General features: G+C 71.4%; 56 protein-coding genes and 9 tRNA genes (1 of these 65 only partly in view). 18 read left to right on the forward strand and 47 right to left on the reverse strand.

Annotation, left to right across the window (positions count from 1 at the left end; genetic code table 11):
- Positions 1 to 16: 16 nt before the first annotated feature.
- From ACFY1H_RS24390 to ACFY1H_RS24405, 4 genes are all read right to left on the reverse strand, one after another.
- Entirely contained in the window at positions 17 to 778 is a 762-nt protein-coding gene (locus ACFY1H_RS24390) for an ABC transporter permease (RefSeq protein ID WP_386949837.1), read from the reverse strand.
- Complete coding sequence (locus ACFY1H_RS24395) at positions 775 to 1,590, reverse strand: ABC transporter ATP-binding protein (protein WP_386949840.1); 816 nt, start codon at positions 1,588 to 1,590, stop codon at positions 775 to 777. Before ACFY1H_RS24395 ends, ACFY1H_RS24390 begins: the two co-directional genes overlap by 4 nt.
- Before the next feature lie 106 nt (positions 1,591 to 1,696).
- The gene (locus ACFY1H_RS24400) at positions 1,697 to 2,689 is read right to left on the reverse strand and encodes a hypothetical protein (protein ID WP_386949843.1); all 993 of its coding nucleotides are present in this window, start codon (positions 2,687 to 2,689) and stop codon (positions 1,697 to 1,699) included.
- A 278-nt stretch (positions 2,690 to 2,967) separates the two neighbouring features.
- Positions 2,968 to 3,630, reverse strand: coding sequence for a Type 1 glutamine amidotransferase-like domain-containing protein (locus ACFY1H_RS24405; protein WP_366581285.1), 663 nt, complete (start codon positions 3,628 to 3,630; stop codon positions 2,968 to 2,970).
- Between the two features lie 184 nt (positions 3,631 to 3,814).
- Here ACFY1H_RS24405 and ACFY1H_RS24410 point away from each other — a divergent pair, with 184 nt between their 5' ends.
- Both ACFY1H_RS24410 and ACFY1H_RS24415 read left to right on the forward strand, forming a co-directional pair.
- On the forward strand, positions 3,815 to 4,174 hold the full coding sequence (locus ACFY1H_RS24410; protein WP_366581283.1) for an HPF/RaiA family ribosome-associated protein: 360 nt from the start codon (positions 3,815 to 3,817) through the stop codon (positions 4,172 to 4,174).
- Between the two features lie 28 nt (positions 4,175 to 4,202).
- Positions 4,203 to 4,484 (forward strand): hypothetical protein, encoded by a 282-nt coding sequence (locus ACFY1H_RS24415; protein ID WP_366581281.1) that lies wholly within the window; start codon positions 4,203 to 4,205, stop codon positions 4,482 to 4,484.
- 65 nt (positions 4,485 to 4,549) lie between these two features.
- Here ACFY1H_RS24415 and ACFY1H_RS24420 read toward each other — a convergent pair whose 3' ends face one another.
- Positions 4,550 to 5,599 (reverse strand): aldo/keto reductase, encoded by a 1,050-nt coding sequence (locus ACFY1H_RS24420; protein ID WP_386949847.1) that lies wholly within the window; start codon positions 5,597 to 5,599, stop codon positions 4,550 to 4,552.
- Between the two features lie 106 nt (positions 5,600 to 5,705).
- On the opposite strand from ACFY1H_RS24420, the gene ACFY1H_RS24425 reads away from it, so the two are divergent.
- A complete protein-coding gene (locus tag ACFY1H_RS24425; protein WP_366581277.1) occupies positions 5,706 to 6,290 on the forward strand; it encodes a TetR/AcrR family transcriptional regulator in 585 nt (194 codons plus the stop codon).
- A gap of 118 nt (positions 6,291 to 6,408) precedes the next feature.
- On the opposite strand, the gene ACFY1H_RS24430 is transcribed toward ACFY1H_RS24425, so the two are convergent.
- The 3 genes from ACFY1H_RS24430 to ACFY1H_RS24440 all read right to left on the reverse strand — a co-directional run bounded on the left by ACFY1H_RS24430 (position 6,409) and on the right by ACFY1H_RS24440 (position 8,236).
- On the reverse strand, positions 6,409 to 6,852 hold the full coding sequence (locus tag ACFY1H_RS24430; RefSeq protein WP_386949850.1) for a hypothetical protein: 444 nt from the start codon (positions 6,850 to 6,852) through the stop codon (positions 6,409 to 6,411).
- A 68-nt stretch (positions 6,853 to 6,920) separates the two neighbouring features.
- Positions 6,921 to 7,829 (reverse strand): LLM class flavin-dependent oxidoreductase, encoded by a 909-nt coding sequence (locus ACFY1H_RS24435; protein ID WP_366581273.1) that lies wholly within the window; start codon positions 7,827 to 7,829, stop codon positions 6,921 to 6,923.
- Between the two features lie 119 nt (positions 7,830 to 7,948).
- Positions 7,949 to 8,236 carry a hypothetical protein gene (locus ACFY1H_RS24440; RefSeq protein ID WP_386949853.1) on the reverse strand — a complete coding sequence of 96 codons (288 nt, stop codon included), beginning with the start codon at positions 8,234 to 8,236 and terminating at the stop codon, positions 7,949 to 7,951.
- A 76-nt stretch (positions 8,237 to 8,312) separates the two neighbouring features.
- On the opposite strand from ACFY1H_RS24440, the gene ACFY1H_RS24445 reads away from it, so the two are divergent.
- Positions 8,313 to 8,846, forward strand: a complete 534-nt coding sequence (locus tag ACFY1H_RS24445; RefSeq protein ID WP_366581269.1) for a DinB family protein — start codon at positions 8,313 to 8,315, stop codon at positions 8,844 to 8,846.
- Positions 8,847 to 8,854: 8 nt separating this feature from the next.
- Here ACFY1H_RS24445 and ACFY1H_RS24450 read toward each other — a convergent pair whose 3' ends face one another.
- A complete protein-coding gene (locus ACFY1H_RS24450; RefSeq protein WP_386949856.1) occupies positions 8,855 to 9,499 on the reverse strand; it encodes an NAD(P)-dependent oxidoreductase in 645 nt (214 codons plus the stop codon).
- Complete coding sequence (locus ACFY1H_RS24455; RefSeq protein ID WP_386949858.1) at positions 9,496 to 10,395, reverse strand: EamA family transporter; 900 nt, start codon at positions 10,393 to 10,395, stop codon at positions 9,496 to 9,498. Before ACFY1H_RS24455 ends, ACFY1H_RS24450 begins: the two co-directional genes overlap by 4 nt.
- Positions 10,396 to 10,473: 78 nt before the next feature.
- Between ACFY1H_RS24455 and ACFY1H_RS24460 the strand changes: the two genes are divergently transcribed.
- The gene (locus ACFY1H_RS24460) at positions 10,474 to 11,343 is read left to right on the forward strand and encodes a LysR family transcriptional regulator (protein WP_366581263.1); all 870 of its coding nucleotides are present in this window, start codon (positions 10,474 to 10,476) and stop codon (positions 11,341 to 11,343) included.
- Positions 11,344 to 11,347: 4 nt separating this feature from the next.
- Here the strand turns inward: ACFY1H_RS24460 and ACFY1H_RS24465 are convergent, their stop codons facing one another.
- Together ACFY1H_RS24465 and ACFY1H_RS24470 are read right to left on the reverse strand one after the other, a co-directional pair.
- On the reverse strand, positions 11,348 to 12,838 hold the full coding sequence (locus ACFY1H_RS24465) for a glycosyltransferase family 39 protein (protein WP_386949861.1): 1,491 nt from the start codon (positions 12,836 to 12,838) through the stop codon (positions 11,348 to 11,350).
- Positions 12,839 to 13,732: 894 nt separating this feature from the next.
- On the reverse strand, positions 13,733 to 14,431 hold the full coding sequence (locus ACFY1H_RS24470; protein WP_386949864.1) for a TetR/AcrR family transcriptional regulator: 699 nt from the start codon (positions 14,429 to 14,431) through the stop codon (positions 13,733 to 13,735).
- An 80-nt stretch (positions 14,432 to 14,511) separates the two neighbouring features.
- On the opposite strand from ACFY1H_RS24470, the gene ACFY1H_RS24475 reads away from it, so the two are divergent.
- Positions 14,512 to 15,240: an SDR family NAD(P)-dependent oxidoreductase gene (locus tag ACFY1H_RS24475; protein WP_386949867.1), complete on the forward strand. Its 729-nt coding sequence runs from the start codon at positions 14,512 to 14,514 to the stop codon at positions 15,238 to 15,240.
- Between the two features lie 15 nt (positions 15,241 to 15,255).
- On the opposite strand, the gene ACFY1H_RS24480 is transcribed toward ACFY1H_RS24475, so the two are convergent.
- Entirely contained in the window at positions 15,256 to 15,861 is a 606-nt protein-coding gene (locus ACFY1H_RS24480; protein ID WP_386949871.1) for a nitroreductase family protein, read from the reverse strand.
- Positions 15,862 to 16,303: 442 nt separating this feature from the next.
- On the opposite strand from ACFY1H_RS24480, the gene ACFY1H_RS24485 reads away from it, so the two are divergent.
- From ACFY1H_RS24485 to ACFY1H_RS24495, 3 genes are all read left to right on the forward strand, one after another.
- A complete protein-coding gene (locus tag ACFY1H_RS24485) occupies positions 16,304 to 17,038 on the forward strand; it encodes a transglycosylase family protein (protein WP_386949874.1) in 735 nt (244 codons plus the stop codon).
- Between the two features lie 252 nt (positions 17,039 to 17,290).
- The gene (locus tag ACFY1H_RS24490; protein ID WP_386949877.1) at positions 17,291 to 18,439 is read left to right on the forward strand and encodes an acyl-CoA dehydrogenase family protein; all 1,149 of its coding nucleotides are present in this window, start codon (positions 17,291 to 17,293) and stop codon (positions 18,437 to 18,439) included.
- A 91-nt stretch (positions 18,440 to 18,530) separates the two neighbouring features.
- The gene (locus tag ACFY1H_RS24495; protein ID WP_366581251.1) at positions 18,531 to 19,331 is read left to right on the forward strand and encodes an alpha/beta hydrolase; all 801 of its coding nucleotides are present in this window, start codon (positions 18,531 to 18,533) and stop codon (positions 19,329 to 19,331) included.
- 42 nt (positions 19,332 to 19,373) lie between these two features.
- On the opposite strand, the gene ACFY1H_RS24500 is transcribed toward ACFY1H_RS24495, so the two are convergent.
- The 7 genes from ACFY1H_RS24500 to ACFY1H_RS24530 all read right to left on the reverse strand — a co-directional run bounded on the left by ACFY1H_RS24500 (position 19,374) and on the right by ACFY1H_RS24530 (position 26,824).
- On the reverse strand, positions 19,374 to 20,066 hold the full coding sequence (locus ACFY1H_RS24500; protein WP_366581249.1) for a TetR/AcrR family transcriptional regulator: 693 nt from the start codon (positions 20,064 to 20,066) through the stop codon (positions 19,374 to 19,376).
- Positions 20,067 to 20,218: 152 nt separating this feature from the next.
- Positions 20,219 to 22,135 carry an FAD-dependent oxidoreductase gene (locus ACFY1H_RS24505; RefSeq protein ID WP_366581247.1) on the reverse strand — a complete coding sequence of 639 codons (1,917 nt, stop codon included), beginning with the start codon at positions 22,133 to 22,135 and terminating at the stop codon, positions 20,219 to 20,221.
- Entirely contained in the window at positions 22,132 to 22,326 is a 195-nt protein-coding gene (locus ACFY1H_RS24510; protein WP_366581245.1) for a ferredoxin, read from the reverse strand. Before ACFY1H_RS24510 ends, ACFY1H_RS24505 begins: the two co-directional genes overlap by 4 nt.
- Positions 22,323 to 23,612, reverse strand: a complete 1,290-nt coding sequence (locus tag ACFY1H_RS24515) for a cytochrome P450 (RefSeq protein WP_366581244.1) — start codon at positions 23,610 to 23,612, stop codon at positions 22,323 to 22,325. Before ACFY1H_RS24515 ends, ACFY1H_RS24510 begins: the two co-directional genes overlap by 4 nt.
- A 10-nt stretch (positions 23,613 to 23,622) precedes the next feature.
- Positions 23,623 to 24,438 carry a nuclear transport factor 2 family protein gene (locus tag ACFY1H_RS24520; RefSeq protein WP_366581243.1) on the reverse strand — a complete coding sequence of 272 codons (816 nt, stop codon included), beginning with the start codon at positions 24,436 to 24,438 and terminating at the stop codon, positions 23,623 to 23,625.
- The gene (locus ACFY1H_RS24525; protein WP_386949884.1) at positions 24,438 to 25,247 is read right to left on the reverse strand and encodes an enoyl-CoA hydratase/isomerase family protein; all 810 of its coding nucleotides are present in this window, start codon (positions 25,245 to 25,247) and stop codon (positions 24,438 to 24,440) included. The genes ACFY1H_RS24520 and ACFY1H_RS24525 overlap by 1 nt, the downstream gene beginning before the upstream one ends.
- The gene (locus ACFY1H_RS24530) at positions 25,244 to 26,824 is read right to left on the reverse strand and encodes a carboxyl transferase domain-containing protein (protein WP_366581240.1); all 1,581 of its coding nucleotides are present in this window, start codon (positions 26,822 to 26,824) and stop codon (positions 25,244 to 25,246) included. Before ACFY1H_RS24530 ends, ACFY1H_RS24525 begins: the two co-directional genes overlap by 4 nt.
- Before the next feature lie 159 nt (positions 26,825 to 26,983).
- Between ACFY1H_RS24530 and ACFY1H_RS24535 the strand changes: the two genes are divergently transcribed.
- The gene (locus ACFY1H_RS24535; protein WP_366581238.1) at positions 26,984 to 28,747 is read left to right on the forward strand and encodes a biotin carboxylase N-terminal domain-containing protein; all 1,764 of its coding nucleotides are present in this window, start codon (positions 26,984 to 26,986) and stop codon (positions 28,745 to 28,747) included.
- Positions 28,748 to 28,756: 9 nt separating this feature from the next.
- Here the strand turns inward: ACFY1H_RS24535 and ACFY1H_RS24540 are convergent, their stop codons facing one another.
- The 7 genes from ACFY1H_RS24540 to ACFY1H_RS24570 are packed head-to-tail and all read right to left on the reverse strand — an operon-like array spanning position 28,757 to position 34,403.
- Complete coding sequence (locus ACFY1H_RS24540) at positions 28,757 to 29,557, reverse strand: SDR family oxidoreductase (protein WP_366581237.1); 801 nt, start codon at positions 29,555 to 29,557, stop codon at positions 28,757 to 28,759.
- Between the two features lie 28 nt (positions 29,558 to 29,585).
- Positions 29,586 to 30,347 (reverse strand): SDR family NAD(P)-dependent oxidoreductase, encoded by a 762-nt coding sequence (locus ACFY1H_RS24545; protein ID WP_366581235.1) that lies wholly within the window; start codon positions 30,345 to 30,347, stop codon positions 29,586 to 29,588.
- Between the two features lie 60 nt (positions 30,348 to 30,407).
- The gene (locus tag ACFY1H_RS24550) at positions 30,408 to 31,760 is read right to left on the reverse strand and encodes an FAD-dependent oxidoreductase (RefSeq protein WP_366581233.1); all 1,353 of its coding nucleotides are present in this window, start codon (positions 31,758 to 31,760) and stop codon (positions 30,408 to 30,410) included.
- 22 nt (positions 31,761 to 31,782) lie between these two features.
- Positions 31,783 to 32,235, reverse strand: coding sequence for a VOC family protein (locus ACFY1H_RS24555; RefSeq protein WP_366581232.1), 453 nt, complete (start codon positions 32,233 to 32,235; stop codon positions 31,783 to 31,785).
- Positions 32,232 to 33,797 (reverse strand): class I adenylate-forming enzyme family protein, encoded by a 1,566-nt coding sequence (locus tag ACFY1H_RS24560; RefSeq protein ID WP_386949890.1) that lies wholly within the window; start codon positions 33,795 to 33,797, stop codon positions 32,232 to 32,234. The genes ACFY1H_RS24555 and ACFY1H_RS24560 overlap by 4 nt, the downstream gene beginning before the upstream one ends.
- A 31-nt stretch (positions 33,798 to 33,828) precedes the next feature.
- A complete protein-coding gene (locus ACFY1H_RS24565) occupies positions 33,829 to 34,239 on the reverse strand; it encodes a nuclear transport factor 2 family protein (RefSeq protein WP_366581229.1) in 411 nt (136 codons plus the stop codon).
- The gene (locus ACFY1H_RS24570; protein WP_366581228.1) at positions 34,236 to 34,403 is read right to left on the reverse strand and encodes a hypothetical protein; all 168 of its coding nucleotides are present in this window, start codon (positions 34,401 to 34,403) and stop codon (positions 34,236 to 34,238) included. Before ACFY1H_RS24570 ends, ACFY1H_RS24565 begins: the two co-directional genes overlap by 4 nt.
- A gap of 196 nt (positions 34,404 to 34,599) precedes the next feature.
- Between ACFY1H_RS24570 and ACFY1H_RS24575 the strand changes: the two genes are divergently transcribed.
- Positions 34,600 to 35,709 (forward strand): hypothetical protein, encoded by a 1,110-nt coding sequence (locus ACFY1H_RS24575; protein ID WP_386949893.1) that lies wholly within the window; start codon positions 34,600 to 34,602, stop codon positions 35,707 to 35,709.
- On the opposite strand, the gene ACFY1H_RS24580 is transcribed toward ACFY1H_RS24575, so the two are convergent.
- From ACFY1H_RS24580 to ACFY1H_RS24590, 3 genes are read right to left on the reverse strand one after another with little or no spacing between them, the layout of a single operon-like run.
- Positions 35,704 to 36,075 carry a nuclear transport factor 2 family protein gene (locus ACFY1H_RS24580; protein WP_366581224.1) on the reverse strand — a complete coding sequence of 124 codons (372 nt, stop codon included), beginning with the start codon at positions 36,073 to 36,075 and terminating at the stop codon, positions 35,704 to 35,706. The genes ACFY1H_RS24575 and ACFY1H_RS24580 overlap by 6 nt on opposite strands.
- Positions 36,072 to 37,193 (reverse strand): LLM class flavin-dependent oxidoreductase, encoded by a 1,122-nt coding sequence (locus tag ACFY1H_RS24585; protein ID WP_386949896.1) that lies wholly within the window; start codon positions 37,191 to 37,193, stop codon positions 36,072 to 36,074. Before ACFY1H_RS24585 ends, ACFY1H_RS24580 begins: the two co-directional genes overlap by 4 nt.
- Positions 37,194 to 38,579 (reverse strand): phytoene desaturase family protein, encoded by a 1,386-nt coding sequence (locus ACFY1H_RS24590; protein WP_386949898.1) that lies wholly within the window; start codon positions 38,577 to 38,579, stop codon positions 37,194 to 37,196. It lies immediately after the preceding gene.
- Between the two features lie 125 nt (positions 38,580 to 38,704).
- Between ACFY1H_RS24590 and ACFY1H_RS24595 the strand changes: the two genes are divergently transcribed.
- Together ACFY1H_RS24595 and ACFY1H_RS24600 are read left to right on the forward strand one after the other, a co-directional pair.
- Positions 38,705 to 40,354, forward strand: coding sequence for a class I adenylate-forming enzyme family protein (locus ACFY1H_RS24595; protein WP_386949901.1), 1,650 nt, complete (start codon positions 38,705 to 38,707; stop codon positions 40,352 to 40,354).
- A 16-nt stretch (positions 40,355 to 40,370) separates the two neighbouring features.
- Complete coding sequence (locus tag ACFY1H_RS24600) at positions 40,371 to 41,993, forward strand: class I adenylate-forming enzyme family protein (RefSeq protein WP_386949904.1); 1,623 nt, start codon at positions 40,371 to 40,373, stop codon at positions 41,991 to 41,993.
- Between the two features lie 3 nt (positions 41,994 to 41,996).
- Here ACFY1H_RS24600 and ACFY1H_RS24605 read toward each other — a convergent pair whose 3' ends face one another.
- Complete coding sequence (locus ACFY1H_RS24605; RefSeq protein WP_386949907.1) at positions 41,997 to 42,932, reverse strand: AsnC family transcriptional regulator; 936 nt, start codon at positions 42,930 to 42,932, stop codon at positions 41,997 to 41,999.
- A gap of 83 nt (positions 42,933 to 43,015) precedes the next feature.
- Between ACFY1H_RS24605 and ACFY1H_RS24610 the strand changes: the two genes are divergently transcribed.
- Positions 43,016 to 43,798: an inositol monophosphatase family protein gene (locus ACFY1H_RS24610; protein WP_386949910.1), complete on the forward strand. Its 783-nt coding sequence runs from the start codon at positions 43,016 to 43,018 to the stop codon at positions 43,796 to 43,798.
- Positions 43,799 to 43,801: 3 nt separating this feature from the next.
- Here the strand turns inward: ACFY1H_RS24610 and ACFY1H_RS24615 are convergent, their stop codons facing one another.
- Positions 43,802 to 44,647, reverse strand: coding sequence for a helix-turn-helix transcriptional regulator (locus tag ACFY1H_RS24615; RefSeq protein WP_386949913.1), 846 nt, complete (start codon positions 44,645 to 44,647; stop codon positions 43,802 to 43,804).
- Between the two features lie 101 nt (positions 44,648 to 44,748).
- Here ACFY1H_RS24615 and ACFY1H_RS24620 point away from each other — a divergent pair, with 101 nt between their 5' ends.
- A complete protein-coding gene (locus ACFY1H_RS24620) occupies positions 44,749 to 45,432 on the forward strand; it encodes an SDR family NAD(P)-dependent oxidoreductase (protein ID WP_366581211.1) in 684 nt (227 codons plus the stop codon).
- Between the two features lie 12 nt (positions 45,433 to 45,444).
- Here the strand turns inward: ACFY1H_RS24620 and ACFY1H_RS24625 are convergent, their stop codons facing one another.
- Positions 45,445 to 46,179 carry a VIT1/CCC1 transporter family protein gene (locus ACFY1H_RS24625; RefSeq protein ID WP_366581209.1) on the reverse strand — a complete coding sequence of 245 codons (735 nt, stop codon included), beginning with the start codon at positions 46,177 to 46,179 and terminating at the stop codon, positions 45,445 to 45,447.
- A 162-nt stretch (positions 46,180 to 46,341) separates the two neighbouring features.
- On the reverse strand, positions 46,342 to 46,773 hold the full coding sequence (locus ACFY1H_RS24630; protein WP_366581207.1) for an OsmC family protein: 432 nt from the start codon (positions 46,771 to 46,773) through the stop codon (positions 46,342 to 46,344).
- A 393-nt stretch (positions 46,774 to 47,166) separates the two neighbouring features.
- On the opposite strand from ACFY1H_RS24630, the gene ACFY1H_RS24635 reads away from it, so the two are divergent.
- Positions 47,167 to 48,696, forward strand: a complete 1,530-nt coding sequence (locus ACFY1H_RS24635; RefSeq protein ID WP_386949918.1) for a sulfatase-like hydrolase/transferase — start codon at positions 47,167 to 47,169, stop codon at positions 48,694 to 48,696.
- Positions 48,697 to 48,734: 38 nt separating this feature from the next.
- Here the strand turns inward: ACFY1H_RS24635 and ACFY1H_RS24640 are convergent, their stop codons facing one another.
- Together ACFY1H_RS24640 and ACFY1H_RS24645 are read right to left on the reverse strand one after the other, a co-directional pair.
- Entirely contained in the window at positions 48,735 to 49,622 is an 888-nt protein-coding gene (locus ACFY1H_RS24640; RefSeq protein ID WP_386949921.1) for an alpha/beta fold hydrolase, read from the reverse strand.
- 65 nt (positions 49,623 to 49,687) lie between these two features.
- Positions 49,688 to 50,539: a hypothetical protein gene (locus ACFY1H_RS24645; protein ID WP_386949924.1), complete on the reverse strand. Its 852-nt coding sequence runs from the start codon at positions 50,537 to 50,539 to the stop codon at positions 49,688 to 49,690.
- A gap of 275 nt (positions 50,540 to 50,814) precedes the next feature.
- On the opposite strand from ACFY1H_RS24645, the gene ACFY1H_RS24650 reads away from it, so the two are divergent.
- Together ACFY1H_RS24650 and ACFY1H_RS24655 are read left to right on the forward strand one after the other, a co-directional pair.
- A complete protein-coding gene (locus ACFY1H_RS24650; protein ID WP_366581197.1) occupies positions 50,815 to 51,264 on the forward strand; it encodes a group II truncated hemoglobin in 450 nt (149 codons plus the stop codon).
- Positions 51,265 to 51,312: 48 nt separating this feature from the next.
- Complete coding sequence (locus tag ACFY1H_RS24655; protein ID WP_386949927.1) at positions 51,313 to 52,224, forward strand: glutaminase; 912 nt, start codon at positions 51,313 to 51,315, stop codon at positions 52,222 to 52,224.
- A gap of 9 nt (positions 52,225 to 52,233) precedes the next feature.
- Here the strand turns inward: ACFY1H_RS24655 and ACFY1H_RS24660 are convergent, their stop codons facing one another.
- The 11 genes from ACFY1H_RS24660 to ACFY1H_RS24710 all read right to left on the reverse strand — a co-directional run.
- Positions 52,234 to 52,818 carry a uracil-DNA glycosylase family protein gene (locus ACFY1H_RS24660; RefSeq protein ID WP_386949930.1) on the reverse strand — a complete coding sequence of 195 codons (585 nt, stop codon included), beginning with the start codon at positions 52,816 to 52,818 and terminating at the stop codon, positions 52,234 to 52,236.
- A gap of 25 nt (positions 52,819 to 52,843) precedes the next feature.
- Entirely contained in the window at positions 52,844 to 53,290 is a 447-nt protein-coding gene (locus ACFY1H_RS24665) for a hypothetical protein (protein ID WP_386949933.1), read from the reverse strand.
- A gap of 218 nt (positions 53,291 to 53,508) precedes the next feature.
- A tRNA-Arg gene (locus ACFY1H_RS24670) sits at positions 53,509 to 53,580 on the reverse strand.
- A 26-nt stretch (positions 53,581 to 53,606) separates the two neighbouring features.
- A tRNA-Ser gene (locus ACFY1H_RS24675) sits at positions 53,607 to 53,696 on the reverse strand.
- A 35-nt stretch (positions 53,697 to 53,731) separates the two neighbouring features.
- Positions 53,732 to 53,821, reverse strand: a tRNA-Ser gene (locus tag ACFY1H_RS24680).
- 18 nt (positions 53,822 to 53,839) lie between these two features.
- A tRNA-Gln gene (locus tag ACFY1H_RS24685) sits at positions 53,840 to 53,911 on the reverse strand.
- 10 nt (positions 53,912 to 53,921) lie between these two features.
- Positions 53,922 to 53,994 (reverse strand) — tRNA-Gln (locus ACFY1H_RS24690).
- A gap of 5 nt (positions 53,995 to 53,999) precedes the next feature.
- A tRNA-Leu gene (locus ACFY1H_RS24695) sits at positions 54,000 to 54,073 on the reverse strand.
- A gap of 43 nt (positions 54,074 to 54,116) precedes the next feature.
- Positions 54,117 to 54,190: transfer RNA gene (locus ACFY1H_RS24700), tRNA-Leu, on the reverse strand.
- Between the two features lies 1 nt (position 54,191).
- A tRNA-Glu gene (locus ACFY1H_RS24705) sits at positions 54,192 to 54,263 on the reverse strand.
- 134 nt (positions 54,264 to 54,397) lie between these two features.
- Positions 54,398 to 54,411, reverse strand: a tRNA-Asp gene (locus tag ACFY1H_RS24710) (it continues 59 nt past the right edge of the window).

Here is a 54,411-nt window from a genome sequence, read left to right on the forward strand (position 1 = left end):
CTCCTGCCGTCGCCGGTCAGGAGATCTTGCGGCGGTACGCCAGGATGGCGAAGAAGTAAGCCACGACGAGGATGCCGACGCACCAGGCCAGCGCGACCCAGATGTCGCTGCCGACCGGTTGCCCGGTGAACAGGTCGCGGATGGCGTTGACGATCGACGTCACCGGCTGGTGCTCGGCGAAGGCACGCACCGGGCCGGGCATCGTGTCGGTCGGGACGAAGGCCGAGCTGATGAACGGCAGGAAGATCAGCGGGTAGGCGAACGCGCTCGCGCCGTCCGCGGATTTCGCGGAAAGGCCGGGGATCACGGCGATCCAGGTCAGCGCCAGGGTGAACAGGATCAGCATGCCGGCGATCGCGAGCCACGCCAGCACACCCGCGCCCGAGCGGAATCCCATCACGAGGGCGACGAGCACCACGACCACGACCGAGATCAGGTTGGCGACCAGCGAGGTCAGCACGTGGGCCCACAGCACGGACGAGCGGGCGATCGGCATGGACTGGAAGCGTTCGAAGATGCCGCTCTTCATGTCCAGGAAGAGCCGGAACGCGGTGTAGGAGATGCCCGAGGCGATCGTGATGAGGAGAATGCCGGGCAGCAGGTAGTTCACGTACGAGCCCGAGCCGGTCTTGATCGCGCCGCCGAACACGTAGACGAACAGCAGCATGAACGCGATCGGCATGATCGTGGTCGTGATGATGGTGTCCACGCTGCGCGTGATGTGGCGCAGCGACCGTCCCAGCAGGACAGTGGTGTCACCGAAGAAGTGTCGGGTCATCGTCGTTCCTCACCGATCCGGGCCGGCGCCGCGTCGTCTGCGGTGCCGTTCTGGCCGACGATCGCGAAGAAGACGTCTTCGAGGGTCGGCTGCTTTTCGACGTATTCGACCTTGGCGGGTGGGAGCAGCTGCTTGAGCTCGGAGAGCGTGCCGTTCACGATGATCCGGCCCTCGTGCAGGATCGCGATCCGGTCGGCGAGCTGTTCGGCTTCGTCCAGGTACTGCGTGGTGAGCAGCACGGTCGTCCCGTGCTCGGCGAGAGTCTTGACGGCCTGCCACACCTCGATGCGCGCCTGCGGGTCGAGCCCGGTCGTCGGCTCGTCGAGGAAGATGACGTCCGGGTTCCCGATGAGGCTCATCGCGATGTCGAGCCGGCGGCGCATGCCACCGGAGTACGTGGAGACCTTCCGCGTTGCCGCGTCGGTCAGCGAGAACCGCCGGAGCAGGTCGTCGGCGATCCCGCCCGGGTCGTTCAGGTGCCGCAACCGGGCGACCAGCACCAGGTTCTCCCGTCCACTCAGGATTTCGTCGACGGCCGCGAACTGCCCGGTGAGGCTGATGGATTCCCGCACGTTCGCCGCCTGCGTGGCGACGTCGAAGCCGTTGACGTCGGCGGTCCCCGCGTCGGCTTTGAGCAACGTGGAGAGGATCTTCACGATCGTGGTCTTGCCCGCCCCGTTGGAACCGAGCAGGGCGAAGATGCTGCCGCGCGCCACGTCGAAGTCGACCCCGCGCAGCACCTCCAGGCTCTTGTAGGACTTCTTCAGGCCTTGCACGCGGATCGCAGGCCGGTACCCCTGATCGGCTGTCATCCCGGTGTCCGTTCTCTCAGCTCCGTGGTGGATGCGGATTTCGTGGCGTCGGCGGCCACGATTCCCCACGGAGCTGACATCCGGCTGACACGGCTCTGACGGGCGGTCACCCTGGTGGTATTGCGGCGATTCCGGTCTCTTCGGCGCGGTCGATCGTGTTCTTCGGGCCGCGCCACCACAGCACCCGCCCCCAGCCGAACACGGTCATCAGGATCGCCCCGACGACGACGTAGAGGCTCAGCACGATGAGCTGCTGGGTGATCGAGTTCCCGTGGAAGTACAGGGTGTTGCGGATCAGGGTGACGCCGTTCCACGGTGGCAGGATCGGGCCGATGAACTGCCAGAACGCGGGCAGGTACGCCGTCCCGTTCACGCCGCCGGTGGAGGGGTTGCCGAGGAACACGACCAGGACCACCGTCAGCAGCGTGCCCAGCGGCCCGATCAGGCTCTGCAGTGTCCCGGTCAGCATCGCCACCGCGAGCAGGACCAGGGCGAATTCGCCCCACAACGGCCAGAAGTTGGCTCCCACGTCCGGGTAGGCGTGCAGCCCCGGGCCCACGATCAGGTTGAACACCAGGCTCGCGACGACGGCGTACCCGGCCATGATGGTGACCCGGAGGTGCGCGGCGGCCTTCCCCGTGCGCTGCATCGCCATCGTGGACCCGAGGTAGCCGGCCACCATCAGCACGAACACCACCAGTCCGGGAACCACGCCTTCGGGATCCTCTTGCGGCAGCGTGTTGATCACGCTGAAGTGGACCGGCTGCCCAAGCACCCGGCTCGCCTTGAGGTATTCCGCGGGCATGACCCCGGGCGCCCACAGGCTCGCCGCCTCCGAGATCACCACCGTGTTCGTCTGGGCGTTGAAACCGCCGTAGATGGTGGTCTGGCCGGCCGCGTTCTCCAGGTCGGCCTGGTCGGCGTAGGGGTAGATCTTCATGCTGACGTCCTGCTGCACCGCGCTGGTCAGCGCCGAGGATCCGGTCACGCCCCAGGGCAGGTTGCGGGCGACGACACCGTGGTTCGCCGAGACGTAGGTGGTCACCATGATCGTGCCCATCACCAGGGCGATCAGCAGGCCGACGAGCACCTTCCGCACCTGCGGGGCCCTCGCCTCCGTCGCGGCCCCGTCCGGCCGGCGAGCTTCTGCTTCCTGCCGCGCGTGTTGGGGTGCAGGGGCTGTCGGGGCTTCCGAGTGCGCCGGCGGTGCGTCCGCGTGGGCTGCGCGCTGGTCCGGGTCCTGTGCGCCTCCGGGTGTGCTCATGGCAAACCCTCTCTGGGGAGCGTGGCGATGCGCCTGCACCATCACAGGGCTCGCCGCGCTCGTGCATCACCCCGTCGAGGTGAGGCCGCCGGGCTGCCGCAAGGGTTGTCCGGCTACGACCCCAGCTTCGTCCATCGCCCTTCGGAGATCACCTCGACTGAGCCGTCGAGGACCTTGATGGCCGTCTGCTCGTCGATGGCGTAGGCCGGGACGCCGATTTCGGCGGCCCACCGCTGGGCGTCGGCCAGGGTGTTGGTGGGAAAGAGGTCCAGGTGCGGGAAGATCGAGAAGTCGACGACGCCCAGAGTGCGGTCGTCCGGCGCGGACCGCCACTCGACGAAGTACGAGCCGATCCGCGGCGTCAGCACCATGCTTCCGGCGCTGACGCCCACCCAGACCGTGTCGGGCAGCGAAGGCAGCAGATCGGCCAGCCCGGACTCCCGCATCCAGTGACACAGGTACGTCGCGTCGCCGCCTTCGACCAGGAGCACGTCCGCCTCCCGGACCCAGGGTACCCATCGCTCCGCGCCGATGGTGGGCAGCGCGGTGAGCTCGAGGACCCCGAGCGACGCCCAGCCCAGGCCGGAGAAATGCTGCCAGGTGGGCTCGGCGGCGACGAACCCCCGCACCGAGGTCGGACCGCACATCGGATGCCCCCACTGCGCGGTCGGGACGCAGAGGGCGTGACACTCGGAGATCGGCTTGCCGAGAAGCTGCACGAGCGCCGAGCGGATGCTCGGGTTCGTGACGCCGCCTGAGGTGAGCAAGAACTTCAACGGTGCCTCCGGATTCGCGCGCGGAAGGTGGATGTCCCTGAAGATCAGGAACAGATCGTAGTCCGCGCGTCCGGTTCGCCGGCCTCGTCGGAGAACTCGGCCACGGGACCAGCGGCTTACACTGTCGTGCGTTGTCCTGCTCGTTGTCACCGCTGTGCTCGCGCGTGCGGAAGGGAACCAGGGAATGCAGATCCAGATCAGCACAGACAGAAACCTGCGCGGCGGCGCGGATGTGATCCAGGGCTTCGAGGCCGATCTCGAATCCAAGCTCGCGCGGTTCAGCGACCGCCTCACCCGGGTGGACGTCCACCTGAGCGACGAAATGGGCGGTGGTACCGACGGCGAAGACCTGCGGTGCGTGATCGAAGCCTTCCCGGCCGCGCGAGAGCCGGTCGTCGTCACGAACCGCGCCGGCTCGGTGCACGACGCGTTCAACGGCGCGGTGTCCCGGATCGAGCACGTCCTCGCCGGCCTGTTCGGCCGCACCGGCCACCACAAGGGCGGCGACTCCATCCGGCACCTGCCGAGCGACGACCACCGCTGAGCAGGTCTTCCGGAGCTAGACTCTGCCGATGAGCGAACGCGTCGAAGTCACCCGGACGGGGCCGATGGAGTATCGCGCTGTCGTGCAGGACGGGTTGGACACCACGCAGCACCGGATCACGATGTCGCATTCGGTGCTCGACGATCTGCTGATCCCGGACCTCGACACACACGCCGTGGCGCGGGAGACGGTGAAGTACCTGCTCGACCGCGAATCCGGCGACGAGCTGCCGGAGGACATCGACCTGGATCACCTCAGCAACGAAAACCCCGACTTCATGGCCGAGCTGAAGGCCCGGCTGACGAACTAGGCGCACCGGGGGCGCCGTGAAAAGCCACCTGAGCCCCGTCACCCGGCCGGGCACCCGCCGGTCCGCTACGCCAGGGCCATGCCCGGCACGCGGGCGCGGATGGCGTCGAGCTCGGCCTCGTCGGAGATGCCCTGCCAGTCGTGGCGCGGGGTGTACGGCGTGATGAGCGTGCGGACCTCGTCGTCGGTGAGGGTGAGGTCCAGGGAGGCCACGGCGTCGTCGATCTGCTGCACCGAGCCGGCGCCGACGAGCGGGGCGGTCACCACCGGCTGGCGGTGCAGCCAGGCCAGCGCGATCTGGGCGCGGCTCACGCCGCGGGCGGCGGCCACCGCGCCGACGGCGTCGACGATCGCGCGGTTCGACGCCTCTTCCGCGGGCGAGTAGAGCAGGTCGGCGTAGTCGCCGTCGGTCGCGGCGCGCGGGGTGGCCTTCGCGTCGTCCCAGGCGCGGGCGAGGCGGCCGCGCGCCAGCGGGCTCCAGATGATCGTGCCGACGCCCTCGTCCAGGCACAGCGGGATCATCTCGCGCTCCTCCTCGCGCTGCAGCAGGTTGTAGTGGTTCTGCATGGACACGAACCGCGCCCACCCGTGCTCGCGTTGCAGGTGCAGGGCCTTCGCGAATTCCCAGGCGTGCATGGAGGACGCGCCCAGGTAGCGCACCTTGCCCGCCTTCACGAGGTCGGAGAGGGCCTCGAGGGTCTCCTCCAGCGGTGTGGCGTGGTCGTTGCGGTGCACCTGGTACAGGTCGAGGTAATCGGTGCCGAGCCGCCGCAGCGAGTGGTCCACTTCGGACATGATCGCCTTGCGCGAGAGCCCCCGGCCGTTCGGACCGGGGCGCATCGGGTGGCGCAGCTTGGTGGCGATCACGACGTCGTCGCGGTCCGCGAAGTCCTTGAGCGCGCGGCCGAGGATCTCTTCGCTGGACCCGTTCGAGTACATGTTGGCGGTGTCGAAGAAGTTGATGCCGGCCTCGAGCGCGTGCTTGATCAGCGGACGGGCGTCCGGCTCGCCCAGCGACCAGACGGGGTGGCCGCGGTCCGGCTCGCCGTAGGTCATCGCGCCGATCGCGATGGGCGAGACGTCGAGGCCGGTGGTACCGAGCTTCACATAACGCATGAGCGGGGGTCTCCTGTCGAGGCAAACTCGCGGAGGATTCTCCGCGAGTACTCTCGAAACTAGCGGAGGATTCTCCGCGAGTCAAAGGTGGGGCATGATCGGAGCCATGACCGACGGGACGCCGGGCACCTACGGCACACAGCGCAAAGCGGCCGCGCGCAACCGGGTCGCGATCATCGAAGCCGCGCACGAGCTGTTCGCGCAGAACCCCCTCGTGCCGCTGAGCGAGGTCGCCAAGCGCGCCGGCGTCGGCGCCGGGACGCTCTACCGCCACTTCCCCACCCGCGAGGACCTGATCCTGGGGGCCTACCAGCACGACATCGAGCGCCTCACCACCACCGCCGACGAGGTCCTGGCCCGTCAGCCGTCGGCGAAGGCCGCCTTCATCGAGTGGTTCGAGACGCTCGCCGCGTACATCCGCATCAAGCACGGCCTCGGCGACGCCCTCCACAGCGCCGCGGCGCAGGAGTTGATCACCGCCTCCTGGGCCCCGGCCACCGCGGCGGTGACGAAGCTGGTCGACGCCTGCGTCGCCGAGGGCACCATCGCGCCGGGCCACGACCCGGCGGACATCATCCTGCTGATGAGCTTCCTGTGGCGAGTCCCGAACAACGACACCGGCGCGGCACAGGGGCGGCGTCTTGTCGCGGCGGTGTTTTCGGGGTTGGCGGCACCGCCGCAGGCGAGCTGAGGCGTGGTGGCGTTTTCGGGCGGGATCCGTCGACGGCGATCGCCTGGCCGGTCGGGTCGCCGCGGGGTCAAGGGTCAAGAAAGGGATGCACCGGCTTCGGCTTCCTTTGCGGGAAGCACTACTCAACGACACGAACCTCGCCGGGTTCAAAACGAGGCCTTCGCATCCCGTAGATCTCCCAGGCCGCCTCGGGAGCCAGCTGGGCCATTCGCTCATCTGGCACATCAGGCACGACGTATCCGTTCCGAGCAGCGTGCCAGACAAACTCCGGGTCGAGTTCCAGGTGATGCTTTTTGACCAAGTACGGCAGATCGAGTCGCCACACCCAAACCCCGTCGGTCATCAGCGACGAGCCACCCGAAACACCGGAACCGTCGTTGGCTATGACGTCGCTGGTGCCCTCCATGATGGCGATCAAAAAATGCCCGCCCTGCAGGTACGCGACCACATTGCTCTCACAGGGAGCCCGGTTCCTGCAGATCACCTCGAATATGCTCCCCTGGAACACATCGGGCCTCCGCTCTTCGAGCTCGGAGAAGAAGCCCACCCTCCTGAAACTCACCCGTTCATCCTTCCGACGGCGCAACCAGAGGTGACCACGTAAGTCGTTGCAAGGCAACGGCGTGAGGGTCACCTCGAGGACAGCGCCGGGATGATCTCCTTCGCGATCACGTCCGCGTGCCGGGCCTGGTCGTACAGCGGGGTGAAGAGGACGAGTTCGGCGCCGGCGTCGATGACCTCGCGGACGGCGGTGACGCAGTCGTCCGGGGTGCCGGCGATCGCGGCCGCCTCGATGGCGGGTGGGAGGCCGCCGTAGACGCCGGTGAGTTCGGCGTTGACGCGTTCGCGGGCGAGGGCGGGGTCGGATTCGACGGCGATGTAGACGCGTTTGGCGATCTCGAAGTCCGGGCGGGGGCCTTGCGCGCGGACGAACCGGACCTGCTCGGCGAAGTCGGCCGTCGGGGCCGAGCCCGCGCCGAAGAAGCCCGTGCCGAGGTCGAGGGCGCGCCGCAGCGCCTTCGGGCCGCTGCCGCCGAACCACAGGGGCGGATGCGGCTTCTGGAACGGGCGGGGCGTGATCGTCGCGCCGGACAGCTGCCAGAACTCGCCGTCGTGGTCGACGCCGTCCTGCGTCCAGAGCTTCTTGACCAGCTCGACGCCCTCGGTGAACCGCGCCAGGTAGCGCTCGGGCCGCATGCCGAACGCCGGGAACGGCCGGTTCTTGCCGCCGGAGCCGACGCCGACCTCCAGGCGCCCCCGCGACAGCTGGTCGAGGCTGCTGGTGCTCTTCGCCAGCTGGGCGGGGATCTGCAGCGTGGACACGAACACCGTGCAGCCCAGGCGCAACGTGTCGGTGCACGCGGCGGCGAACGTCATCGCCTCCAGCGGGCTCAGCTGCGGGCGCTTGCCGAACACGGCCTCCTGCGTCCACGCGCTGTGGAAGCCGGCCGCCTCCGCTCGCTGCAGATAGTCCCGGAACGCACCCGGGTCGAACGAGCCGTCGGCGTAGTACTGCGGAATCGCGATCGCGTACCTCATGATCACCGATCCTACGGCCGGCGCGCCTCAGGTGCCCGAACGCAGCGCCTCCACCGGTTCCAGGCGCGCGGCCCGCATCGCCGGGTACAGGCCGGCGAGCAGCCCCACCAGCGCACCCGTCACCGCGGGGCCGCCGCGAGGGACAGATCCAGCACCGGCGTCCCGCCGTTCACCGCCGACACGACCACCACGGCGATGATCCCCGCGCTGCTGCCGAGCAAGCCGCCGAAAACCCCCACGGTCACCGATTCCAGGAGGAACTGCGCCAGCAGCGAGTCGTGACCGTTGGGGCTCAACACGATCGGCGCCTGGCGGGCGATGAGGCTCGCCGCGCCGAGGTCCGTGCGGATGAGGACCTTCGTCGGCCAGCCGGTCGGCCGAGTGACGAAGCGAAAAAGTTGATCCACGGCAGCGGCCCGCCACACTGGGTGGGGCGCCCGCACCGGGCGTCGCCGGCAACCTCACACACCCCAGGTGATCACGATGCACGAAGTGACCGGGCTCCTCCGCGAGTACGACCGGGCCCGCGCCTACACCGACCTGCTGTGGAAAGACCTCAGCGCCGACGAGGTGACGTGGCGCCCGCACGAGAACTCCAGCGCCATCGGCTGGCACCTCGGCCACCAGGCCCACGTGGCCCACTTCATGGTCCGCAACCTCACCGCCGCCGAGCCGAGCCCCGACCCCGAGCTCGACGGGCTCATGGACTCGGCGCAGCCCGAGCAGTTCCGCGGCGCGCTGCCGACGGTGGAGCGGCTCACCGCGTTCCGGGAAACCGTCGCGGCCCGCGTCCACGCGCGGCTCGGCGCCATCGCCGGCGGCCAGGTCGGCGCGCCCGACCAGCTCACCGTCGTCGGCCGGCACCTGCTGATCGCGCTGATCAACCACGAGTACCAGCACGACCAGTGGATCGGCGAGGTCCGCTCCGAGAACCTCGGGCACGCCCTGCCGCCGGACCCCGACACCGACCAGGTGAAGCGCCTCGACGGGTATCTGGTCCTCGACGCCCTCGGGTGACTCGCGAATCACTCCGCGAGGCTTCGGGCGACCGTGAAGTGGTGTTCGCCGCGCGGGTTTTCGAGTTCGTCGAGCACCGCGAGCGCGAGGTCGGGCGCGGAGATCCGCGAGTCGCCCGTCCCGTCGGTGAGGAGCGTGGTGCGCCCCCGCCGGTAGCCGCCGGTGTGCGTGCCCGGTTCGAGGATCGCCGGCGGACTGAGGTACGTCCAGGCGTCGTGGGGATGGTCCCGGCAGACGCGGAACTGGTCGAGACTGGCCTGGGCGATGGTCTTCCACTCGGCGGGGACGTAGGCGGGATCGTCGATGACGAGGCGGCCGGCGTCGTCCGGGGAACGCAACGGTGCCGAGCCGCCCACCACGAGGACCCGGGTGCCGCAGCGCTGCGCCGCGTCGAGGAAGCCGTGGGTCAGGGGCGCCAGCAGGTGCTCGCGGCCGGGGGCGAGGCGGACGGCGAGGACGGCGGCGTCCGCGGCGGTCAGCACCGGCGCCAGGTCCTCGGTTCGCCCGACGTCCAGGGCGAGCACGCTGAGCCGGCCGTGGTCCGGGGCGGGCGGCCGGCGCGCCACGGCGGTGACGGTGTGCCCGCGGGTGAGGGCCTCGGTGACGACGGCGCGGCCGGCCATTCCGGTGCCGCCGAAGACTGCGATTCTCATGACAGGCTGGTTTCCTTCTTGTTCGGTGGATTGAGCTGCCCGGCGACCGTCGCGGTGAGGGCGAACGCGAAACCGGCGAGCTGGACGAGCGTGAGTGCTTCCCCGGCCACACCGGCGCCGAGGACCGCGGCGACGAGCGGCGAGAGCAGCCCGAGCAACGCGGTGGCGGTGACCGGCAGCCGGCGGATGCCGGCGAACCAGAGCGTGTAGGTGAGCAGCGCGCCGACGAGCCCGAGCCACAGGTATCCGCCGACGGCCGGTCCGTCGATGTCGCCCGGAACACCGTCGAACACCAGGGCCGGGATCAGGAGGAAGAGCCCGGCCGCGGTGAGCTGCCACCCGGCCAGGCCGAGCGCGCTGACGTCTTCGGGCCGGCCCCAGCGTTTCGTCAGCACGACGCCGGTGGCCATGGACGTGGCACCGGCCAGGCCGGCGAGGATGCCGACGGGATCGAGCGCCGCGTCGGGCCCGAGGACGACGAGGGCGACGCCGAAAACCCCGACGACACCCCAGGCGACCCGCCAGGTGGAGAGCCGTTCGCGAAGGATCGCGACCGCGAGGAACGCGACGACGACCGGCTGCGCCGCGCCCAGCGTCGCCGCGACCCCGCCGGGCAGGTGCTGCGCGGCCAGGAAGAGCAGCGGGAAGAACGCCCCCATGTTCAGCACTCCCAGTACCGCGCTCTTCCACCACCACGACCCGTGCGGCAGGCGGCGCGCGAGCAGCAGGGCGATCAGCCCGACCGGCAACGACCGCATCAGCGCCGCGAACAGCGGATGCCCGGCCGGCAGCAGGTGGGTCGTGACGAGGTAGGTGGTGCCCCACACCGCGGGTGCGAGGGCCGTCAGTGCGGTCCACCCGACGCGTGTGGCGGCGGGACGTGCAGTCGTGGTCACCGGTCCATCGTCGGCCGGTGGGACCGATGAGTCCAACACATGGATGTCATCGCAGCAATGAACAGCGATAATCGGTGCATGGAGTTCCAGCAGATGCGGTACGTCGTCGCGGTGGCCGAGGAGCGCAGCTTCACCCGCGCCGCCGAACGTTGTTTCGTCGTGCAGTCCGCGCTCAGCCACCAGATCAAGGCGCTGGAGACGGAGCTCGGCCTCACGCTGTTCGCGCGGACGAGCCGGCGCGTCGACCTCACCGCCGCGGGCGAGGCGTTTCTCTCGGCCGCGCGCGCGAGCCTGGAAGCGGCGGACCGCGCGGTCGCGGACGCCGCCGCCGCGACCGGGCAGGTCCGCGGCACCCTGACGATCGGCGTGATCCCCACCGTCACCGCCCTCGACTTGCCCGCCGCGCTCGGCGGTTACCACCGGGCGCACCCGGCCGTGCGCATCAGGCTCCAGAGCGGCGGCAGCGCCGAGTTCATCACCGCCATCGCCGAGGGCAGTGTCGACGTCGCCCTTCTCGGGTTGCCCGAGCCGACGTCCGCGAAAGGAGTGGCCACGCGCGAGCTGGCGCGCGAACGCCTCGTCGCCGTCGTGTCCGCGGATCATCGTCTCGCGGGCCGCCGCCGGCTGAAACTGGCCGACCTGGCCGGTGAGACCTTCGTCGACTTCCCCGCCGGCACCCCGGGCCGCATTCCGTCCGACCGAGCGTTTCAGGCCGCCGGCGTCCACCGCGAGGTCGCCTTCGAGGCCATGAGCCCCACCCTCATCCTCGACCTCGTGCGGCACGGCCTCGCCGTCAGCCTGCTCTCGCCCTTCGTCGTCGCGGCCGACGCGGACCTGCGCAGGATTCCGGTGAGCGACGGCCCGAGCCGCATCGAGTACCTGGCGTGGAGCTCGTTCAACCCTTCCCCTGCGGCACAAGCGTTTCTGGATCAGGTACGGCCGCGGTGAGCGTTCAGTCGAGGTGACTCAGGCCGGGCCACAGCTGCGCCCAGGTGCCGTGGGGTTGGCGGCACAGGTAGATCGCCGCGTGGTTGGTGGTTTCTTCGTTCGGGACGCCGCCGGGGGTGGTGACGGGGGCGATCTCGCGGACGTCGGACCAGAAGCGGCGCAGGTAGTCCGGGCCCCACTCCCCCACGCAGAGCACGGTGTCCGGGATGCCGGCGGGCGGGCCCCACAGGAGGTAACCGTTGTGGGCGCTGGAAACCGGCAGCCGCAGGCCCGCGTCGGGACCGAGGAGGGTCAGGGCGCCGGCTTCGCCGTAGTTGCTGGTGAAGACGCTTGCGCCGGGCGGCAGGGTGTCGGCGACGGCGGTGACCTGGTGGACGAAGTCGGGCCAGCCGTAGGTCTCCACCAGTTGCGGGTTGACCGAGGCGAACACGCGTTCCGCGCTCACCGGCAGCACGGGCAGTCCGATCAGCACGGCGAACACCCCGGAGAGCGCGATCGCGACCTGCCATCGTCGCGGGGTGACCGCGGCCCGGGTTTCGGCCCACACCCCGCCGGCGGCGAACAAGCCGAGCAAAGCCGGCGCCGCGTAGTAGCTCTTGCCGCCGCCCGCGGTGAAGACGACCAGAGCGGTCACCGCGACGACCAGCACCCACCGGTGCTCACGATTCCCCGCCAGCCACCGCACGCCGAAGATCCACAGGGCGATCAGCGGGGGGCCGGCGAGCACCAACAGCAGCAGCGGCACGTTCGGCAGCGCCCCGAGCGGACCGCCTTGCTCGGCCGAGAGCACGCCGGCCATGCGGAACTGCGCCCAGCTGTGCTGCGCGTTCCACACCACGTTGGGCGCGACCAGAAGCGCGGCCAGCGCACCGGCCAGCCACGGCCCGGGCGTCCGCAGCACGCCGCGGCGGAACAGCGCCAACCCCACGACGATGCCGAGCAGCAGCACCCCGACGGTGTACTTGTTCTCCAGCCCGACCCCGGCCACGGCACCGGCCAGGAGCCACGCGCGGACGGTGCCCGACCGCAGCGCCCGCGCCACCGTGACGAACACCGCCGCCCAGGCCAACTGGTCCGTCACCGTGGTGCCGAACAACATCGAGCCCGCCACGAACACGGGGCACGCCGCGACCGCCGCGGCCGTGATGGTCTGGGCGCGAGCGCGGCCGCCGAACTCGGCCGCCAGCTTGGCGGCGAGCACGACGCAGCCCAGCTGCGCCGCGATCGCGAGCAGCCGCAGGGGCAGCACACCGCCGGGCAGGTCGGCGGCCAGCCGCGCCAGGAGTGGCGTCAACGGCGGCTGGTCCGGGTAACCCCACGCGAGGTGCCGGCCGGAGATCACGTAGTAGAACTCGTCGCGATGCCAGCCGAAGCGCGCCGCCACCGCCAGGTGCACGCCACCGGCGACGGCGACCACCGCCAGGATCGGGCGCCACGCCAGCCGCCCCGCGGGGGCGACCGGTCTGTCGGTTTCGAGCTTTCCCGTGTCATGCATGGCTTCACGCCTTCCGGTCAGACGGGGACGGGGTACGAACGCGACGGTGATCCGAGGCCGGACCGTGGCCCGGCGGGCGCGGGAGGCCGGTGTGCCCCTCGCGAACTTTCCACTGCCGCGAAGGACATCTCGACCCTCCACTCAGGACGAGGGACGGGACACGAACACGCCGGGACCCGAGGGCGGACCGTGGCCCGGCAGACGCGGACTGTCGGTCCGCCCCTCGCGAACCTTCCCCTTCCAGGAGGGATATCTCGACCCTCCAGTCAGGGCAAGGAACGGGCGCACGAACACCGCCAGGATCCGAAGGTGAACTGCGGCCCGGCAGACGCGGGCTGTCGGTCCGTCCCTCCCGAACTTTCCCTTGCCACGAAGGACATCTCGACCCTCCGGTCAGGACGGGGACGTGGTACGAGCGCAGCCGGGATCCGAGGGCGGACCGTGGCCCGGCGGGCGCGGACTGTCGGTCCGCCCCTCCCGAACTTTCCCTTGCCACGAAGAACATCTCGACCCTCCGGTCAGGACGGGGACGTGGTACGAGCGCAGCCGGGATCCGAGGGCGGACCATGCCCCGGCCGGCGCGGACGGCCGGGCCGCCCCTCCCGAACGTTCTCTCGCCACGAAGGACATCTCGGCCTTCCAGTCAGGACGAGAGACAAGGCACGAACGCAGCCAGCACCCCGGGGCGGACCGTGGCCCGGCAGACGTGGACGGCCGGTCTGTCGGGTTCGCGCTTTCCCGTATCGTGCATGGCTTCACGCCTTCCGGTCAGAACGGGGACGGGGTACGAACGCGGCGGTGATCCGAGGGCGGACCGTGGCCCGGAGGCGCGGACGGCCGGTGTGCCCCTCGCGAACTTTCCGTTGCCACGAAGGACATCTCGACCTTCCGCGGTCAGGACGAGGGACGGGGTACGAACGCCGCCAGCACCAGGTGGCGCACGGTGGCCCGGCAGGCGTCGTCGGTGAGGTGGGCGGAGTCGGGGTCGCCGAGGCGGTGCCAGGCGAACCAGGCGATGGTCTCGACGATGAAGCGCGCCGCGGCCGGGATGTCGGGGACGGCGCCCAGCGCGCCGGAGCGGGTGCGCCGGGTGAGGTAGTCGGCGAGCTGGTCGAGCATGCCCCGGCGCCGTTGGACGAAGTAGTACTGGGCGAGTTCGGGCAGGTCGGCGGCGCACCGTTCGACCAGGGCGAGCAGGTGGCGGTTGCGTTCGATGAAGCCGTAGAGCTCGTCGACGATCGCGCCGAGCTCGTCGGCGACGGGTCCCTGCCGCCTGCCGGCGGCCGCGGCCAAGGCGGGGAGGCCGCTGCCGTCGGTGGCCCAGCCGTCGATCAGCGCCACGATCTCCTCCGGCGTCGGCGTGGGCACCGGGGTCGCCAAGGCCTCCAGGGCGTCCGGCCGGATCAGGCGCAGCAAAGCCAGGTACAGCAACGCTTCCTTGCTCTTGGCGTAGGTGTAGACCGCGCCGTGGCTCAGGCCGAGGGCCGCGGACACGTCCGACACCCCGGCTGCCTGGTAGCCCTTGGCCAGGAACACCCGCGCCGCCGCCTCGGCGATCTCCCCCACTGGCCGCGCCGTCACTCTCCCTCGCACGAGCCCAGTATTGATTGACTGACTGAGTCAGTCAAGAGTTCGGCGCACTACAATGGGCCAGAACGAAGGGGGGCGGTCAGATGACAACGAAGAACCCGGTCGCATTGGTGACCGGCGCGGCCGGGGGCATCGGCGCCGCCGTGTGCCGCGCGCTGGCCGCACAGGGGCACCGCGTCGTGGTGCACGACTTCGGCAAACCCGAGGCGGGCGACGCCCTCGTGTCGGAGCTGCCCGACGCGGTGTACGTCGACGGCGACATCTCCGACCCCGCGGCGGCGCCGCGGCTGGTGGCGGCGGCCGTCGAGCGGTGGGGCCGGCTCGACGTGGTCGTGAACAACGCCGGCATCGCGCGATGGATCCCGCACCGGGACCTCGACGCCGTACCGGACGAGTGGTGGGACCAGGTGCTCGGCGTGAACCTGCTCGGCCCGTGGCACCTCTCGCGCGCGGCCGCGCCCGCGTTGCGAGCGAGCCGCGGCGCGATCGTCAACGTCGCATCGGTGGCCGGGTTGACGGTGAGCGGCAGCTCGATCCCTTACGCGGTCAGCAAAGCGGGGCTGATCCACCTGACCAAGCTGCTGTCCGTCGCGCTGGCACCGGAAATCCGCGTCAACGCGATCGCGCCGGGCTACATCGACACGCCACTGACCCACGACTGGACCGACCTGCGCGACAACGCCGGCGCGCGGGCGCCACTCGGCCGACTGGGCGCGCCCGAAGACGCGGCGGCCGCCGTGCTGAGCCTGCTGAACAGCCCGTACACGACTGGCGCCGTGCTGACCGTCGACGGCGGCCTGAACCTGGCCTGAACCCGGCCTGAAAGCTCAGCCGAGCCAGGTGATCAGCTCGTCCATCGGCAGCTTCGCGCGCTTGCCGGCACTGCCGCTCGGCGGCGCGCCCGGGTCCTCGGCGGAGTAGCCGAGCGTCAGGACGCCCGTCAGCACGACGTCCTCGGGAAAGCCGGTGAGCGCGTGGACCGCGTCGAACTGGCCCTGGTCACCGAGGCCGAAGAAGCCCGAGGCGAGCCCCTCGTCGGTGGCGGCGAGTTGCAGCAGGGACAGCAGCGCACCGCTGTCGAACCACCAGTACGGCACGGGCCACGCGTATTCCGCACCGTCGTCGTCGGTTTTGTCGGCTTCCTGGTAGCGCGCGTGGTAAGACGCTTCCCGGATGCCGACGGCGATGTGCACCGGCGCCTTCGAGATCCACGCGGGAAGGCCGAAATCGACGTACGGCTGCTCGGCGATCTCGGCGATGCGAGCGCGGACGTCGGGCGCCGTGATCACCGCGAGCCGGTGCCCCTGACTGAACCCGGCACTCGGCGCGCGCCGGACCACCCGCACCACGCGGCGCAGGACGTCTTCGGGCACGGGGTCGGACCGGTAGGCCCGGATCATCCGGCGGTGGCGCAGAACCTCGGAGAACTCCATGCGATCAGCATGGCGCAAGATCCACCGCGCCCGCTGGAGTTTCGAAATCAGTCGAACCGTGACCCGCGAGCAGCCGAAACCGGTGCCGATTGACGGACAACTCGACAAGTGTGAAATTTTTCTCCGTGACCGGTTACGCGCCAAACGATCGCCCGCCCGACAGCTTTTCGTTGTTGTTGAGCCAAGATCTCCCCACCGACTGACGCCGATTTGACATGACACACTGTCGCGTTACCGCTACGCCGCCAGTTGATCTGTGTCGCTTCCCACGGACTCTGTACACATGTCGTTGCTTGTTCTTAACCTCGTCGTGCTTTCGCGGTGACCTGCGATCCACCCCCGAGGATCAGCGGCCGGAAGCCACCGCGAGACTCCGGCAGACGCGGCCCCTCCCCGGGCGCGGAGCCGGGCGTGCGGTGTGAAAAAGAAGGAGCCCACCCCCGTGGGGCGACACAGCAAACCCAGCCACACCAAAACCGTCCTGAAACGCACCGGCGCCACCGCGGCTCTCGCGGGCGCCACGCTCGGCGGCATCGGCCTCGTCGGCGCCGGTCCGGCCAACGCCTTCCCCGGGCAGGCCGGACTGGTCAAGTGCGAGAGCTCCGGCAACCCGACCGCGGTCAACAACACCGCGGCCGGCCAGCGCGCCGGACGTCCGGCCGGTCTGTTCCAGATCGTCACCAAGACCTGGCTCGCGAACGGCGGCGGCCAGTTCGCGCCGACCGCGGACAAGGCCTCCCCGGCCCAGCAGCAGGTCGTCGCGGACCGGATCTACGCCAAGTCGGGTTCGGCGCCGTGGGAGTGCAGCACGGGCTCCGGTCCGGCCGGCTTCGGCTCGTTCTCGGGCCAGCTGAGCACCGGGTCCGCCGACAGCGGTGCGGCCACCGGCCACAGCAAGGCCAAGGCGGCCAAGCCGCAGGCGAAGACCAAGCTCAAGGCCAAGGCGAAGCCGCAGGTCAAGCCGCAGGTCAAGCCGCAGGTCAAGAGCGCGCCCGCGACCGGCGCGACGCGGTCGAACCCGAACGGCGACTACACCGTCGTCGCGGGCGACACCCTGTCGGGCATCGCCGCGCGCACCGGCGTCGCCGGTGGCTGGCAGCACCTGCAGCAGCTGAACTCGGCGTACGTCCCCGATGCCAACCTGATCCTGGTCGGGCAGAAGATCGCCACGAAGTGACCCCCGTCCGCGTCCGCGCCGCTTTCCCCCGGGCGCCGCGGACGCGGGCGGCGAGCCACCGCGGATCCCCCGCCGCGGGTGCGCTCGGGCACCTTCGGCGAGTTCGCGGCGGAAGGCGCGCGGGGTAAGCGGGCTCTCGTCGTGGGAACACCGGCCCGCCTACCCCGCACGTCCCCGCCGGCAGCCCACGGCTTTACTCACCAAACAGACGTCAGGTAGTTTCGCCCCAGCCGACAGAAGCGGGGTGGGGCGGTGCAACGCGCGGTGTACGACGCCGAACACGAGGCGTACCGGGACAGCGTCCGGCGGTTCGTGGCGGCCGAGGTGGTTCCGCACCGCGAGCGGTGGGAAGCCGCCGGCCGGGTCGACCGCGAACTGTTCCACGCGGCGGGGAAAGTCGGGCTGCTCGGCATCTGCGCACCCGAGGAACACGGCGGAGGCGGCAGCGCGGACTTCCGCTTCAACGCCATCCTCAGCGAGGAGCTGGCCGCCGCGGACGTCTTGGGCGCCGGGCTCGGCTTGTCGCTGCAGGCCGACATCGCGTTGCCCTACCTCGTGGACCACTGCACCCCCGAGCAAGCCGCCCGCTGGCTGCCCGGCGTGGTCGCCGGCGAGACCGTCCTCGCGCTGGCGATGACCGAACCCGGCGCGGGTTCCGACGTCGCCGCGATCACCACGCGGGCCGTGCGCGACGGCGAGCACTACGTCGTCAACGGCGCCAAGACCTTCATCACCAACGCCCTCAACGCCGACCTCGTCATCACCGCGGTGAAGACCGACCCCGCGGCGGGCCGCAAGGGCATCTCGCTCCTGGTCGTCGAGACCGACCGCGCGGGCTTCCGCCGCGGCGCGAAGCTGGCCAAGGTGGGCCAGCACGCCGCCGACACGGCCGAGCTGTTCTTCGACGACGTCCGCGTGCCCGCGGCGAACCTCCTCGGCGAGGAGGGCCGCGGCTTCTACCTGATGATGAATCACCTCAGCCAGGAGCGCCTCGCCGTCGCCGTGCAGGCCACCGCGCAGGCGCGCCGGGCCTACGAGCTGTGCGTGGAGTACGCGAAGAGCCGCGAGGCGTTCGGCAGTCCGATCGGCTCGTTCCAGCACAACCGGTTCGTGCTGGCCGAGATGAAGACCGAGACCGAGATCGCGCAGTCCTACGTGGACCGGCTGCTGCTCGCCCACAGCCGCGGCGAGCTGGACGCCGTCGAGGCGGCGCAGGCGAAGTGGTGGACCACCGAGCTGTGCCGGCGGGTCGTCGACCGCGGCGTGCAGCTGCACGGCGGCTACGGCTACATGGCCGAGTACCCCATCGCCCGCGCCTGGACCGACAGCCGGATCCAGACCATCTACGCGGGCACCACCGAGGTCATGAAAGAGATCATCGGCCGTTCACTGGGTTTCTGACCCGGGCGGGCGACAGCGGGCGTCTTGGATGTGGCCCTGCCCACTGCTAAGCTCGGCCACCAAACGACCGGTAGATTCAAGTGAGGCGACGATGCCCGACCTGACGATGCGCGACGGCACCCGGCTGCACGTCCGGGACGAAGGAGCCGGCCCCACCCTGCTGCTCCTGCCCGGCTGGGGTGTCTCGACGTGGTGGTTCCGCAAGCAGTTCGCGACGCTCACCGCCTCGTTCCGGGTCGTGTCCTACGACCCGCGCGGGCAGGGCGAGTCGGACAAGACCACCCGCGGCCAGCGCACCGCGCGGCTGGCGGCGGATCTCGCCGAGGTCGTGGCGTGGACGGGCGACGAGCCGGTGCACCTGGTGGCCTGGTCCGGCGGTGGCTCCACGGCCCTGCAGTACGTCGAGCTGTTCGGCACCGAGCGCCTGCGCACGCTGACGCTGGTGGGCGCGAGCCCGAAGCTGCTCAAGTCCGAGGGCTGGGACCTGGGGTTCGCCGATCTCGACGGCCTGCTGGGCTGGGTCGGGCTGGTCGGCAGCGACTTCGGCGCCGCGGCGGAAAGCCTGCTGCCGGCGTTCTTCGCGGCCCCGCTCGCGCCGGAAGACCGCGAAGCCACGCTGGCCGAGATGCGCCGCTGCGATCAGGCGGCGATGGCGCTGGCGTCGTGGGACTTCATCATCCAGGACTACCGCGACGTGCTGGCGCTCATCAACGTCCCGACGCTGGTCGTCACGGGCGCCGACGACGTCGCCGTGCCGGCGGGCAACGCGCCCTACCTGCACGAGCACATCGCCGGGTCCCGGCTGGAGATCATCGAGCGGGCCGCGCACTGCCCGTTCCTGGAGCAGCCCGAGCAGTTCGACACCGTGCTGCGGAAGTTCCTCGACGCCTGACGCTCCCCCGCCGCGGGCCGGGACCACCCGGCTCGCGGTGAGTCAGCTTTCCGAGGCCGTGGTTTCCTTGCCCCGCTTGGGTTTGGCCGGCTTCTCGACCGGCAGCACGCCGTCGGCCGCGAGGCTGTGGACGATGAGATCCGCGAAGTGCTCGCCGATCTGCTTCGGCGTGAACTCGCCCCCGGGCCGGAACCAGCGGTACACCCAGTTCACCGACCCGAGGATCGACAGGCTCGCCAGCTTCGGGTCGATGTCCGCGCGCACCAGGCCTTCGGCCTTGCCCTTCTGGACCAGGTCGAGGAACACCGAGCGGTACGCGTGCTCGCCGCCGAGGATCTCGGCCTGCCGTTCCTCCGGCAGCGCCGCCATCTCGTGCAGGAACACGGTGGTCCCGGTGAGGTTGTTGCACATGTGGTCGACGTGCCCGATCACCACGTTGCGCAGGCGCTGCAACGGATCGCCCGGCCGGCTCGCCAGTTCGACGATGTTGGCGAGCCCCTGGCGGTGGACCTCGCTCATGACCTCGAAGAGCAGGTCTTCCTTCGAGTGGATGTAGTAGTAGAGGCTTCCCTTGAGCAGCCCCAGCCGGTCGGCGATGTGCTGCAGCGAAGCGCCTTCGTAGCCTTTTTCGTAGAAGACCTCGGTGGCGACGGCGAACAGCTCCGCCCACCGTTCCTCACGGGGCTTGCGCGAACCACCGCCGCGCCGCTCCGCCCTGCCCGCCGGCTGCCGCACCCGGACCACCCTCATTCGTGAGCTTCGCCGCCGGGCGCACTGGGCACGAGCGGACCTTTCGAAACCATCAATCTACCAAACGACCGATTAGTCAACCACCGGCCGAGGTCCCGCGGGTGGCGATCACGCTACCGTCGGCAAGCGGCCGGCCTTCAGACGGCGAGTCCCGTGTCGGCGCCGGCGTTGATCGCGCGCACGAAGTCGGCCGGCGTTTCGGCGTCGCCGAGGACTCGGACGTCGACGCCGTCGGCCGCGAGCTCGGCGGCGACCTGGGGTCCCGTCGCGCGCCAGCCGATGGCCAGCGCGACGAGATCGGCCTCGACGGTCTCTTCGGCGGCGGTGTCCTCGTCGGCCGGGCGCCAGCGCACCAGACCCGGCTCGATTCCGACGACCACGGCGTTGGTGAGAACGCGAACCCCGTCGTGGCGCAGCTGTTTCACCAGCTCCCGCCGCGTGATTGCCTCGATGCCGCGGCCGATGCTGCCGCGCATCTCGACGATCGTCACCTCCGCGCCCCGGGCGCGCATCAGCTCCGCCGCCTCACAACCGGTCGCGCTGCCGCCGACGACCACCAGCCGGGTCCCGGCCGCCACGTCGATCTCCCCGCGTAGTAGCCGCTGCGCGTCGTGCACGTCCGGCCCGTCGATGCCGGGCACGGGCGGCACCCACGGAACCGCGCCCGTCGCCACGACCACGACGTCCGGCCGCTCCTCGGCCACCGTCGCCGCGGAGACCGGTGACGACGTGCGGATCTCGACGCCCAGCTCGGCCAGCCGGCGCGCCTGGAAATCCCGGAACCGCAACACTTCCCGCTTGCTCGGCGCCGCTCCCGCCACGGACAGCTTGCCGCCGAGCGCGTCGGCGGCCTCCCACACCGAGACGTGGTGCCCGCGCAGCCGGGCGATCCGCGCGGCCTCCAGCCCCGACGGCCCGGAGCCGACCACCAGCACGTTTCGCGCCGCCGCGGCCGGCTCGACGGACCACGTGAGCTCACGGCCCACCTCCGGGTTCACCGAGCAGCGCGCCCGCTCGCCCCGCCCGACCAGGTCCACGCAGGCGTTGCACGCGATGCACGGGCGCACCTCGTCCAGCCGGCCGGCGCGCACGAGGTCGGGCCAGTCCGGTTCGGCGATCAGGCCGCGCCCGAGCAGCACGAGGTCGGCGTCGCCGGAGGCCACGATCTCGGCGGCCAGCGCCGGGTCGTCCAGCCGGCCGACGGCCATGACCGGCACGGACACGGCTTGGCGCACGGCCTGGACGAGCGGGCGCATGTGGCCGCGCGGCACGGCCATCGGCGCCAGCGTCTCGTGCAGGGTCAGCCAGGTGCCCGAAGACACGGAGATCGCCGCGACGCCCGCGTCCTCCAGCAGCTTCGCCACCGTGACGGCGGAATCCAGGTCGAAGCCGCCGGGTTCGGCGTCGGTCCCGTTGAGCCGCCAGACGAGAGGGAGGTCGACGGCCGCGACGATCGCGCGCGCCACCTCGAGGGAGAACCGGGCGCGGTTTTCGAGCGGCCCGCCGTAGCCGTCGGTGCGCAGGTTGTGCCGGGGCGAAAGGAAGTTGGACGGCAGGTACCCGTGGGCGCCGTGCACCTCCAGGTAGTCGAAGCCCGCCTCGGCCGCGAACCGCGCCGCCCGCGCGTAGTCGGCGACGATCCGCTCGATCTCGGGCCCGGTCAGCTCGTGCGGAGTGGGCGCGGCCGAGTTCAGCGGGACCGGCGACGGCGCCACGGACGGGCCGGCCACGACCTGGCGGCCCGGGTGCATGAGCTGCACGCCGACCACGGTTCCGTGCGGGCGCACCGCCTCGACGATCCGCCGCAGCCCCGGCACGTACTCCGGCGCGCACAGCCGCGGCTCGGGCCCCACCGTGTCCGCGGAAACCAGGCAGCCCTCGACGGTGATCGCGCCGACGCCACCCTCGGCGCGGCGGCGGTAGTAGGCCACGGTGTCGTCGGTGATGTGGCCGTCCTGGTCCAGGCACGTGCCCATGGGCGCCATCACGAGCCGGTTGCCGAACGTCAGCCGCCCCACCCGAACCGGCGTGAACAACACGTCCGGCGCGCTCACCGGAGGATCCGCAGCGCCGCGACGGGGCAGGCCTCCACGCCCATCTCCGCGGTGTCCTCCTCCCCCGGCGGCACCTCCTGCTCCGCGGCGACGCCCGAAAATCCGTTGTCGTCGAGGGGGAACAGGTCCGGGTCGATGATGTAACACTGCGCGTGGCCCTGGCAGACGCCGGGCACCTGGCCGATCTTCACGCGGTCCTCCCGGCGCCGTGCGTGACGGGGAGCGTCTCCATGGCTCGCGACGCCAGGCTCGCCTTCCACTGTGGATCGCCGGCGAGCGCGAGCCCGGGGATACGGGCGAGGATCCGGCTGACCGCGATCCGCGTCTCCATCCGCGCGAGCTGCGCGCCGATGCAGGCGTGGATTCCCTTGCCGAACGCCAGGTGCGGGTTGGGCGCTCGGCCGAGGTCCAGGGAGTCGGGGTCGGTGAACTTCGCCGGGTCGCGGTTGGCGGCGGCCAGCACGAGGTGGACGCGTTCCCCGGGCGAGATCGTCCGGCCGCCGACCTCGGTCTCCGCGACGACCCAGCGGATCAGGACCTTGATCGGCCCGTCGAACCGGAGCAGCTCCTCGACCGCGGGCCCGATCAGCGCCGGATCCTCGCGCAGGCGGTCGAGCTGGTCCGGCCGCCGCAGCAAGGCCAGCAGGGAGTTGGCGATGGAGTTGGTCGTGGTTTCGTGGCCCGCGAACAGCAACAGGGCGCACATGGCCACGAGCTCGTCGTCGGAGAGGTGGTCGGCGTCGCCGTCGTGGGCCATGAGCGCGGAGAGCATGTCCTCACCCGGGTCGGTGCGGCGCTTCGCGATGAGCTCGCGGATGTAGGCGTCCATTTCGCGCAGGCCGCGCAACGCCCGCTCGTGGCGCTCGGCCCGCGCGGTGCCGCCGGCGCCGAACGCGACCAGCGCGAGCTCGTCGGACCACTCGCGGAAGCGGTCGCGGTCCTCGGGCGCCGCGCCGAGCATCGTGGCGATCACGGTGGTGGGCAAGGGATACGCGATGTGCTCGATCAGGTCCTGCGCGCCGGAGTCGCGAAGGAAACCGTCGATGTGCTCGTCGACGATCCGGGTGATCATGCCGTCCATCCGCGCGATCCCCTGGCCCTTGAACGCGCCCGCGGCCAGCTTGCGCAGCCGGGTGTGCGCCGGCGGGTCGGAGACGACCATCCAGCTCGCCATCAGCCCGAGCACCGCGGTCGTCGCCTCCGGTTGGCCGGGCCGCTCGGCGCGCGCGGCGAGCAGCGGCCGCACCCGGTCGCTGGAGAACGCCTTGTTCTGGAACGCGGCCGAGACGTCATCGTAGCGCGTCAGCAGCCACGCGCCGTGCTTGTCGCTCCAGTGCACCGGGTCCGCGGCACGCAACTCGCGGAGCACCGGGTACGGGTCGGCGCTCGCCGAGGGCTCGAGCAGGTCGTCGGGGACGGCGTGATTTTCGGCGGCAGTGTGATTTTCGGTGACAGCGGGGTTTTCGGTGGCAGACATGAGTGTCCTCTCAGGAGCCGGCGGCGGCCGGCTGCGCGAGGCCGCGGGCCAGCCCGAGCCGGTCGCGGACGATCCAGCCGCCGATCCGGCCTCCCGCGACGGAGACCAGACCGACGAGGTGCAGGGTCGCGGGCGTGCCGACGGCCGCCTCGCCGCCGTCGGGACCGAGCCCGCCGGCGTAGGCGCCCGTGGCGGTGATCCGGAACGCGACGTGCTCGCCCGCGGAGAACAGCTCGTCGACACTCGACGTGACGTCGGTGAGCAAGGCGGGCCCGGCGTCGCCGTCGTCGAAGCGGATGGCGGCGGAGTCCTGGGGCTGAACGGCCCCGCCGGCCGCGATCCACTGCCGCACCAGGGATTCTGCCGCGGGGTTCGCCGGTTCGGCTTCGGTGTCCCACGGCGCCGACGCGGGCGCGTCGACCGGCGGCGGGTTCCCGGAGCTCAGCTGACGGCGGCGGGAGAGGTAGTCCTGTTCGACGAAGTTCGTCTCCAGCCGGCGGCCGTTCCAGCCGTACAGCCCGATGCCCGTCCACACGGCGACGCGCCCGTCGCGGGCACGCCGGCCGTGCTCGGAGAATCGCAGGGCCAGTTTCCGGCCGTCGGTGACGATCGAGTGGACCGTCAGGCACAGCCCGGGATACTGCTCGAACTGCCGCTGCGCCGCCGGGATGTACGCGTCGTCGCGCCCGGCGACCTCGTGCGGGCCCATGCGCAGGACGTAGCCGGGTTCCATGATCTCCGCGCACACGGACACGTCGTGGCGGTTGGTGTAGTCGTTGACGTAGCGGCGCATCAGCGCCACGAAGGGATCCGGGCGGGCGATCATCAACGGCCCTCGAACTTCGGCGGCCGCTTGCCCAGGAAGGCGGCGATGCCCTCCGCGGCGTCGGCGGTGGCGTGCAGGGTGGTGAGCGCGGCGGTCGAGTGGTCGAACTCGCCGCGGTCGACACCGCGGTTGACCAGGTTCTTGCCGCTGGCCACGGCGAGCGGGGCCATCGCCGCGAACCGCCCGGCGAGCTCGCGCGCGGCGCTCATCAGCTCGGCGGCGGGAACCACCTTCTGCGCCAAGCCGATCCGCAACGCCGTGGCCGCGTCGACCCGTTCGCCGCCGAACATCATGAGCTTCGTCCAGTGCCGCCCGATGACCGACGGCGCGCGCAGCACCCCGAACCCCGGCACCAGCCCGACGCCGCACTCCGGCATCCCGAACGTCGCCGTGTCGGCGGCCACCACCACGTCGCACGCCAGGGCCAGTTCGCACCCGCCGCCGAGGGCGAACCCGTTGACGGCCGCGACGATCGGCAGCGGCGACTCCTCCACCGCGGCGAAGGTGCGCATGCAGTCCTGCTGGAACTCCCGTTTGGCCACCAGGTCGGTCAGGTCGGCGAAACTCGCGATGTCGCCGCCGGCCGAGAACGCCTTGTCGCCGGCGCCGGTGATGATCACGGCGCGGGTGCGGCCGTCGGCGGCCAAGTGGGACAGCGCTTCCCGCAGCTCCGGCCAGAATTCGCGGCCCATCGCGTTGAGCTTGCCCGGGGTGTTCAGGGTGAGCACCGCGACCGCACCCGGGCCGTCGCCGGTGTCGTCGACCTCGACGCGCAGGGTGCGGGCCGCGGCGGGATTCCAGGTGCTCACGCAAGTCCTCCCGAGGTGATCTCAATGCTCGTCGCGATGACCTCCCGCGTGCGGGCGGGCTCGATGACGTCGTCCAGCGACAGGTGCGCGGCGGCCTCCCACGGCTCGGCCTCGCTGATCCACTCCTCGGTCAGCTCGACGACGAGTGCCGCGTGCGCTTCGGGCCCTTCTTCGGCCAGCACGCGTTCCAGCCGGCGCCGGTGGATGGTGCGGATGCCGGTCTCGGGCGCCATGAACCCCAGCTCCGCACTGGGCCACGCGTAGAGGAAATCCGGTTTGGTCGGGCGCCCGCCCATCGCGAAGTGCCCGCCGCCGTAGGCCTTGCGCAGCACCACGCCGACCTTCGGCACGGTGGCCTCGGCGATGGCGGACACGAGCCCTTCGTAGCCGTGGAGGATGCCACCGCGCTCGGCCTGGGTGCCGATCATCAGGCCGGGCACGTCGTGCAGGAACACCAGCGGCAGGCCGAACGTGTCGCACAGCTTCACGAACGTCCGCTCCTTCGCCAGCGTCGGCGGCTCGAGTGCCCCGGCCCGCACGATCGGCTGGTTGCCGATGAGCCCGACCGGCCGCCCTTCGATCCGGGCCAGGGCGCACAGCAGGCTCGGCCCCCAGCCGTCGGCCCACGGCAGCACACTCGCCTCGTCGGCGATGCACGCGAACACGTCGCGCATGTCGTAACCCGAGCGCGGGCCGAGGGGCACGATCGACTCGAGCTCACGCGGGTCCCGGGCCGGCGGCCGCGGCGGCGCGAGCGGCGGCTTCAGCGTGGAATTCTGCGGCAGGTAGGAGAGAAACGCGGCGATGGCGTCCATCGCGTCGGCCTCGGTCTCCACGACGAGGTGCGCGTTGCCCGCTTCCGTCGCGGCGGCCGGGCCGCCCAGCTCGGTGTCGGTGACCTTCTCGCCGATCGCCGGCTCCACGACCGACGGACCCGAGAGCGCGATCGACCCGCTGCGCACCATCACCACGAAGTGGGCGGTCGAGGCGTGCAGGGCGGAGTCGCCGTAGCTCGGGCCGAGCACGGCCGCGGCTCTCGGCACCACCGGCTGACCGGGCGGGGGCTTGAGGAACGTGGTGAAGTCCAGGGGAAGACCGGAAAACCGCCAGCCGGAGACGTCCGGCATCCGGCCGCCGTCGGCGTCGCACAGGAGAACGAGGGGGAATCCGTGGCGTTGCGCGTGCTCGATGAGCCGGCCCTGCTTGCGCATGCTGATGGGCGCGGTCGTGCCGGCCACCACGGAGGAGTCGATGCCGATCACGCCGATGCGCCGGCCGTCGAGCAGGCCGAAGCCGGTCACCACGGCGTCGCCGGGAATCGGCTTCTCCCGGCGCAGCTCCGGCAGCGCGAGCGCGCCGATCTCGAACCACGAGCCGGAGTCGACGAGCAGCTCGATCCGCTCCCGCACGGGCAGCCGGCCGGATTCCCGGTGCCGGCGCAGGCCTTCCGGCCCGCCGCTGGCGTGGGCCGCCGCCTGCTTCTCGCGGAGGACGGCGAGCCGGTCGGCCATCGTGACCTCGGCCGGTTCGGCGGTGTCGTCACCCGAGTCGTCGCGCACGGTGCTCCTCGTCGTCACGGGACCTCCCCTGGCCGGGATCGGGTGGTCCGTCCCCGGAGCCGACCCTAGACTATCAGACGACTGGTTGGTAGACAGTTCTCCACGGGGTGCTCGTCGTCCGCGACGGAACCCCCAAGACGGGTGTGCAGCGACACCACGGACGTGAGGGAAACCGACATGCCAGAGGCGACCGTCCTGGTGGCGAACCGCGGTGAGATCGCCGTGCGCGTCATCCGCGCGTGCCACGAACTCGGCCTGCGGGCCGCCGCCGTCCACAGCGACGCGGACGCCGGCGCGCTGCACGTCCGGCTCGCCGATGAAGCCCACCGGATCGGGCCGCCGCCGGCACGAGCGTCCTACCTGGACATCGACGCCGTGCTGGGCGCGGCGAAGGCGGCCGGCGCGCGCCTCGTGCACCCGGGTTACGGCCTGCTGAGCGAAGACGCCGCGTTCGCCGAGGCGGTCACCGCGGCGGGGCTGACGTTCGTCGGGCCGTCCGCGGCGGTCATCGCGCGGATGGGCGACAAGGTCGCGGCGCGCGCGGTGGCGGAGAAGTGCGGTGTGCCGGTGCCGCCGGGCACCGCGGATCTCACCGTCGAACAGGCGGCGGCCGAGGCGGACCGGATCGGGTTTCCCTTGGTGGTCAAGGCTTCGTTCGGCGGCGGCGGGCGGGGCATGCGCGTCGTGACGTCGGCCGACGGGCTCTCCGAGGCGATGGCCGCGGCCGCGCGGGAGGCGGGCGCCGCCTTCGGCCGGCCGGAGGTGCACCTGGAGCGCTACCTGCAGCCGGTGCGCCACGTCGAGGTGCAGGTGTTCGGCGACGCGCACGGCACGGTCGTCCACCTCGCCGACCGGGACTGCTCGGTGCAGCGCCGGCACCAGAAGCTGATCGAGGAGGCACCGGCGTTCGGCCTGCCGGACCGCGTGCGGACCGCGCTGCGGGAGGCGGCCGTGGCGCTGGCGGGCGAGGTCGGTTACGTCGGCGCGGGCACGGTCGAGTTCCTCGTGCTGCCGGAGACCGGCGAGTTCTTCTTCCTGGAGATGAACACCCGGCTGCAGGTCGAGCACGGCGTGACCGAGCTGGTGACCGGCCTGGACCTCGTCACGGCGCAGCTGCGGGTCGCGCTCGGTGAGCCGCTGCCGTTCACGCAGGACGACGTGGTGGTGCGCGGACACGCGATCCAGGCCCGCATCGCGGCGGAGGACCCGTCGGCGGGCTTCCGGCCGGCGCCGGGCACCGTGACCGGTCTGGCGTTGCCGCTGGGGCCAGGAATCCGCAACGACTTCGGCGTCGAAGCCGGCGACGCGGTGCCGGCGATGTACGACTCGCTCTTCGGCAAGGTCCTCGCCCACGGCACCGATCGCGACACCGCACGGCGCCGGCTCGTGGGCGCGCTGGGCGAGCTGCGGGTCGCGGGTCCGCCGACGACCGCGCCGTACCTGCGCACGATCCTCGAATCGGCGTCGTTCACGGAAGGCAGGCACGACACGGGATCCGTCGAACGCGAGTGGGTGCCGGCCGCGGCTCCCCCCGGTCCCGCCGCTCCCCCCGATCCGCCTGCCGCCGCGACGAACGCCGTGCCCGCCCGGCTGGTCCGGATCGCCACGGACCGCGGTCCGGTCGAGATCGCGGTCTACGGGCGCGCCGCGCGGCCGGGAGTGGTTGCCGCGCTGTCGGAACGCCCGGCGCGCGACAGCGGATCCGGCAGCACCGCGGGCGCGACCGCCGGCGGACCGCCGACCGCGCCGATGGACGCCACCGTGGTCGAGGTCCGGGTCGAGCTCGGGCAGGAGATCGCCGCGGGTGACGTCGTCGCGGTGCTGGAGGCGATGAAGATGGAGATGCAGGTGCGCACCGACGTCGGTGGTGTCGTCGGGACCGTCCTCGTCTCCGCCGGCACGTCCGTCGCCGCCGGGGCTCCGCTGATCACGCTCGGCTGAGCCCGGCGGTCACCGCTGCGGCGCGGCGACGATCGGGACGTCCGGGCCGCCGCCGTCGACGAGGATGCGTTGCGCCGTCAGGTAATCGGCGTCGGCGGAGGCGAGGAACGCCACCACGCCGGCCACGTCCTCGGGCCGCGCCACACGGCCGAAGGGGTAGCGCGCGTCGAGGTCGGCGATCGCCGGCGCGCCGGAGGCCGCGACGAGCCGCTCGCCCATGTCGGTCGCGACCAGGCCGGGCGCGACGATGTTGACGCGCACGCCGTGCGGCCGCTCCTCGTGCGCCAGGGTCCGCGCGGCGGTCTCCATCGCGGCCTTCGCCATCGTGTACGCGGCACCACCCGCCGGCGTGGTCTCGACGATCGCGCTCGACACCACGATCACGTCACCCCGGGCCGCGGCGCGAAGCCCCGGCAGCAGGGCCCGGATCAACGCGAGCGGTCCCAGCGTGTGCACCCGCAGCAGCCGCAGGTACTCCTGCTCCTCGGTGTCCGCGATCGGCGTGCCGCGGCTCGCCGTCCCGGCGTTGCTCACGAGCAGGTCGACCGGGCCGAGGTCGGCGCGGACCCGCTGCACCATGGCGCCGACGGCGGCCTCGTCGTCCACCGAAGCGCGGTAGGCGACCGCGGTCCCGCCCTCGGCCGCGATCCCCGCCACGACCTCCTCGGCCGCGCCGGCGTCACGCCGGTAGTTGACCGCGACGGCGGCACCGTCGGCCGCCAGCCGCGTCGCGATCGCGCGGCCCACACCGCGCGAGCCGCCGGTCACCAGGGCGATGCGGCCCGCCAGCGGCGTGGCGTTGCGGGACATCGGAAACTCCTCGTCGTCGATCGGGCGGTCAGAGGCGGGTCGCGGCGTCGAGCCGGACGACCTCGCCGTTGAGCAGCTCGTTTTCCATGAAGCTCGTCACGAGCCGGGCGAAGTCTTCGGGGCGGCCCAGGCGTTTCGGGAACACGTGCAGGTCCATCAGCGCGGCGCGGCGCTTCTCGTCGGCGCCGGCCAGCATGCCCGTGTCCATGATCCCCGGGCACACCGTCATCACGCGGATCCCCCAGATCGCGAGGTCCCGCGCGAGCGGCAGGGTCAGCGCGACCAGGCCGCCCTTCGACGCCGAATACGCCGCCTGCCCGGCCTGCCCTTCCAGCGCGGCGGCCGACGAGACGTTGACGATCAGCCCGCGTTCGCCGTCGGGCCCCGGCTCATTGCGCGTCATCACGGCGACGGCGTGACGCAGCACGTCGAACGCGCCCACCAGGTTGATCTCCAGCGTGCGCCGGAAGAGGTCGAGCGGGTGCAGCTCGCCCTTGCGCGACAGCACCCGCGCGGCCGGGCTGATCCCCGCCGCGTTCACGCACACGTCGAGGCGCCCGAACCGCTCCGCGACCGCGCCGACCGCCTTCTCCACCGCCGATTCGTCTGACACGTCGGTGGGCACGAACAGCGCGGCTTCGCCCAGCTCGGCCGCGAGCTCGGCGCCGGCCGAGCTCGCCAGGTCCAGGATGCCCACCCGGCCGCCCCCGGCGACCAGCCGCCGCGCGGTGCCGGCACCGAGACCCGACGCACCGCCGGTGACCAGGCCGACGGACCCTTCGATCCTCATGCAAACGCCTTTCCCGCCATGGTTGTCTCCTGCAAGTCGTTGCCGTCCCCAGATTTCCGGTCAATAGCGCATCGTCCCGGCGAACGCGTCGAGCCGCCGCCCGAGCACCGCTTCGGCCGCCGTGATGCCCGAGCGCGCGGCCTTGTCGATCCCGATGCCGCGGGCGCGCGTCGTGTCGCCGGTCAGCCACAGGCCTTCGACGCCGCGGACCTCGGTGTCGGGCCGGACCGGACCGACGAGGCCCGGTTTGGTGATCACGCCGTAGCTGGTGACGACGTGCGGCTTCGTCCACAGTGCACCGCGCGCCGCGGGCAGCATCTCCTCGATGTCCTCCCACAGCTCGGCGAACTTCCGGTCGAGCCAGGCCCGGTCGCCGTAGTGGGTGGTCGCGTCGAACGAGGCCCCGACGCACGTCAGGTACTCCCCGGCGGGTGAGACCCCGCCGTCGTAGCCGGTGAAGTTGAGGGTGAAGCCGGGCAGGCCGCACCGCGGCGTGGACAGGAACGAGGCCATCTCGCGCTCGGTCATCGCGATCACCGGCTCCTTCGCGGCGATCCAGTAGCCGATCCAGCAAGCGCGGTTCCGGTTGGCCGCGAGCATCCGGATGCGCGCCGCGAGGTCCCACGGCAGCACGTCGTCGTCGAACAGCCGCAGCAGATCCCACACGGGCGCCGACACGACCACCTGCGGCGCCTCGATCTCCTCGCCGTCGCGCAGCGTCACGCCGCGCACGGCGCCGTCGCGCACGTCGACCCGGCGGACCGGCGCGGACAGCCGCAGCTCACCGCCATGGGCCTCGAACGCCGAGACCATGTTGTGCCACAACGCATCCCAGCCGCCCAGGGGCCAGAACGAGTACCCGGCCGTGCGCCGCGTCGAGTAGTGCAGCTTGCGCGTGCAGAGGTTCTCCGACGCCGAGTGCTCCCACGGCCGCAAGGTGATCTGCTCCAGCACGGAGATGGCTTCCCACACGGTGTACACGCCCTCATCCGAGGTGTACTGCGCCATCCACTCCCGCAGCGAAGCGTGGTTCCAGTTCTCCAGCTCCTCGTACGACGTCTCGTTCAGCGCCTGGATGCACCGCTTGAGGCCCTGCTTCGCGCGGCCGGCGTACTGCTCCTGGATCGGCGCCCAGCCCCGGCCGTTGGTCCAGAACGGCATGGAGTCGCTGCGTTCGGAGTGCACGAGGTCGAGCCCCATCAGCGCGCACACCCTCGTGAGCGAGTCGCCGGGATCCTCGACGAGGTGGCTGCCCAGGCCGAGCTGGTGTCCCCGGTACCGGTACTCGCGCGCCCGCCCGCCGAGGTACGCGTGCTTTTCCAGCAGCAGCACGCGTTGGCCCTGCTCGGCCAGCAGCGACGCCGTGACCAGGCCGGACACGCCGGCACCGAGCACGATCACGTCGTAGGACAAGATCCCTCCTCCAGCCGGGTGTTCACGGGGCGACCACGTCGGCGACCGCCCGCAGCGGCGCGTCGAGCAGTTCGAGCACGGTCCCGTCCGGATCGCGCAGGTAGACCACCCGCACCGGACCCCACTGCTTCGGCCGGTTCCACAGCCGCTCGCCGCCGGCCGCCTCGGCCCGGGCCAGGGCGGCGTCGACGTCGTCGACCCGGATGCCGAGGTGCGGCAGCCGGGCCGCCGGCTCCGGCGCCGCACACCACTGCGGCGCCGGCTCACCGAACTCGAACAGCTCGATCCCGCTGCCGTCCGGGAACCCGAGCAGGGCGACCCGCACCTCGCGGTCGGTGTTCATCGCCAGCGCGGCCGCACCGGGGTCGAGCGTGAACTCACCTGCGAGCGGTTCGGCGCCGAGCTCGCGGTAGAAGGCCACCGCCCGCTCCAGCTCCGCCACGCGCACGCCGAGGTGGTGCAGTCCCGCCGTCACACCGACCGGCCGCGGTCCGCCCAGTACGCGCGGCGCAGGTCGCGCTTGAGGATCTTCCCCGTGGGCGCCTTGGGCAGAGCGTCGACGAACTCGACGGACCGGGGCTTCTGGTAGGACGCGAGGTGCTGCTTCGCCGTGGCGATGATGTCGGCCTCGGTGGCCGTCGTCTCGGGTTTGAGCACCACGAACGCCTTCACCGCTTCGCCCCACTCGTCGTCGGGCACGCCGATCACCGCGCACTCCAGCACCGACGGGTGCTTGTTCACCGCCTCCTCGACCTGGATCGAGTAGATGTTCTCGCCGCCGGAGATGATCATGTCCTTGGCGCGGTCGACGATGAACACGTAGGACTCGGCGTCCCAGGTGGCGATGTCGCCGGTCCACATCCAGCCGTCGCGGATCGTGTTCTCGGTGAGGTCGGGCCGGTTGAGGTACCCCAGCATGTTGGCCTCGGACCGCACGATGATCTCGCCCGCGGTCCGGCCGTCCTTCGGCACCTCGCGCCCGTCCGGGTCGACGACGCGGACCTGCGTGACGAAACCCTCGCGCCCGCACGACATCAGCCGCTCCGGGTGGATGCCGCGCACGGCGTCGAGGTGGTCCTCCTGCGACAGGAAGCACATCGTGGTGCCCTCGGTCTGCCCGTAACCCTGGATCAGCGTGCAGGGGAACTGGTCCAGCGCCGCCTTCACCACCGATGAGGGCATGGGCCCGCCGCCGTACTGGATGTTGCGCAGCGCCGAGATGTCGTAGGAGGAGAAGCCCGGCACGGCCATCATCCAGTTGAGCATCGTGGTGATGCCGAGGAACGCCGAGACGCGCTCCTCCTGGATGAGCTCCAGCGCCGTGCGCGCCTCGAAGTTCATCAGCACCAGCGGGCAGCCGTGGCGGTGGTAGTTCATCGAGAGCACCACCGGGATGTGGTACATCTGCCCGGTCAGCATGTAGACGTCGGTCGCGACGATGCGCTCGGCGACAGTCTGGTTGAGCATCCCGAACGACACGCTCGTGTGGCTGTGCAACGCGCCTTTCGACTCGCCGGTGGTGCCGCCGGTGTAGAGGATGAAAAACGGGTCGGCGTCACCGACCGACGACGACTGCACCGGCTCGTCGGTGCTGCTGCGGGCCAGCAGGTCCTCGTAGCTGCCGTCGCCCGATTCCCCGTACTGCAGCCAGTTCGGCACGTCCACCGCGGCCTGCAGCTGCTTCGCGGTGTCGAGCCACTCGTCGGAGGCGATCACCGCCTTCGGCGCCGCGTCGGCGACGATCCGGGTCAGCTCGCCCGCGCCGAGCCGCCAGTTCAGGGGCTGCGTGACGAGCCCGGCGCGCCCGGCGGCGTAGTACAGCTCCTGGTACTCGATCGAGTTCTTCGCCAGGATCGCGACCCGGTCCCCTTGCGACAGACCCAGACCGCCCTCGCCCGCCAGCCCGTTGGCGAGCCTGCGGACGCGTTCGTCGAGCGTTCTCCAGTCCATCCGCCGGCCGCTCGGGGCGTCGACGATCGCGTCCCGGGCCGGCGTGAGCGCCGCCCACTTCTCCGGGATCCGTCCGATGTTGACCATGGGTGTCCTCTGGTAGGTGCCGGTGCGGGGATCAGTACGGCAGGTCGAGGTAGATGTGCCGGGTCGCGATCAGCCAGCGGTCCCCCTGCTTCACCAGCTCGTCGCGGTACCAGCCGCTGGAGAGCACGCGCACCGCGCCGTTCTCGATCGAGAGCAGGGTGAGGTTCGCGGTCGTCGCCGCGCTGTCCGGGGTTTCCTTGGTGAGCACCAGGTTCGACAGGTTGTGCCGACGCTGGTCGGTCTGCGCGGCCAGCGAGTCGGCGTGCAGCTTGCGGATCGCCTCGCGGCCCTCGAACGGCCCGATCGGGTCGCCTTCGCGGCCGATCTGCATGGTCATCGTGGCCGTCTCCGTGAACTGATCGGCGATCAGGTCGACGTCGTTCTCGTCGTAGCCCCAAGAAGCCTTGCCCAGGACGTTTTCGATCTCGGCGCGTGCGGTCATGCGGGTGCCTCCTCAGGCGGCGTGAAGGTCAGGGGCAGCGAAGTGGGGGCGGGGGTGAACACGCCGCGCTCGGCCGTCACCTGCTCGGCGCCCGAGAGGTTCGGCAGGAAGGCCATGATCGAGCTGTACCAGCGGTGGCGGCTGCGGACATCGGCGTCCTCCATGACGTCATCGTCACTGACTAACGGCCGTTTGGTAGCGGTGAGATTAGCACCACACCGGAGCCCCAACAAGGGTCTGTCAACCAACCGTTTGACAGTGAAGATCGGGCTTGCCATGCTGCGGACAGGACTCGCCCAGGGAGGCTGCAGTGCACGACGACGGCAGGCCGGAAGGCTTCCCCCGAACGGCCCTGGCCTGATGAGCCGCGCGCTCGTCGTCGGCGGCACCGGCCCGACCGGTCCCCCGATCGTGGCCGGGCTGCTCACCCGCGGGCACGAGGTGACGGTGTTCCACACCGGCCGCCACGAGGTCGCGGAGCTGCCGGACGTGCCGCACGTCCACGGCAGCCCGTTCGAGGCGGACGACATCGCGCGTGCCGTGGGCGAGGGCGGGTGGGACGTGGTCGTCGCGACCTACGGCCGGGTCCGGCTCATCGCCGACGCGGTCGCGAACCGCTGCGCACACCTGGTCGTGGTCGGCGGGGTGCCGGTCTACCAGGGTTACGTCAACCCGGGTTCGCGTTTCCCGTACGGCGTGCAGCTGCCCGTGCGCGAGGACTCGCACCCGCTCGTCGCGCCGGACGAGCCGCGCTTCGCCGGCTACAGCACCGGCCCGATCCGGCGCACCGAAGACCACGTTTTCTCGTTGGGCACCAAGGGTTCCTTCGCCGCGACCTACCTGCGTTACCCGACCGTCTACGGGCCGCGCAACCCGTATGCGTGGGAGTGGAACGTGGTGCGCCGCGTGCTCGACGGACGGCCGTGGCTGGTCCTCGCCGACGGCGGGCACGGCATCCACTCCCGCGCCGCTGCGCGCAACGCGGCCGAGGCCGTACTGCTGGCCGTCGACCGGCCGGCGATCGCGGCGGGCCAGGCGTACAACGTCGCCGACGACGACCTGCTCACCGTGCGGCAGTGGGCGCAGCTCGTCGCCCGCGCCGCGGGCCGCGACCTGGAAATCCGGTCGCTGCCCCGGGAACTGCCCAACCCCGGCCTCGCGGTCTCGGCGTTCGGCGGCCAGGAATCGCCGACGTCCATTGTGGACACGACCCGGTTGCGCGAGGACCTCGGCTACCGCGACGTGGTCTCGGTGCCCGACGGGATCGCCGAGACCGTGGAGTGGATGCTGGCGAACGAACCGCTCCTGCGGGCGTCGGGCACCACGGACCCCTTCGACTACCCGGCCGAAGACGCCTTGGTGGCCGCCTACGAGCAGGCGCTGGCGAGTCTCGCCGCGCTGGCCGCGCCGTTCGGGGCGGGCATCGAGCGGATGGACATGGTGCAGACCGCGAAAGGCCGCGCCCTATGACGCCAGCACCTGGCGGCGCACGTCGCGGGTGTCGTACCAGGTGGCAACTTTCGCGATCCGTCCCGCGCGTAGGTCGAACACGTCGAGTGCAGTGAAGACGATCGGCCGGCCGTCGCGCAGGCGGCCCGTGAAGTCGATCTCCGTCACGACGGCGTCGCCGGCTTCGATCCACCGCGTCACGCGGTCGTCGTGCTCGGCATAGCCCGCGAGGAGCTTCGTGAAGTGCGCGATCGCCGCGTCCCGGCCGACGACCGGGGCCGCGCCGACGGTGTGGATCTCCACGTCGCCGGCGAAAACCCCGGCCAGCTCGGCGAACCGTTCGGCGTTGATCGCGGAGAAGTACGCCTCCACCGCCGCCCGGCTCACGACCCGACCAGCTTCTTCAGGTCCGTCATCGCCTGGAACGACCACCTCGCCAGCGACGGGTCGCCGAACGCGGTGATGTTCCACATGACGAGGTGGCGCAGCCCGGCCTCGCGGTACTCCGCCAGCTGCTCGGCCACCTGGGCCGGGGTACCGCAGAACGCGTAGTGCCGCACGACTTTCGGCGGGATCGCGTCGATGATCCGCAGCGACTCGGCCCGCGACACGGCCGTGGGGATGAAGTCGTGGAACCCGGATCCGCCCGGGCGGGCGTCGAGCGGCGGTTCGACACCGAGGTCGCGGAAGACCTGTGCGGGCAGCAGAACGCACAACGCGCGCACGAGTGGCGCTTCGGTGAGCCGTTGCACGGTCTCCTCGTCGGGCCCCATGAGCAGGTACCCGAGCATGCCGGGCGTGATCGCCCCGGGATCACGGCGCGCGTCCTGCGCCGACTGGCGGATCGTGGTGAGCGACTTGGCGTACTCCGCGGGTGACATCTTGGTGGGCAGCCACCCGTCGGCCTTGGCCCCGGTCAGCTCCAGCATCCGCGGGCCGTGCGCGGCCGTCCAGATCTCGGGCGCTTTTCCTTGGTAGGGCTGCAATCCGAGGACGGCGTTCTCCAGGGTGTGGAACTTCCCGGCGTAGTCGACGGGTCCGTCGGCCTCCCACAGCAGCCGCATCACGTCGATGCCTTCGCCCAGCTTCGCGACGGGCTTGTCGAACGACATCCCGTACGGCGTGATGTTGAGCCGTTCCCCCGAGCCGAGCCCGATGATCGCGCGGCCCTTCGTGACGTGGTCCAGCGTCAGCGCACTGGCCGCGGCCATCGCCGGGTTGCGCCGGATCAGGTCGGTGACGACGACCCCGACCTTGATCCGCTCGGTCTGCGCCCCGACCACCCCCATCATGATCAGCGGGTCGAAGTACGCGTGCGGGTTGGGCTGCACCGCGGCCAGCGGCGTCAGGTCCGGAGTCCACATGGTGTCGGCGTGCCAGCCCATGAGGTGGTCGGGCCACCACACGGCGTCGAAGCCCTCGGCCTCGCTGCGGCGCGCGAACTTCACCGCGGCGTCCGCGGGCGGCATGATCTGACCGGGCACACCGAGCTGCAGACGCTCCACTCAGTACCTCCATCCATCGCCGAACGTCGGGATCCGCGCCCCGAGGTAGTCCTCGACGCACGTGAGGGCGGCGCGGGCCGCGCGGTCGGTGCCGACGCCGCGGCTGCGGAAGGTCTCGCTGGCGAACCACAGCCCCTCGACGTTGGGCGCGCGCCAGTGCGGCCGGTACTTCCCGACCAGGCCGGGCATCTGGATCACGCCGAAGCTCGGCTCGAACACCAGGTGCCGGCGCCGCCAGACCGGGTTCGCCAGGCCGGGCCACATCGTCTCGACGTCGCGTTCGAAGGCCTGCATCGTGGCGCGGCACCATTCGCGGTCGCGGCCCTTCGCGCCGGGGATGATCGCGCCCAGCACGTGCAGGTGCGTGCCTTCGGGCGAGCACGACGGGTCCATCGCCGACTGGTCGAACATGAACCCGGAGCAGTCCGTCGACGGGGTCGCGGTCCACGTCGAGAGCTCACGCGGGTCGAACCGCGTGACCGGCTCCTCCGTGGCGAGGTAGAGGCCGAGCCAGGCGATGCGGAACTTGTCCTGCGCCAGGAACTCGATCTGCGAGGCGTACCACTCCGGGAGCACGCTGCGCGGCACCACGTTCAGCACGTGCCACACCGGCAGCGTGGAGATCACCGCGGGGGCCTCGAGGATCTCCTCCTCGAAGAACTCGTTGGGCAGCACCTTCGGCTCGCGCGCGACCGCGACGCCTTGCACCGCACCGTTTTCGACGATCACGCGCTCGACCGAGGTCCCCAGCCGCAGCTCGCCGCCGTGCCCGGTGATCGCGTCGGCGAGGTCGCGCCACAGCCCGTCCCAGCCCTGGCCGGGCCAGCACGAGTAGGCGGCGGTGTTGCGCTCCTCGTAGTGCATCTTGCGCACGTAGAGGTTGTCGCTGGCGGAGTGGTCGTACCAGTTGTCGGTCATGCACTCCAGCACGGAGATGTACTCGAACAGGTCCACCACGCCCTGGTCGGAGGTGTGCTGGTGGATCCACTCGCGCAGCGGCCGGTCGTCCCAGTCGTCGAGTTCGGAGTACGGGGTGTCGGCGAGCGCCTTGACGACCTTCTTGAGCTCCGCGCGGTCGGTGTAGCGGTCGCGGATCGAGCCCCAGCCCGACCCGTTCTCCCAGATCGGCATCTCCTTGCTGACCTCGCCGTGGATCAGCTCCTTGCCCACGTGCTCGAACACCTTGGTGAGGCCGGATCCGCCGTCTTCGATCAGGTGCCCGCCGAGGTTGACGGTGAACCCCTCGTCCGGCACGGCCATGGCTCGCCCGCCCAGGTACGGGCTGCGGTCGAGCACGACGACCCGTTTGCCCTCGCGCGCGAGCAGCGCCCCCGCGCACAGGCCGGCCGCGCCCGCCCCGATCACCACCACGTCGTAGCTCGACACGGCATCACCTTTCTTCGCCGCAGTCGCGTTGAACGCACTGTCGCGGCTGGGTTTTCCGGCTTGTCCACCATCGAGTAAGCGCGCTAGTTTGTCAAACGGTCGGTAGATAGAGCGGGGAGTCGCCGATGACGAGCAGAGCCGCCGGATCCGTCCGGCCCGTGGCTGCCACCACGCTGGGCGATCTGGTGCGCCGTGGCGCGCTGGCGCATCCCGACCGAGAAGCCCTCGTCTTCCCTGGTGAACGGGCCACCTACGGCGCCCTCGCCGACCGCGTCCGGGAGTTCACCCGGGCACTGCTGGGGCTGGGAGTCCAGCCCGGCGACCGGGTCGGGATCCTGCTGCCCGCGTCGGTCGACCTCGTCGCGATGCTGGTGGCCGCGACCGAAGCCGGCGCGATCGCGGTGCCGGTCAACGCGCGGTTCAAGTCCGTGGAGCTCGAAGGCATCGTCACGCACTCCGGGATGCGGGTGCTCGTGACCGCTCCCCCGCAGGCCGGCGAGCCCGACTTCGCCGAGCTGCTGCACCGGACGTTTCCGGGGCTCGCCGAAGGAGCTGCGGCCGAGCTGGAGCACGTCGTGCACCTGGGTGGTCCCGGCGGTGGCGGGCTGATGTCGTCCGCGGAGTTCTTCGCGACCCCGTGCACTGCGGCCGAAGCCGACGCGGCGGCGGCGAGCGTGCGGGTACGCGACACGGCGTTGCTGGTCTACACGTCGGGGACGACGGCCGCGCCCAAAGGCGCGATGCTCAGCCACGAAGCACTCACTCGGCTGGCCGACGGCATCGCCGGCGAGCGGATGCCGCTGACCGCGCAAGACCGGGTATGGACGGCGATCCCGCTGTTTCACGGCGGCGGGATCACCTTCGCCCTCACCTGCCTCACGGCGGGCGCCACGTTCGTGCACCCGCGGTTCTTCGACCCCGCCACGACGTTGGAGCTCCTGGTCCGCGAGCGCGTCACCGTCGCGCTGGCGGCGTTCGAGACGATCTGGCTGCCGGTGCTCGACCGGCCGGACTTCGCCGCGCACGACCTGTCGCGGATCCGGGTCGTGATGGTGGTCGGCGTGCCCGAACGGCTCCGCGCGATGGCGGCGCGGCTCCCGGACGCGGTGCACGTGTCCTGCGTGGCGATGACCGAGTCCGCGGCGTTCCTCACGCTCAACCGGCTCGACGACCCGCCGGACAAACGCGGGGAAACCGGCGGGCACCCGATGCCGGGGATGCGGTGCCGGGTCGTCGATCCCTCGGGTTTCGACGTGCCTGCCGGCGTGCCGGGTGAGCTGCTTTTCCGTGGCCCCAACACGTTCGACGGGTACTTCCGCGACCCCGAGCTGACCGCGCGCGTGTTCGACCCGGCCGGCTGGTTCCACACCGGCGACGTGGTCGTCGCGGATTCCGACGGGCGGCTGACGTTCGTCTCCCGGCTCAAGGACATGCTCAAGGTGGGCGGCGAGAACGTCGCGGCGGCCGAGGTCGAGGGGCACCTGCTCACGCACCCGGCCGTGGCGATCGTGGCCGTGGTGGCGGCTCCGGACGCGCGGTACGTCGAGGTGCCGGCGGCGTTCGTCCAGCTCAAGCCGGGCTGGTCGGTGACCGGGCGGGAGCTGATCGAGCATTGCGTCGGGCGGATCGCGTCCTACCGGGTGCCGCGCTACGTCCGCTGGGTGACCGAGTGGCCGATGTCGGGGACGAAGATCAAGAAAGCGGAGCTGCGCAAGAGGATCGCGGACGAGCTGGCGGCCGCCGGCATCACGGAAGCGCCGCGGGTCGGCCAGTAGTCGCTCTGGAGGGACCATGTCCACCATCCCGGATCTGCTCGAGTCGTGCGCCGCCGGGCGCGAAGTCGTGTTCCCGGACGGGCGCTTGACTTACGGCGAGATCGCCGTCGAGGCCCGGCGGTTGGCGGGATCGTTGTGGGCGCGGGGAATCCGGCCCGGTGACCACGTCGGCGTGCTGGTGCCGGGCGGCATCGCGAGTGTGACGACCTGGCTCGGGATCGCGTACCTGGGCGCGGTCACCGTCCCGGTGAACCCGCGGCTGAAGGCCGCCGAGCTGGCGTACGTGGTGGAGCACGCGGACCTGCGGCTGCTGTTCGCCGACACCGCGCTCGGGCCGGTCCTCGCGTCGGCCCTGCCCGGGCTCGCGGCGTGTTCCGGGCAGCTTTCCCTGCGTGGGGCGCCGGTGCTGCGTGCGGTCGTCGCCGTGGACGACGGCCCGGTGCCCGCCGGCTGGCTGTCGCGTGTCGCGTTCTCGGCGAATTCCGCCGACGCCGGAACAGTGGCCGCGGCCCGGGCCGGTGTGCGCGCCGAGGATCCCGCGTTGATCCTCTACACCTCCGGCACGACCGCGCGGCCGAATGGCTGTGTGCACGACAATGCTTCCCTGGTGGCCGAGGGGGAAGCCGTCGCCGAACGGCTCGGTCTCACCGCGCAGGACCGCTTCTGGACCGCCCTGCCGATGTTCCACTGCGGCGGCTACGACGTCGTCCTCGCAGCCCTGGCGGCCGGGTGCGCGATGGTCCACACCGGACCGTTCGAGCCGGGTCCGGCGCTGCGTCAGCTGTCCGAAGAACGGTGCACGGTCGCGTTTCCCGCCTTCGAGACGATCTGGCTGCGCGTGCTCGACCACCCCGAGTTCGCCCGTACGGATCTGTCCGCGCTGCGCCTGGTCCTCAACGTCGGCGCGCCCGAACGGCTGCGCGCCATGCAGGCCCGGATCGCCCCGGCCGTGCAGATGTCGTCCCTCGGCTCGACGGAATCCCTCGGCTTCTGCTGCGTCGGCTCCCCCGACGACCCGGCCGACGTCCGCGCCACCACGAGCGGCAAAGTGCTGCGGCACATGGAAGTCCGCGTCGTCGACCCGTCGACCCGCGCACCGGTCCCCGCCGGCACCCGCGGCGAGCTCCAGTTCCGCGGCACCTCCCTGTTCTCCCACTACCACCGCGACCCCGAGCTGACCGCCGAACGCCTCGACCCCGCCGGCTGGTTCTCCACGGGCGACCTGGTCGTCGCCGACTCCGCCGGCCGCCTCTCCTTCGTTTCCCGGCTCAAAGACTTGCTCAAAGTCGGCGGCGAAAACGTCTCCGCCGCCGAGGTCGAAGACTGCCTCGCCGCCCACCCCGCCTGCGGCGTCGTCCAGGTCGTCGCCGCCCCGGACGCCCGCCTGGGCGAAGTGGCCGCCGCCTTCGTCCAGCTCCGCCCCGGCGCGCACGCCACGGAACGCACCCTGATCGACCACTGCCTCGGCCGCATCGCGACGTTCAAGGTGCCCCGCTACATCCGCTTCGTCACGGACTGGCCGATGTCGGGCACGAAGGTGCAGAAGTTCCGCCTGCGGGAGACCATCGCCTCGGAACTGCGCGCCGCGGGCATCACCGAAGCGCCCCGGCTGTCGTCGCGCTCGAAGCAGACCGGCTAGGCCTCATTTTCCCGGCCGTTTCACCGCCTCACCCACCAGGAAGGTCTCCACCCGTTCCACCCCCAGTTGCGCCAGGTCCTCGGTGACGAACCGGTACAGGTGGTCCAGATCGCGCAGCCAGACGGCGGCGTGGAGGTTGCCGCGGCCGGTCGTGGCGAGAGCGCCGTGAACGGCCGGGTGGTGGGCGAGGGTGCGGCCGGCGTGGTCGAGGTTCGCGGGTGGGACCTGCATGGTGATGTTCGCGTCGATGCGGAGGCCGAGGCGGTGCGGGTCGACGAAGGTCTGGGTGAGGAGGCGGCCGTCGGTGAGGAGGGTGGCGAGGCGGCGGCGCACGGTGGACTCGGGGTGGCGCACCTCGGCGGCGACGGTGGCCGCGGGCAGGCGGGCGTCGCGGGCCAGTGCGGTGAGGATCGCGGAGTCGACGGCGTCGAGGGGGCCGGCGGCGTCCGGAGTGGCCGCCACGGTGAGTGCCGCTCGTTCGGCGACGGTGAGCACGCCGAGGCGCCAGTCGCTCGCGTCGGAGAAAACGTGCATGACGGTTTCGGCGTGGATCTCGGTGACGGCGGTCGTCGCGGGGAGCTGGCGGAAGACGAGGGCGTTGCGGCGGCTCGGGTCGGACAGGACGGCGGCCGAGATCTCGTCGCCGGCGTGGGAGAGGTCGAGGTAGAGGACGTCGTCGCGGGCTGCGAGGGCGGCGGTGACGACGTCGATCTTGCCGCGCAGCACCCGGATCCGCAGCAGAGTCGCGCCCGGGAACGCAGCGCACGGGCGGGTGGCGACCACGCGCACGACGCCGTCCAGCAACACGCGCAGTCGCCGGCGGACCGTGCGCTGGGTGAGGCCGAGCACGGCCGCCGCGCGTTCGATCGTCACGCGGCCGTCGCACTGCAGGGCCGCGATCAGCCGCAGATCGTCGTCTTCGAGGACGTCATCGCTCACCACCAGCTCATGATGGCACCAAATCCGATCGAAAATGCCGTCAAAATCCGTACCTGGCACCCACCCGGGAGCACGCTTGTCCCATGACGACCACCCTCATCGACGGCATGATCACCGCGGCCCGCGAAGCCGGCCGCCTCCTCGCCGCCCGGCCCAGGCCCACGGCCCCCACCACCTTCGCCGAGTTCCGCCAGACCTTCGACGCGCTGGAACACTCGGCCGAGCGCGCAGTCCGCGCCCGGCTCACCGCACTGCGGCCCGGCGTGGCCTGGGCCGACGAGATCGACACCACCGTCCCGCCCGGCGAGCAGCGCTGGGTCATCGACCTCGCCGACGGCGCCGTCCAGTACCTGCGCGGCCTGCCCCACTGGTGCGTCAGCATCACCCTCGTCGAGGACGCCGCCCCGGTCGCCGCCGTGATCCACAGCGAAGTCCGCGGCGAGACCCACCACGCGGCGACCGGCCTCGGCGCGTTCCTCAACGGCGAGCGCCTCACCCCGTCCGCCACGGCCGAGCTCCCGGTCACGCTCGTCGGCACCAGCCAGCCGCCGTTCATCACGACCCAGCCCGACGCCGCCGAGCAGGCCGGCCGCTCGCTCGCGGCCGTCCTCCCCCACGTCGGCGCCGTCCGCAACTTGGGCCCGACCTCCCTGCAGATCGCGGACGTCGCCGCCGGGCGCATGGACGGCTTCTGGCTGTACGGCCGCGACGCCGGCAACCTCCTCGGCGCGAGCCTGATCGCCCGCGAGGCCGGCGCGGTCGTCACCGACGCCGACGGCAACTCCTGGCACCCGCAGGCCACGTCGTTCCTCGCCGCGCCCGCCCAGCTCCACGGCGCCTTCCTGGACCTGCTGAAAAACGCGTGATCGCTACTCGACCAGCGTCTGCGTGCCCAGCACGATCGCCAACGCCAAGCGCTCCGCGTCCTCGGTACCGGGTTCGGCGGTGTACACCATGATCCGCACGTCGTCGCCGGCCACGACGAGGGTGTCGCAGTCGAGGGTGATCGGCCCGGCCGCCGGGTGCGCCACGGTCTTGTGCCGCGCCGGGTCCGGCGGCGACATCGGGGCGTCGGCGTCCCAGAGCTCGGCGAAGCGCGGGCTCTGGTCGGCGAGCTCGCCGACGAGCCGCCGCAGGGCGTGGTCCGCGGGGTACCGCGAGGCGGTGAGCCTCAGGTCCGCGACCAGCCGGGCCTCGTGGTCGGCCTGCTCCTGTGCACTGTGGACGATGCGATTGCGCGGCCCGACGAAGTTGCGCCACACGGCGTTGCGTTCGATGCCGCGCCACGTCGAGGTCTCGCCCATCAACGCGTCGTACGGCGCGTTGGCGAGCAGGACGGTCCAGGTGGCGTCGTAGACGACGACCGGGGTGTGGGCCAGACGGTCGAGCAGGCGCTGGACACTCGGCGTGACCCGCGAAGTGACGACGTCGAGCCCGGGCGCCGCGTGGCCCGCGAGGCGGAAGAGCAGGTCCCGCTCCTGGTCGGACAGCCGCAGCGCCCGGGCGAGCGCCTCCACCACCTGCGCGGACGGCCCGGTCGCCCGGCCCTGTTCGAGGCGCGTCAGGTAGTCGGCCGAGATCCCGGCCAGTGCGGCGAGCTCCTCGCGCCGCAGCCCGCTCGCCCGCCGTCGCGTCCCGACCGGCACGCCGACGGTCTCGGGCGCCACCCGGTCTCGCCAGCGGCGCACCATCCGCCCGAACTCCCACGACTCCACCCCGTCAGTCTGCCCCCGGCCGCCGCCGTTGTCCTGGCCCCGCCAGTCCCAGGAAAACGCGACGGCTGTCTGCTGCCGCGACCGGAGCGCACGCTCGAGGCATGACCACAACACTGATCACCGGGGCCAACCGCGGCCTCGGCAAGGAAACCGCCCGCCAGCTCGTCGCCGCCGGGCACACCGCCTACCTCGGCGCCCGCGACGAAGCCCGCGGCCGCGCCGCCGCCGCGGAAATCGGCGCGCGATTCGTGCGGCTCGACGTGACCGACGACGCCTCCGTCACCGCCGCGTTCGCCCGCATCGACGCCGACGGCGGGCTCGACGTCCTCGTCAACAACGCCGGCATCGCCCTGCTCGCCCTCAACGGCCCCGACGCGCTGAAAGTGTTCGACACCAACGCCGTCTCGATCGTCCGCGTCACGGAAGCCGCGCTGCCGCTGCTGAAGCGGTCCGCGAACCCGGTCGTCGTCAACATCTCCAGCGCGCTCGGCTCCTTCGCGGCCAACCACGACCCCGCCCGCCCCGCGTCGCACGTGTCCGCGATCGTGTACGGCGCGAGCAAGGCCGCCGTCTCCATGCTCACCGTCCAGTACGCGCGGGCCGTGCCGGAGATCAAGGTCAACGCGGTCGAGCCGGGCTACACCGCCACCGAGCTGGGTGGCATGGCCAACAGCGAGGGCCGCCCGGTCGAGGTCAGCGCCCGCGCGGTGGTCCGCATGGCCACGATCGGCACCGACGGCCCCACCGGCACCTTCCAGGAGGACGACCGCGAGCTGGGCTGGTGACCACGGGCGTCCTCAGCTGACCGGCGCGCCGATCAGCTGGCCGATTCCGTAGGTCACGGCGACGGCCAGAGCGCCGAGGACGAGCTGCCGCAGTCCGGAGTGGACCCACGGCCGCCCGGTCAGCCTGCCGACCGTCATCCCTCCGGCGAGCAGCGCGAGGGCCGTCAGGATCAGCGACACGACCAGCGTGCTCGCGCCGAGCAGGTACGGCAGCAACGGCAGCAGCGCACCGATCGAGAACGCGACGAACGACGCGCTGCCCGCCAGCAGCGCGGACGGCAGGTCCTGCGGGTCGACACCCAGCTCCTCGCGCGTGTGCAGCCGCAGCGCCTGGTCGGGGTCGCGCGCGACGGCTTCGGCCATGCGGCGGGCGGTGTCGTCGTCGGCGCCGTAGGAGACGAAGCGGCTGACCAGCTCGTCGTGCTCCTGCTGCGGGAAGCGGGCGTGCATGTCGGCTTCGAGCGCGACCTCGGCCTGCACGAGCTCGTTCTGGTTGGTCACCGACACGTACTCGCCGGCACCCATCGAGAACGCCCCGGCGACCAGGCCGGCCAGCCCGGTGAGCACGATCGTGTGCGGCGCGACGCCGCTGCCGCCGACACCCGCGATGAGGGCCGCGTTGGTGACCAGGCCGTCGACCGCGCCGAACACGGTCGGGCGGAGCCAGCCACCGGAGACGTCGCGGTGGCGGTGGGCCCAGCCGGTGGTCGCGGCCCGGCGACCACCGGGCTCGGAGCGTTCACTCATGCCCCGATTCTCACCGGGGCGTTCCGGGTCCGCCCGCCGGGATCTGGCTCGTTCGCGGTGCGGCGTCACGGGGTGATCGCCTCGGCCGCCGCGACGGGACGGGTCGTGGGGTCCCGGACTGGTCGGGCGCTCGCCCCGCGCGGGAGCGAGCGCCCGCGTGGCTCAGCCGGCCAGCGACGCGTCCAGCGTGACCTCGGGGACGCCCGCCAGCGCGCGGCTGACCGGGCAGCCGGCCTTGGCCTGCGCCGCGTACTCCTTGAACTGCTCCTCGTTGACGCCGGGCACGCGGCCCTCCGTCACGAGCTCGATCTTGATGATCGTCGGGGCGCCGTCGACCGGACGCAGCGTGACCGAAGCGTCCGTTTCGATCGACTCGGCCGGGAATCCCGCGGTCGCCAGCGTGTTGGCCAGCGCCATCGAGAAGCACGACGCGTGCGCCGCGGCGATGAGCTGTTCCGGGTTCGACCCCGGGCCGTCCTCGAAGCGCGACTTGAAGGTCACGCTCCCGGTGATGCTGCCTCCCCCGGCGGTGAACTGCCCGGATCCGGTGGGAAGGTCGCCGTTCCAGTTCGCGTGCGCCTTCGAGACGGGCATGCGTCCTCCAGAATCGTCTTGGGTGCCTGGTGCCCGGCCGAGCCGGGCAGCCACAGTCAATCAGGCGGGGGCCGCGTTCGCCAAAGTTCGGCCGCTGCGCGTCCCCCGGGTTCCCTAGGCTGGGCGGGGTGGAACCCGCCTGACGAGGAGGAGCCCGGCGCATGCGCGCGATCGTCGTCCTGTTCGACACGCTCAACCGCAGGTACCTGCCGCCGTACGGGGCGACCGGGGTGCACGCGCCGCAGTTCGAGCGCCTGGCCGAGGCGGCCGTGACGTTCGACAACTGCTACGCGGGCAGCATGCCGTGCATGCCGGCGCGCCGGGAGCTGCACACGGGCCGCTACAACTTCCTGCAACCGGTCGTGGGGTCCGCTGGAACCGTTCGACGACTCCGTGCCCGAACTGCTCTCGCGCCACGGCGTGCACACCCACCTCGTGACGGATCACCGGCACTACTGGGAAGACGGCGGCGCGACCTACCACAACCGCTTCGACACCTACGAGTTCTTCCGCGGCCAGGAAGGCGACCGCTGGAAGGGCCAGGTCGCCGATCCCGACATCCCGGAACCGGCGGTCGGGGCGCGGCGGGCGTCGGCGATGATCCGCCAGCACTGGGTGAACCGGCAGCACTTCCTCAAACCCGGGCAGCACCCGCAGACGCTCACCGTCGACGCCGGGCTGGAGTTCCTCGGCACCAACGCGGGCGAGCAGGACTGGTTCCTCCAGATCGAGTGCTTCGACCCGCACGAACCGTTCGTCGCCACCGAGGACCATCGCGCGCGGTATTCGCTGCAGCACGAAGGCCCGAAGTACGACTGGCCCGGCTACCGCCGCGTCACCGAACAACCCGGCGACACGGTGCGGGTCCGCGACGAGTACCGCGCCCTGCTGTCCATGTGCGACAGTTCCCTCGGCCGGGTCCTCGACGCGATGGACACCCACGGGCTGTGGGACGACACCCTCCTCATCGTCTGCACCGACCACGGCCTGCTGCTCGGTGAGCACGGCTGGTGGGGCAAGAACGTGCAACCGTGGTACGACGAGAACATCCACACGCCCCTGTTCGTCTGGGACCCGCGCACCGGCGCCCGCGGCGGGCGCCGGGCCGAGCTGGTGCAGACCGTCGACTTCGGACCGACTTTGCTCGACTTCTTCGGCGTACCAAGGCCTCCCGACATGCAGGGCCTCCCGCTGACGGGCGCGACCACGCGGGAAGCCTGCTTGTTCGGCAGCTTCGGTGCCCACGTCAACGTCACCGACGGCCGCTACGTCTACCTGCGAGCCTCCGCCACCCCCGCGAACGAGCCGCTGTTCGAGCACACCCTCATGCCCACCCACATGAACACCCGCTTCTCCCCCGCCGAACTCCGCGACGCCGAACTGATCCCGCCCCTGCCCTTCACCAAGGGCGCGCCGGTGCTGCGCCTGCCCGGCTACGCCTGGGGCGACCCGCACGCGTTCGGCACCCTGCTGTTCGACCTCGAAACCGACCCCGGCCAGCACAACCCCCTCGTCGACGACGACCTCGAGCTCACGATGGCCACCCGGCTGGCCGACCTGATGCGGGCCGCCGACGCGCCCGCGTCCCAGTTCGAACGCCTCGGCCTGCCCGCCGACGGACCGGTGACCCGGGCGCACCTCCTGGTCCGCGCCCAGCGCGACAACGCCCTCGCCGTGCTGGAGGAGCTCCCGCCGGCGTCCGAGTTCGGCTCCGCCGTCCGGACCCCGATCGGCGAACTGGCCCCGGCCGTCCGTGAAGTTCTCGCGCGCCACTTGCCGATGCTCGCCGACGACGACTTCGCCGCCTCGGTCGCGGCGCTGTCCGTGTGGGAACTGGCCGCCACGACTCCCAGTCTCACGGCCCAGGCCCTGCGCTCACTCGACGCCCGGCTGTCGCAGCCGGAGATCCCCGCGACTTCCTGACCGGATCCGCTGACGTCGGCCAGGACCGGTGCCGGGGCTCAGGTCTCCGTGAAGAAGTCCCGCAACGCTGCGGCGACAATCTCCGGTTGTTCCTCCGGCAGGTAGTGGTCGCTCTCGACGGCGAGCGTGTGCAGGTCCGTCGCGTACTCGCGCCACACCGCGGGCACGTCGTAGGTCCGGCCGACGAAGCTGCTGCTCCCCCACAGCGCCAGCAGCGGGCTGGTCACGAGCCGGCCCGCCGCGGCGTCCGCGTCGTCGTGCTCGAGGTCGATGCCCGCGGCGGCGCGGTAGTCCGCGCACGAAGCGGCGATCGCCTCCGGCGTGGAGAAACAGCGCACGTACTCGGCGACGGCAGCGGGGTCGAAGGGCGTGCCGCCGTGGTGGCGGGAGTGCATGCGCGAGGTGACCCAGAACCCGGGGTCACCGGCGAGCAGCCGCTCGGGGATGCCGTTGCCGGCGGCGAGGAAGAACCAGTGGTAGTACCCGAGGCCGAAGTCCTTGCCGGCGTGCTGGAACGCGTACCGGGTGGGGACGATGTCCAGCACCGCCACCGCCTTCACGGCCCCGGGCGCGTCGAGCGCGAGCCGATGCGCCACCCGCCCGCCCCGATCGTGCCCGGCGACGGCGAAGCGGTCGAAACCCAGCTTCGCCATGAGCTGCAGCTGGTCGTCCGCCATGGCCCGTTTGGAGTACTCGTGGTCGCCCGCGGCCGGTTTGTCGCTGTCGCCGTACCCGCGCAAATCGGTCAGCACCACGGTGAACCCCTCCGCCAGCCGCGGCGCGACGTGGTGCCAGATCAGGTGCGTCTGCGGATACCCGTGCAGCAGCAACACCGGCGGCCCCTCCCCGGCGACCGCGCAGTTGATCCGCACGCCCCCCACGTCGACCCGCCGGTACCCGAACTCCTCCGGCAAGGGAACACTCATCGACACCTCCGACGGGGCGGCTTCATGATCGACTGTAACCCGCCGGCCGGCGCACCGTGCCGGCCTCAGGCCGGCGCACTGTTCGCGACGGTGAAGACCAGGTTGAGCACTGCGACCGGGACGAAGGTGAAGAACCACCACTTCAAGCCCTTCAGGCAGGCACCCCGCAACCACGTCTCGCTGCGGCTGTAGATCCCAGAACTCGTCGCGGCCCAAGCCAGAACGAAGCCCAGCGTCGCCAGGTACTGCAGCAACGTCTGCGCCGCACCGCTGACCAGGACCGCCACGCCCGTGAGCACGATTGCCGCAACGAACGCGACCATGGCGAATCGGGTCGCGGCCACCACGCGCTCGAGCCCCGCCGCGACATCTGTGCGCACATCACCAGGCCTGACCTCGACCCGCTGGCTGCCTGCGGGGCGTTTGATCCGAGCCTGGCGGATCCGACGCCACGCTGCCGCAGCCGTGGCCGGCAGCTGCCGCAGCACCAACAACGGTGGGCGGGGATACCCGCGCTGGTAGAGCAACGTCGCACCGGCCGGCCGGAGCCGTACCAAGCCGACGCCGCGTTCCGGCCGGTCGACGATCACGTCGCCTTTGCCGAAGGTCTGCCATCGTTGAATGCCGGGATTCACCGAGTGTCCGAACCGGTAGTTCCGCCGCCGGTTGTGATGCCTGCACCGGGACCACTCGCCCGGCACCCAGTTCCGGCACTCCCAGCCCTTGCTGGTCTTGGGATACGCGCAGTGCACCAACCAGAAGCGACCGCGCAACAACCAGATCACCACCGAAATCGCCGCGACGTAGACCGGGAACAAGAGACCGATCCACAGCGGCCACGGCACGTCCGACACAGACCCCAGCCGGTTCGACACCCATTGCAATGTCGATGGCAACAGGGACAAGTAGTCGTTCAACTCGCCCTCCCCAGGCGCCAGAACGTAACAGGTCGACTACCATCTGTACCTGGCAATGGGCGGCCGAGGAATCCGCCATGCGGAGATCCCGGTTTCGCGCACGGTCGAACGGCGACTGCGGACCGTGATCAGTCAGGGGCTCCCGCGCTCGCCGAGGCGGTAGTGACGCTTGTGAGGGTCAGTCGGTCACCGCGGCTGGGGCCGGGTGGTTCATCACCGGCTACGCCGGCGGCGAAATTGCCCGTCGTGGGCGATATCGGGCCTAGGCTGGGTGCATGCCCTCACTGTTCGAGCACGCCGGCGGCGAAGCGGCCCTCCATCGGCTGGAGCAGGTGTTCTACGACAGCGTGCTGGTGGACCCGCTGCTGCAGCCGTTGTTCGGCGCGGGGCAGCCGAGGCACGTCGAGCACCTGACGGCGTTCACGGCCGAGTCGTTCGGCGGTCCGGAGCGCTTCTCGCGTGAGCTGGGGTTCGCGCACCTCATCGCCGTCCACCGGGGGCTGAAGATCACCGAGGCCCAGCGGCAGCGGTTCGTGCAGCTCTACCTCGCAGCCCTCGACACCGCGGGCATGCCCGCCGACGCGCCCTTCCGGGACGCCGTGCGCGAACACGTCGAGTTCGGCTCCCAGGTCGCCCTGCAGAACTCGCACGCCGAAACCGACGCCGACCTCCATCCCCTGCGCGAGGTTCCCCGCTGGACCTGGGCCGGCGACGACCCGCAGTAGGCGTGACATCATCGAGCCCGCTGGGATCACGTGCGGGAAGGGCGGCCGGTGGACTACGAGCGCGCTGTCGGTGAGGTGTGGGCGGCCACGCGGCCGCACATCGGGGCGGGCAAGGTGGCGGACTACATCCCCGACCTGATCTGCGTGGACCCCGGTCAGTTCGGGTTCGCGGTGGCGACCGTCGACGGCGAGCTGCACCAGGTGGGTGACGCCAAGGTGCCGTTCTCGATCCAGAGCATCTCGAAGGCCTTCGCGCTGGCGCACGTGCTCGGGCACGACGACGCGTCGATCTGGCGGCGCGTGAACCGGGAGCCGTCGGGGACGCGGTTCAACTCGCTGATCCAGCTGGAGATCGAACGCGGCGTGCCGCGCAACCCGTTCATCAACGCGGGCGCGCTGCTGGTCACCGACCAGCTCCTCGCGGACACGGGCGACGCCTGCGGTGCGCTGTGCGCGTTCATGGCCGCGGAGACCGGGAACCCCAGCCTCACCTACGACCCGGCGATGGCCGAGTCCGAGACGCGCACCGGGAACCGCAACCGTTCGCTGGCCTACCTGATGGCCGATTTCGGCAACGTCCTCAACCCCGTCGACGAGATGCTCGACCACTACTTCCGCCAGTGCTCGATCATGGCCTCGTGCGTCGAGCTCGCCCGCGCGGGGCTGGTCCTGGCGCGCCACGGCGTCCGCCGCGACGGCACGCGCCTGCTGTCCAAACAGGACGCCCGGCGCATCAACGCGATCATGCTCACCTGCGGCACCTACGACGCCGCCGGCGAGTTCGCCTACCGCGTGGGGCTGCCGTGCAAGAGCGGCGTCGGCGGCGGGATCCTCGCGATCGTGCCGGACCGCTGCGCGATCGCCGCGTGGGGGCCGGGACTCGACGAGAAGGGCAACTCCGTGTCCGCGGCGATGGCGCTCGAGACGTTCGGCAACGTCACCGGGCTCAGCATCTTCTGATGCGTCCACTCAGGGCTTGAGCGCGGCCGCCACCAGCATCCGCAGCTCCGGCACGACCTCCTGCTCGAACCACGGGTTCCGCAGGTGCCACCCCACGTTCAGCGGCGACGGGTGCACCAGCGGGATCGTCGACGGCAGGTAGTCCCGGAACGACCGCACGGTCTCCGTGAGGCTCCGCGAGCGCCCGGCGTGCAGGTAGTGCTTCTGCGCGTAGCTGCCGACGAGCACCGTCACCCGGATCTCGGGCAGCTCGGCGAAAATCCGCGGATGCCACTTCTCCGCGATCCCGCGCCGCGGCGGCGCGTCACCGGAGGCCGCTTTGCCGGGGTAGAAGAAGTCCATCGGCACGATCGCGAACAGCGCGGGGTCGTAGAACTCCCCGTTGGTCACCCCGAGCCAGCCGCGCAGCTTCACGCCGCTGGCGTCGTTCCAGGGGACGCCGCTCTCCTGCGCCTTCCGCCCCGGCGCCTGGCCGATGAGCGCCACCTTCGCCGACGGCTCCGCGGTGTAGAGGGGCTCGTAGCCGGCTTCCTTCGCCCACGCGTTGTCGGGGTCGGCGATGAGGTCGGCGCGGATCCGGTCGAGGTTCGTCATGGTCCGGCGAGAATATCCGGGCCCCTCACGCGGGCCAGAGCTGGATCAGCCAGCGCTCGGCCCCCCGGGCGAACGTCCCTTCGCCCAGCTCCGCCGTCGCGGCGCGGCCGCCCCCGTGCACGCGGGCGTGGTGCGGGCCGGACCGGGCGAGCGTGAGAACGTCGGGCGACATCGCCGCGGTGACGGACTGCAGGCGCACCCCCTCGCCCAGGTCGCACGCGACCGTGACCACCCGGTCCCACTCTCCGTGCGCCGCCGGCGGCTCAGTGTCCCACAGCTCCACCCGCACGGCCGGGTTGTGGTCGTTCCCGGCGCTGTGCAGCAGCAGTCCCCCGGCCCCGCCCACGACGAGCCAGTCACCGCTCGGGTCCCCGACGGACAGCGCGCTGCGGTTCATCGAGATCTCCTGCAGCACGAACTGGCCGTACTCGACCGTGATGCCGCTGTCGATCGCGCCCAGCAGTTCCGGCATTGGCGAGTCCCCCCTCGGTGTGGCGATCGCGGGATCGTAGCGAGGCCGGGAGCGCGAGGAACCCGCAGGTGTGCAGGGCATGCATGCGCCCGACGGTGGTGTGCCCGGCAACTACCAGCGGAGCAGAGTCGGGTCGCGCGTCCTGGTGTCGACCCAGGCGATCCGGGGATATGAGCCCCGGCCGGCCACTGGGCCCCGCGCGTCGCGGTGTGCCGCGGTGCCCCCGGCAGGAGTCGAACCTGCGTTCCCGGCTTCGGACGCCGGAGTCGTGTCCGTTGGACCACGAGGGCTTCGCCGGGTACACGCCGGCGAGGTGCGGAGGATGCAGGAGTCGAACCCACGCGGGTGCTCAGCACACCCGACCACCGTTTTCGAAACGGCTGCCTTACCACTCGGCCAATCCTCCTTGGCCCGGCGGCACTCTCGTGCCGCCGTCGTGCGCGGAGGGCGCGCGGATCGAACGCGCGCCGGGACGTCGAGTCCCGGACCACGGATTAGCAATCCGGTGCCTTGCCACTCGGCCAGCCCTCCTCGTCTTGCCGCGTGAAGCTGCCCGTCGAGGATTCGAACCTCGGTTGCCGGATCCAGGGTCCGAAGTCCTGCCGGTTGGACGAACGGGCATCGCGCAGCGCTCCCGGGCCAGGACTCGAACCTGGCTCTGCGGAACCAAAATCCGCCGTGTTCACCGGATACACCACCCGGGAAAGCGTGCCCTCGCCAGGAGTCGAACCTGGACTGTCCGGAGCCTGGGTCCGGTGCCTCTGCCGGTTGGGCTACGAGGGCGCGGGGTCCCCTCGCGCGGGGACCCGTCTTCGGTGGAGCTGCGTGCGGTTGCGGGGATTCGAACCCCGACTGGCCTGGCCCTCAGCCAGGTGCCTCTGCCAATTGGGCTACAACCGCGTAGCGCGTGCGGGAGTCGAACCCGCGTCTTCGGCTTGAGGGGCCGGTGTCCGTTCCGCTGGACCAACGCGCCGTGCCGGTGACGTCTTCACACCGGGCTCAGTCGAGTGCCCGCGAGTCGAACGCGGTGTCTTCCGCTCCCGAAGCGGATGGGTTCCCGTCTCCCTCGCACTCGTCGGCCGGGCACCCCCTCGAGTGCCGGACCCGCGCTCACGACGGGA

The organism is Amycolatopsis sp. NPDC001319 (assembly GCF_042896185.1).
GTDB lineage: Bacteria > Actinomycetota > Actinomycetes > Mycobacteriales > Pseudonocardiaceae > Amycolatopsis.

Excerpts from the sequence above, each read along its gene's own strand:
- ACFY1H_RS24650 (WP_366581197.1), top strand. The coding sequence starts at position 50,815 with ATGCCCTCACTGTTCGAGCACGCCGGCGGCGAAGCGGCCCTCCATCGG.
- ACFY1H_RS24515 (WP_366581244.1), bottom strand. The coding sequence starts at position 23,612 with ATGTCTGCCACCGAAAACCCCGCTGTCACCGAAAATCACACTGCCGCC.
- ACFY1H_RS24450 (WP_386949856.1), bottom strand. The coding sequence starts at position 9,499 with ATGAGAATCGCAGTCTTCGGCGGCACCGGAATGGCCGGCCGCGCCGTC.
- ACFY1H_RS24460 (WP_366581263.1), top strand. The coding sequence starts at position 10,474 with ATGGAGTTCCAGCAGATGCGGTACGTCGTCGCGGTGGCCGAGGAGCGC.
- ACFY1H_RS24545 (WP_366581235.1), bottom strand. The coding sequence starts at position 30,347 with ATGAGGATCGAAGGGTCCGTCGGCCTGGTCACCGGCGGTGCGTCGGGT.
- ACFY1H_RS24610 (WP_386949910.1), top strand. The coding sequence starts at position 43,016 with ATGACGACCACCCTCATCGACGGCATGATCACCGCGGCCCGCGAAGCC.
- ACFY1H_RS24480 (WP_386949871.1), bottom strand. The coding sequence starts at position 15,861 with ATGGAGTTCTCCGAGGTTCTGCGCCACCGCCGGATGATCCGGGCCTAC.
- ACFY1H_RS24665 (WP_386949933.1), bottom strand. The coding sequence starts at position 53,290 with ATGCCGGAACTGCTGGGCGCGATCGACAGCGGCATCACGGTCGAGTAC.
- ACFY1H_RS24600 (WP_386949904.1), top strand. The coding sequence starts at position 40,371 with ATGTCCACCATCCCGGATCTGCTCGAGTCGTGCGCCGCCGGGCGCGAA.
- ACFY1H_RS24625 (WP_366581209.1), bottom strand. The coding sequence starts at position 46,179 with ATGAGTGAACGCTCCGAGCCCGGTGGTCGCCGGGCCGCGACCACCGGC.
- ACFY1H_RS24575 (WP_386949893.1), top strand. The coding sequence starts at position 34,600 with ATGAGCCGCGCGCTCGTCGTCGGCGGCACCGGCCCGACCGGTCCCCCG.
- ACFY1H_RS24640 (WP_386949921.1), bottom strand. The coding sequence starts at position 49,622 with ATGAGTGTTCCCTTGCCGGAGGAGTTCGGGTACCGGCGGGTCGACGTG.
- ACFY1H_RS24395 (WP_386949840.1), bottom strand. The coding sequence starts at position 1,590 with ATGACAGCCGATCAGGGGTACCGGCCTGCGATCCGCGTGCAAGGCCTG.
- ACFY1H_RS24535 (WP_366581238.1), top strand. The coding sequence starts at position 26,984 with ATGCCAGAGGCGACCGTCCTGGTGGCGAACCGCGGTGAGATCGCCGTG.
- ACFY1H_RS24520 (WP_366581243.1), bottom strand. The coding sequence starts at position 24,438 with ATGATCGCCCGCCCGGATCCCTTCGTGGCGCTGATGCGCCGCTACGTC.
- ACFY1H_RS24595 (WP_386949901.1), top strand. The coding sequence starts at position 38,705 with ATGACGAGCAGAGCCGCCGGATCCGTCCGGCCCGTGGCTGCCACCACG.
- ACFY1H_RS24565 (WP_366581229.1), bottom strand. The coding sequence starts at position 34,239 with ATGACCGCACGCGCCGAGATCGAAAACGTCCTGGGCAAGGCTTCTTGG.
- ACFY1H_RS24620 (WP_366581211.1), top strand. The coding sequence starts at position 44,749 with ATGACCACAACACTGATCACCGGGGCCAACCGCGGCCTCGGCAAGGAA.
- ACFY1H_RS24475 (WP_386949867.1), top strand. The coding sequence starts at position 14,512 with ATGACAACGAAGAACCCGGTCGCATTGGTGACCGGCGCGGCCGGGGGC.
- ACFY1H_RS24415 (WP_366581281.1), top strand. The coding sequence starts at position 4,203 with ATGAGCGAACGCGTCGAAGTCACCCGGACGGGGCCGATGGAGTATCGC.
- ACFY1H_RS24630 (WP_366581207.1), bottom strand. The coding sequence starts at position 46,773 with ATGCCCGTCTCGAAGGCGCACGCGAACTGGAACGGCGACCTTCCCACC.
- ACFY1H_RS24570 (WP_366581228.1), bottom strand. The coding sequence starts at position 34,403 with ATGGAGGACGCCGATGTCCGCAGCCGCCACCGCTGGTACAGCTCGATC.
- ACFY1H_RS24410 (WP_366581283.1), top strand. The coding sequence starts at position 3,815 with ATGCAGATCCAGATCAGCACAGACAGAAACCTGCGCGGCGGCGCGGAT.
- ACFY1H_RS24540 (WP_366581237.1), bottom strand. The coding sequence starts at position 29,557 with ATGTCCCGCAACGCCACGCCGCTGGCGGGCCGCATCGCCCTGGTGACC.
- ACFY1H_RS24495 (WP_366581251.1), top strand. The coding sequence starts at position 18,531 with ATGCCCGACCTGACGATGCGCGACGGCACCCGGCTGCACGTCCGGGAC.
- ACFY1H_RS24465 (WP_386949861.1), bottom strand. The coding sequence starts at position 12,838 with ATGCATGACACGGGAAAGCTCGAAACCGACAGACCGGTCGCCCCCGCG.
- ACFY1H_RS24560 (WP_386949890.1), bottom strand. The coding sequence starts at position 33,797 with ATGGTCAACATCGGACGGATCCCGGAGAAGTGGGCGGCGCTCACGCCG.
- ACFY1H_RS24425 (WP_366581277.1), top strand. The coding sequence starts at position 5,706 with ATGACCGACGGGACGCCGGGCACCTACGGCACACAGCGCAAAGCGGCC.
- ACFY1H_RS24420 (WP_386949847.1), bottom strand. The coding sequence starts at position 5,599 with ATGCGTTATGTGAAGCTCGGTACCACCGGCCTCGACGTCTCGCCCATC.
- ACFY1H_RS24445 (WP_366581269.1), top strand. The coding sequence starts at position 8,313 with ATGCACGAAGTGACCGGGCTCCTCCGCGAGTACGACCGGGCCCGCGCC.
- ACFY1H_RS24435 (WP_366581273.1), bottom strand. The coding sequence starts at position 7,829 with ATGAGGTACGCGATCGCGATTCCGCAGTACTACGCCGACGGCTCGTTC.
- ACFY1H_RS24660 (WP_386949930.1), bottom strand. The coding sequence starts at position 52,818 with ATGACGAACCTCGACCGGATCCGCGCCGACCTCATCGCCGACCCCGAC.
- ACFY1H_RS24390 (WP_386949837.1), bottom strand. The coding sequence starts at position 778 with ATGACCCGACACTTCTTCGGTGACACCACTGTCCTGCTGGGACGGTCG.